The sequence below is a fragment of the Streptomyces sp. NPDC029956 genome, from assembly GCF_055574655.1.
The window spans coordinates 1-56,437 of record NZ_JBVHZJ010000051.1; the positions used below are offsets into that span (position 1 = coordinate 1).

At 73.7% G+C, this 56,437-nt stretch carries 50 protein-coding genes, 2 pseudogenes and 1 riboswitch (1 of these 53 cut by a window edge); of the genes and pseudogenes, 30 read left to right on the forward strand and 22 right to left on the reverse strand.

The features are described from left to right. The first annotated feature begins 206 nt into the window (after positions 1–206). On the forward strand, positions 207–419 hold the full coding sequence (locus ACZ4XX_RS30845; protein WP_468511207.1) for a hypothetical protein: 213 nt from the start codon (positions 207–209) through the stop codon (positions 417–419). A gap of 26 nt (positions 420–445) precedes the next feature. On the opposite strand, the gene ACZ4XX_RS30850 is transcribed toward ACZ4XX_RS30845, so the two are convergent. Next, positions 446–1,492: a DUF3048 domain-containing protein gene (locus ACZ4XX_RS30850; RefSeq protein WP_468511154.1), complete on the reverse strand. Its 1,047-nt coding sequence runs from the start codon at positions 1,490–1,492 to the stop codon at positions 446–448. Between the two features lie 79 nt (positions 1,493–1,571). Between ACZ4XX_RS30850 and ACZ4XX_RS30855 the strand changes: the two genes are divergently transcribed. After that, positions 1,572–2,261 carry a lysophospholipid acyltransferase family protein gene (locus ACZ4XX_RS30855; RefSeq protein ID WP_468511202.1) on the forward strand — a complete coding sequence of 230 codons (690 nt, stop codon included), beginning with the start codon at positions 1,572–1,574 and terminating at the stop codon, positions 2,259–2,261. Between the two features lie 99 nt (positions 2,262–2,360). Beyond that, on the forward strand, positions 2,361–3,398 hold the full coding sequence (locus ACZ4XX_RS30860; RefSeq protein WP_468511155.1) for an NAD-dependent epimerase/dehydratase family protein: 1,038 nt from the start codon (positions 2,361–2,363) through the stop codon (positions 3,396–3,398). A gap of 52 nt (positions 3,399–3,450) precedes the next feature. On the opposite strand, the gene ACZ4XX_RS30865 is transcribed toward ACZ4XX_RS30860, so the two are convergent. The 8 genes and pseudogenes from ACZ4XX_RS30865 to ACZ4XX_RS30900 form a co-directional block, all read right to left on the reverse strand. Then, positions 3,451–5,031 carry an alpha/beta hydrolase gene (locus ACZ4XX_RS30865; protein ID WP_468511156.1) on the reverse strand — a complete coding sequence of 527 codons (1,581 nt, stop codon included), beginning with the start codon at positions 5,029–5,031 and terminating at the stop codon, positions 3,451–3,453. Positions 5,032–5,222: 191 nt separating this feature from the next. After that, positions 5,223–5,966 (reverse strand): urease accessory protein UreD, encoded by a 744-nt coding sequence (locus tag ACZ4XX_RS30870; protein WP_468511203.1) that lies wholly within the window; start codon positions 5,964–5,966, stop codon positions 5,223–5,225. Then, the gene (gene ureG / locus ACZ4XX_RS30875) at positions 5,963–6,640 is read right to left on the reverse strand and encodes an urease accessory protein UreG (RefSeq protein ID WP_468511157.1); all 678 of its coding nucleotides are present in this window, start codon (positions 6,638–6,640) and stop codon (positions 5,963–5,965) included. Before ureG ends, ACZ4XX_RS30870 begins: the two co-directional genes overlap by 4 nt. A 45-nt stretch (positions 6,641–6,685) precedes the next feature. Further along, on the reverse strand, positions 6,686–7,351 hold the full coding sequence (locus tag ACZ4XX_RS30880) for an urease accessory protein UreF (protein ID WP_468511158.1): 666 nt from the start codon (positions 7,349–7,351) through the stop codon (positions 6,686–6,688). After that, positions 7,351–9,072: an urease subunit alpha gene (locus ACZ4XX_RS30885; RefSeq protein ID WP_468511159.1), complete on the reverse strand. Its 1,722-nt coding sequence runs from the start codon at positions 9,070–9,072 to the stop codon at positions 7,351–7,353. Before ACZ4XX_RS30885 ends, ACZ4XX_RS30880 begins: the two co-directional genes overlap by 1 nt. Before the next feature lie 103 nt (positions 9,073–9,175). Beyond that, a pseudogene (locus ACZ4XX_RS30890) lies at positions 9,176–9,481 on the reverse strand (urease subunit beta); the annotation flags it as partial. A 13-nt stretch (positions 9,482–9,494) separates the two neighbouring features. Then, positions 9,495–9,797 carry an urease subunit gamma gene (locus ACZ4XX_RS30895; protein WP_468511160.1) on the reverse strand — a complete coding sequence of 101 codons (303 nt, stop codon included), beginning with the start codon at positions 9,795–9,797 and terminating at the stop codon, positions 9,495–9,497. Positions 9,798–9,960: 163 nt separating this feature from the next. Continuing rightward, positions 9,961–10,578, reverse strand: a complete 618-nt coding sequence (locus tag ACZ4XX_RS30900; protein WP_468511161.1) for a TetR/AcrR family transcriptional regulator — start codon at positions 10,576–10,578, stop codon at positions 9,961–9,963. Positions 10,579–10,680: 102 nt separating this feature from the next. Here ACZ4XX_RS30900 and ACZ4XX_RS30905 point away from each other — a divergent pair, with 102 nt between their 5' ends. Next, positions 10,681–11,688, forward strand: a complete 1,008-nt coding sequence (locus ACZ4XX_RS30905) for an ABC transporter permease (protein ID WP_468511162.1) — start codon at positions 10,681–10,683, stop codon at positions 11,686–11,688. Between the two features lie 192 nt (positions 11,689–11,880). On the opposite strand, the gene ACZ4XX_RS30910 is transcribed toward ACZ4XX_RS30905, so the two are convergent. After that, the gene (locus ACZ4XX_RS30910; protein WP_468511163.1) at positions 11,881–12,159 is read right to left on the reverse strand and encodes a type II toxin-antitoxin system Phd/YefM family antitoxin; all 279 of its coding nucleotides are present in this window, start codon (positions 12,157–12,159) and stop codon (positions 11,881–11,883) included. Between the two features lie 43 nt (positions 12,160–12,202). Between ACZ4XX_RS30910 and ACZ4XX_RS30915 the strand changes: the two genes are divergently transcribed. From ACZ4XX_RS30915 to ACZ4XX_RS30925, 3 genes are all read left to right on the forward strand, one after another. Next, positions 12,203–12,841 carry a ClpP family protease gene (locus ACZ4XX_RS30915; RefSeq protein ID WP_468511164.1) on the forward strand — a complete coding sequence of 213 codons (639 nt, stop codon included), beginning with the start codon at positions 12,203–12,205 and terminating at the stop codon, positions 12,839–12,841. A 7-nt stretch (positions 12,842–12,848) separates the two neighbouring features. Next, positions 12,849–13,154, forward strand: coding sequence for a hypothetical protein (locus tag ACZ4XX_RS30920; protein WP_468511165.1), 306 nt, complete (start codon positions 12,849–12,851; stop codon positions 13,152–13,154). Between the two features lie 390 nt (positions 13,155–13,544). After that, positions 13,545–13,675: riboswitch (cyclic di-AMP (ydaO/yuaA leader) on the forward strand. Positions 13,676–13,678: 3 nt separating this feature from the next. Next, complete coding sequence (locus ACZ4XX_RS30925; RefSeq protein ID WP_468511166.1) at positions 13,679–14,155, forward strand: C40 family peptidase; 477 nt, start codon at positions 13,679–13,681, stop codon at positions 14,153–14,155. Positions 14,156–14,227: 72 nt separating this feature from the next. Here the strand turns inward: ACZ4XX_RS30925 and ACZ4XX_RS30930 are convergent, their stop codons facing one another. Together ACZ4XX_RS30930 and ACZ4XX_RS30935 are read right to left on the reverse strand one after the other, a co-directional pair. After that, positions 14,228–14,665 (reverse strand): ATP-binding protein, encoded by a 438-nt coding sequence (locus ACZ4XX_RS30930; RefSeq protein WP_468511167.1) that lies wholly within the window; start codon positions 14,663–14,665, stop codon positions 14,228–14,230. 156 nt (positions 14,666–14,821) lie between these two features. Beyond that, positions 14,822–16,003: an 8-amino-7-oxononanoate synthase gene (locus tag ACZ4XX_RS30935; RefSeq protein ID WP_468511168.1), complete on the reverse strand. Its 1,182-nt coding sequence runs from the start codon at positions 16,001–16,003 to the stop codon at positions 14,822–14,824. A 143-nt stretch (positions 16,004–16,146) separates the two neighbouring features. Between ACZ4XX_RS30935 and bioB the strand changes: the two genes are divergently transcribed. From bioB to mug, 11 genes are all read left to right on the forward strand, one after another. Then, positions 16,147–17,409, forward strand: coding sequence for a biotin synthase BioB (gene bioB / locus ACZ4XX_RS30940; protein ID WP_468511169.1), 1,263 nt, complete (start codon positions 16,147–16,149; stop codon positions 17,407–17,409). Then, a complete protein-coding gene (locus tag ACZ4XX_RS30945; RefSeq protein WP_468511170.1) occupies positions 17,402–18,682 on the forward strand; it encodes an adenosylmethionine--8-amino-7-oxononanoate transaminase in 1,281 nt (426 codons plus the stop codon). Before bioB ends, ACZ4XX_RS30945 begins: the two co-directional genes overlap by 8 nt. A 23-nt stretch (positions 18,683–18,705) precedes the next feature. Next, positions 18,706–19,440: a dethiobiotin synthase gene (gene bioD / locus ACZ4XX_RS30950; protein ID WP_468511171.1), complete on the forward strand. Its 735-nt coding sequence runs from the start codon at positions 18,706–18,708 to the stop codon at positions 19,438–19,440. Positions 19,441–19,517: 77 nt separating this feature from the next. After that, entirely contained in the window at positions 19,518–19,862 is a 345-nt protein-coding gene (locus ACZ4XX_RS30955) for a VOC family protein (RefSeq protein ID WP_468511172.1), read from the forward strand. Positions 19,863–19,872: 10 nt separating this feature from the next. Beyond that, on the forward strand, positions 19,873–20,538 hold the full coding sequence (locus tag ACZ4XX_RS30960; RefSeq protein ID WP_468511173.1) for a class I SAM-dependent methyltransferase: 666 nt from the start codon (positions 19,873–19,875) through the stop codon (positions 20,536–20,538). Positions 20,539–20,604: 66 nt separating this feature from the next. Then, positions 20,605–21,030 carry a GNAT family N-acetyltransferase gene (locus ACZ4XX_RS30965; protein WP_468511174.1) on the forward strand — a complete coding sequence of 142 codons (426 nt, stop codon included), beginning with the start codon at positions 20,605–20,607 and terminating at the stop codon, positions 21,028–21,030. Positions 21,031–21,251: 221 nt separating this feature from the next. Beyond that, positions 21,252–22,595: a hemolysin family protein gene (locus ACZ4XX_RS30970; protein ID WP_468511175.1), complete on the forward strand. Its 1,344-nt coding sequence runs from the start codon at positions 21,252–21,254 to the stop codon at positions 22,593–22,595. Further along, complete coding sequence (locus ACZ4XX_RS30975; protein WP_468511176.1) at positions 22,592–23,611, forward strand: hemolysin family protein; 1,020 nt, start codon at positions 22,592–22,594, stop codon at positions 23,609–23,611. Before ACZ4XX_RS30970 ends, ACZ4XX_RS30975 begins: the two co-directional genes overlap by 4 nt. A gap of 163 nt (positions 23,612–23,774) precedes the next feature. Continuing rightward, complete coding sequence (locus ACZ4XX_RS30980) at positions 23,775–24,557, forward strand: SGNH/GDSL hydrolase family protein (protein WP_468511177.1); 783 nt, start codon at positions 23,775–23,777, stop codon at positions 24,555–24,557. 109 nt (positions 24,558–24,666) lie between these two features. Next, positions 24,667–26,109, forward strand: coding sequence for an adenylosuccinate lyase (purB, locus tag ACZ4XX_RS30985; protein ID WP_468511178.1), 1,443 nt, complete (start codon positions 24,667–24,669; stop codon positions 26,107–26,109). 62 nt (positions 26,110–26,171) lie between these two features. Further along, the gene (gene mug, locus ACZ4XX_RS30990; protein ID WP_209493677.1) at positions 26,172–26,669 is read left to right on the forward strand and encodes a G/U mismatch-specific DNA glycosylase; all 498 of its coding nucleotides are present in this window, start codon (positions 26,172–26,174) and stop codon (positions 26,667–26,669) included. Positions 26,670–26,755: 86 nt separating this feature from the next. Here the strand turns inward: mug and ACZ4XX_RS30995 are convergent, their stop codons facing one another. Then, entirely contained in the window at positions 26,756–27,166 is a 411-nt protein-coding gene (locus ACZ4XX_RS30995; RefSeq protein WP_468511179.1) for a hypothetical protein, read from the reverse strand. A gap of 163 nt (positions 27,167–27,329) precedes the next feature. On the opposite strand from ACZ4XX_RS30995, the gene ACZ4XX_RS31000 reads away from it, so the two are divergent. Then, positions 27,330–28,487, forward strand: coding sequence for an ROK family transcriptional regulator (locus ACZ4XX_RS31000; protein ID WP_266902765.1), 1,158 nt, complete (start codon positions 27,330–27,332; stop codon positions 28,485–28,487). 130 nt (positions 28,488–28,617) lie between these two features. Here ACZ4XX_RS31000 and ACZ4XX_RS31005 read toward each other — a convergent pair whose 3' ends face one another. Further along, positions 28,618–29,358, reverse strand: a complete 741-nt coding sequence (locus ACZ4XX_RS31005; RefSeq protein WP_468511180.1) for a GntR family transcriptional regulator — start codon at positions 29,356–29,358, stop codon at positions 28,618–28,620. A 291-nt stretch (positions 29,359–29,649) separates the two neighbouring features. Continuing rightward, entirely contained in the window at positions 29,650–30,534 is an 885-nt protein-coding gene (locus ACZ4XX_RS31010; protein WP_468511204.1) for an RNA polymerase sigma-70 factor, read from the reverse strand. Positions 30,535–30,667: 133 nt separating this feature from the next. Between ACZ4XX_RS31010 and ACZ4XX_RS31015 the strand changes: the two genes are divergently transcribed. After that, positions 30,668–31,501 carry an alpha/beta fold hydrolase gene (locus ACZ4XX_RS31015; protein ID WP_468511181.1) on the forward strand — a complete coding sequence of 278 codons (834 nt, stop codon included), beginning with the start codon at positions 30,668–30,670 and terminating at the stop codon, positions 31,499–31,501. A gap of 546 nt (positions 31,502–32,047) precedes the next feature. On the opposite strand, the pseudogene ACZ4XX_RS31020 reads toward ACZ4XX_RS31015, so the two are convergent. Together ACZ4XX_RS31020 and ACZ4XX_RS31025 are read right to left on the reverse strand one after the other, a co-directional pair. Continuing rightward, positions 32,048–32,461, reverse strand: a pseudogene (locus ACZ4XX_RS31020) (EamA family transporter); the annotation flags it as partial. Positions 32,462–32,689: 228 nt separating this feature from the next. After that, positions 32,690–33,649 (reverse strand): helix-turn-helix domain-containing protein, encoded by a 960-nt coding sequence (locus ACZ4XX_RS31025; RefSeq protein ID WP_468511205.1) that lies wholly within the window; start codon positions 33,647–33,649, stop codon positions 32,690–32,692. Positions 33,650–33,820: 171 nt separating this feature from the next. Between ACZ4XX_RS31025 and ACZ4XX_RS31030 the strand changes: the two genes are divergently transcribed. From ACZ4XX_RS31030 to ACZ4XX_RS31055, 6 genes are all read left to right on the forward strand, one after another. Continuing rightward, complete coding sequence (locus ACZ4XX_RS31030) at positions 33,821–34,852, forward strand: saccharopine dehydrogenase family protein (RefSeq protein WP_468511182.1); 1,032 nt, start codon at positions 33,821–33,823, stop codon at positions 34,850–34,852. Positions 34,853–34,956: 104 nt separating this feature from the next. Further along, a complete protein-coding gene (gene pdxR / locus ACZ4XX_RS31035; RefSeq protein WP_468511183.1) occupies positions 34,957–36,528 on the forward strand; it encodes a MocR-like pyridoxine biosynthesis transcription factor PdxR in 1,572 nt (523 codons plus the stop codon). A 304-nt stretch (positions 36,529–36,832) separates the two neighbouring features. Next, complete coding sequence (locus tag ACZ4XX_RS31040) at positions 36,833–38,434, forward strand: alkaline phosphatase D family protein (RefSeq protein ID WP_468511184.1); 1,602 nt, start codon at positions 36,833–36,835, stop codon at positions 38,432–38,434. Positions 38,435–38,582: 148 nt separating this feature from the next. Continuing rightward, positions 38,583–39,992 carry an SWIM zinc finger family protein gene (locus ACZ4XX_RS31045; protein ID WP_468511185.1) on the forward strand — a complete coding sequence of 470 codons (1,410 nt, stop codon included), beginning with the start codon at positions 38,583–38,585 and terminating at the stop codon, positions 39,990–39,992. A gap of 14 nt (positions 39,993–40,006) precedes the next feature. Then, entirely contained in the window at positions 40,007–42,832 is a 2,826-nt protein-coding gene (locus ACZ4XX_RS31050) for a DUF7824 domain-containing protein (RefSeq protein WP_468511186.1), read from the forward strand. Between the two features lie 97 nt (positions 42,833–42,929). After that, entirely contained in the window at positions 42,930–44,363 is a 1,434-nt protein-coding gene (locus tag ACZ4XX_RS31055) for a GNAT family N-acetyltransferase (protein WP_468511206.1), read from the forward strand. Here ACZ4XX_RS31055 and ACZ4XX_RS31060 read toward each other — a convergent pair. Beyond that, positions 44,260–45,501 (reverse strand): trans-sulfuration enzyme family protein, encoded by a 1,242-nt coding sequence (locus ACZ4XX_RS31060; protein WP_468511187.1) that lies wholly within the window; start codon positions 45,499–45,501, stop codon positions 44,260–44,262. The two genes, ACZ4XX_RS31055 and ACZ4XX_RS31060, sit on opposite strands and share 104 nt — an antisense overlap. 59 nt (positions 45,502–45,560) lie before the next feature. On the opposite strand from ACZ4XX_RS31060, the gene ACZ4XX_RS31065 reads away from it, so the two are divergent. From ACZ4XX_RS31065 to ACZ4XX_RS31075, 3 genes are all read left to right on the forward strand, one after another. After that, on the forward strand, positions 45,561–46,058 hold the full coding sequence (locus ACZ4XX_RS31065; protein ID WP_030316610.1) for an Lrp/AsnC family transcriptional regulator: 498 nt from the start codon (positions 45,561–45,563) through the stop codon (positions 46,056–46,058). A 49-nt stretch (positions 46,059–46,107) separates the two neighbouring features. After that, complete coding sequence (locus ACZ4XX_RS31070; RefSeq protein WP_468511188.1) at positions 46,108–47,811, forward strand: DUF885 domain-containing protein; 1,704 nt, start codon at positions 46,108–46,110, stop codon at positions 47,809–47,811. 67 nt (positions 47,812–47,878) lie between these two features. Further along, positions 47,879–48,328: an Lrp/AsnC family transcriptional regulator gene (locus ACZ4XX_RS31075; RefSeq protein WP_468511189.1), complete on the forward strand. Its 450-nt coding sequence runs from the start codon at positions 47,879–47,881 to the stop codon at positions 48,326–48,328. Here the strand turns inward: ACZ4XX_RS31075 and ACZ4XX_RS31080 are convergent. From ACZ4XX_RS31080 to ACZ4XX_RS31095, 4 genes are all read right to left on the reverse strand, one after another. Continuing rightward, positions 48,318–51,356, reverse strand: coding sequence for an AAA family ATPase (locus tag ACZ4XX_RS31080; protein WP_468511190.1), 3,039 nt, complete (start codon positions 51,354–51,356; stop codon positions 48,318–48,320). The genes ACZ4XX_RS31075 and ACZ4XX_RS31080 overlap by 11 nt on opposite strands. Next, on the reverse strand, positions 51,353–52,531 hold the full coding sequence (locus ACZ4XX_RS31085; protein WP_468511191.1) for an exonuclease SbcCD subunit D: 1,179 nt from the start codon (positions 52,529–52,531) through the stop codon (positions 51,353–51,355). The genes ACZ4XX_RS31080 and ACZ4XX_RS31085 overlap by 4 nt, the downstream gene beginning before the upstream one ends. Positions 52,532–52,709: 178 nt before the next feature. Beyond that, the gene (locus ACZ4XX_RS31090) at positions 52,710–53,336 is read right to left on the reverse strand and encodes a YigZ family protein (RefSeq protein ID WP_468511192.1); all 627 of its coding nucleotides are present in this window, start codon (positions 53,334–53,336) and stop codon (positions 52,710–52,712) included. 55 nt (positions 53,337–53,391) lie between these two features. Continuing rightward, positions 53,392–54,900: a PucR family transcriptional regulator gene (locus ACZ4XX_RS31095; RefSeq protein WP_468511193.1), complete on the reverse strand. Its 1,509-nt coding sequence runs from the start codon at positions 54,898–54,900 to the stop codon at positions 53,392–53,394. A 186-nt stretch (positions 54,901–55,086) separates the two neighbouring features. Between ACZ4XX_RS31095 and ACZ4XX_RS31100 the strand changes: the two genes are divergently transcribed. After that, on the forward strand, positions 55,087–56,437 hold the 5' portion of the coding sequence (locus ACZ4XX_RS31100; RefSeq protein WP_468511194.1) for a long-chain-fatty-acid--CoA ligase. It continues 137 nt past the right edge of the window; the window shows 1,351 of its 1,488 coding nt (coding positions 1–1,351); it begins with the start codon at positions 55,087–55,089; its stop codon lies off the right edge, out of view.

Sequence of the window (56,437 nt, forward strand, 5' to 3'; positions counted from 1 at the left end):
TGCGGGGACGCCGCTCGCCACGCCCCCCCCCCCCCCCCCCCCCCCTCCCCCCCCCCCCCCCCCCCCCCCCCCCCCCCCCCCCCCCCCCCCCCCCGGTTCCCTTTCCGGCGCACGCCGGAGCGTCCGGGGAGTAGCGCGCGCCCCTCTCGGGGGGTCACGATGGGCTGGACGGCTTCCACGACCCCGGTCGGAAGGAGGGCGGACTGATGTCCGGTGGCACGAAGACGATGGCGGTGCTGACCTGCGCCGCGGTGGTGCTCACGACGGCGTACACGGTGGCGCTCGGCAGCAGCGGCTGGCTCTGGTTCGGTTCGGTGGTACTCGGCGTGGCGACGATCGGCCTGGCCGCGTCGGACAGCGCGGCGCCGGCCGGCCCGAGCCGACGGCCCCCGGCGGGTCCGGGCCAGGCGAGCCCCTGAGCCGGCCCGACCGACCCGCCGCGCACTCAGCTCCGGGGTGCGAGGACCACCCAGACCTGCCCCGGTGCGAAGGCCAGCGGCTCGCCGCCCGGAGTCGTGAACGTGGTGCCCGACGCCGCCGTGGTACGGGACCAGCGGGCCTCGTGCGCGCGCCCGTCGCGCAGGACGAGCGCGGTGCCGCTTCCGACGGTCTCGGTGTACGGGGAGACCGCGCCGGTGACGTCGTGGAAGCCGGAGGGACGGACGGTGACGCGCTGGACGACCACGGTCGACGGGGCCAGGGGTCCCGTGTCGGTGGCGCGTGCCGCGCGGCCGTCCATCGCCACCCGCCAGGTCCGGTCGGAGGCGGACCAGGTGAAGGTGTAGCGGGCCGCCGGGTAGCGGACGGTCTCGGAGTCGACGGCGGTGCCGCCCTTCGGTGCGGGGCCGAAGCGGAAGCCGATGTCCCGGGCGTTCTGGGGCTCCGTGACGGTGGCGAGGGCCCGCTCGGGGCGCAGATAGAGGTTGTGCGGGGCGGCCCGGTCCGGGGAGCGCCGGAAGGCGCGGGGGCTGGTGGTCTCGGTGACGGGGTGGAGCGACGCGGCACTCAGCAGCGGGTTCAGGGCGGACTGCGCCCCGGAGTAGGCGAGGACGGGCCGGCCGAAGGTGCCGAGCAGCTCTATGTCGGACTCACGGGCGCTGCGGACGGGTCCGACGAGCTCGGGGAGCCGGGAGGAGTACACGGCGAGGAGCCGGGTGGCACCGCCCTCGACCTGTTCGACGTAGACGAGGTCGGCGGTGCCGAGCCCGGTGTGGGGACGGGCCGCGGCCACGTTGTCGATCTTGACGCCGAGGACGGGACCGGCCCGCGCCGGGAGCCCCGTGAAGGGAGAGTGCCCGTTCGGGACGGGTGCCGTGGTGGCGGGCGCGGGTGTCGTGGTGGTGGGCGTCGGCGTGGTGGGCGCGGGCGTCGGCGTGGGGGCCGGCTCCGGCCCGCCCGAATCGGAGCAGCCGTACAGCCCGGCCGCCGTCACCGCGCACAGCAGCGCGGTGAGGACGCGGCCGGGGCGTCTTGCTGCGCGCTCGCCTGTCATGGTGACGCTCCCCCACCAGTGGACCACGGGGCCGCGCGCGGATACAACGGGCTTGACGGACGACGAACGGGGGTCGCGGGTGTTCTACCACCTGATGAAGTACGTACTGCTGGGGCCGCTCCTGAAGCTGCTCTTCCGGCCTCGCATCGAGGGGATCGAGCACATCCCGGAGGAGGGTGCGGCGATCGTCGCGGGCAATCACCTCTCCTTCTCGGACCACTTCCTGATGCCGGTGGTGCTCGACCGGCGGATCACCTTCCTGGCGAAGCAGGAGTACTTCACGGGGCCGGGGATCAAGGGCCGGCTCACGGCCGCCTTCTTCCGGGCGGCGGGGCAGATCCCGGTCGACCGCTCGGGCAAGGAGGCCGGGAAGGCGGCGATCCGGGAGGGCCTCGGGGTGCTCGGGAAGGGTGAGCTGCTCGGCATCTACCCGGAGGGCACGCGCTCGCACGACGGGCGGCTCTACAAGGGCAAGGTGGGGGTGGCGGTGATGGCGCTGACGGCCGGGGTGCCGGTGGTGCCCTGCGCGATGGTGGGGACGTTCGAGATCCAGCCCCCGGGGAAGGTCGTGCCGAGGATCCGCCGGGTCACCATCCGGTTCGGGGCGCCGCTGGACTTCTCCCGGTTCGCCGGGTCTGCGGGTGAGAAGGCCGTGGTCCGCGCGGTGACGGACGAGATCATGTACGAGATCCTCCGGCTGTCCGGGCAGGAGTACGTGGACGACTACGCGGCGGTGGTGAAGGCGGCGGAGGCGGGGACCGACGGCTGAGTTCCGGCGGAAGGTTCCCCCGTCGGGGACGCTGTGAGCGGATCCGCGCTCGGCGCAATCCCCTGGGCCGCCGCACCGGACGGTCGTAGCGTCTCGATCATGACCAAGGGAACCGCGTTCGTGCTGGGTGGATCGGGACAGGTGGGGCGGGCGGCCGTGCGGGCGCTCGTCGCGGACGGCTGGGAGGTGACGGCCGCCTCGCGGGGCGGCGGCAGGGACGAGAGGTGGCCGGCCGAGGTCCGGTCGGTGGCGCTCGACCGGACCGGGGAGGGCGCGCTGGCGGCCGGTCTGGGCGACGGGTGCGATGTGCTGGTGGACATCGTGGCGTACGACGCCGGGCACGGGCGGCAGCTGACGGGGCTCGCGGACCGGATCGGTTCGGCGGTGGTGGTGTCCAGCGGCGCCGTCTACGAGGACGCGCAGGGGCGGAGCTTCGACACCCAGGACCGGCCGGACGGCTTTCCCGCGTATCCGCTGCCGATCCCGGAGGACTGGCGGACGGTGGCGCCCGGCGAGGGCACGTACGGCACGCGGAAGGTGGCGCTGGAGCGGGAGTTGCTCGCGGCGGGCGACGCCCTGCCGACGACGGTGCTGCGGGCGGGCGCGATCCACGGGCCGTACTCTCCGGGGCCGCGTGAGCTGTGGTTCGTGAAGCGGGCGCTCGACGGGCGGCCGGTGCGTCCGCTCGCGTACGACGGTGCCTCGCGGTTCCACCCGGTGCACGTGGACAACCTCGCGGAACTGATCCGGCTGGCGGCGGCGAGGCCGGGCAGCCGGGTGCTGAACGGCGGGGACCCGGAGGCGCCGACGGTGGCGGAGATCGGGGCGGCGATCGACGCCGTCATGGGCGTCACCAGCGAGACGGTGCTGATCGAGGGCGCGCCGCCGCAGGACGTCGTGGGGTCCACCCCGTGGACGGCGCCGCGGTCCGTGGTCTACGACATGGCGGCGGCGGAGCGGGAGTTGGGGTACCGGCCGGTGGTGTCGTACGCCGACTCGCTGCCGGAGACGGTCGCGTGGCTGACCGAGCGGGTGGCGGGACGGGAGTGGCGGGAGGCGTTCCCGGGTCTCGCGAAGTACGGGGTGGACCTCTTCGACTACGCGGCGGAGGACGCCTGGCTGGCGTCGCGGGGGTGACACGGGTGAGGGGAGGGACGGCCGTCCCTCCCCTCACCGGGCCGTCAGCGTGTTACGGCTTCGGGGTGGCGTGCGGGGCGCAGGTCTGGTCCCTGGCGTCCAGCTTGCCGGTCAGCAGGTAGGCCTCGACCTTGGTGTTGAGGCACGGGTTGACCAGGCCGGTGATGCCGTGCGAGCCGGCGTCCTTCTCCGTGATCAGGCGCGAGCCCTTGAACCGCTTGTGCAGCTCGACGGCGCCGGCGTACGGGGTGGCGGCGTCGCGCTCGGACTGGGCGATGAGCACCGGCGGCAGGCCCTTGCCGGTCTTCACCTCGGTCGGGCGCTGACGCGGCGCGGACCAGGTGGCGCACGGCAGGTTCATCCATGCGTTGGCCCAGGTCATGAAGGGGTACTGCCGGTGGAGCCGGCTGTTGTCCCGGTCCCACTTCTTCCAGCTGGTCGGCCAGGGGGCGTCGGCGCACTCGACCGCGGTGTAGACGGCGTTGCCGTTCTCCGAGGCGGCGTTGCCGGCGGTGTCGGTGGGGTCCGAGGCCGCGTTGTCGATGAGCGGCTGCGGGTCACCCGCGGCGTACGCGCTCCAGGCCTCGGCCACCGGGGCCCACATGGAGTCGTAGTAGGGGGCGTTCTGGAAGAAGCCGATGAGCTCGGCCGGGCCGACCTTGCCGCCGAGGGGGGCCTTCTTGGCGGCGGCGCGCAGGGTCACCCACTGCTGCTGGACCTCGGCCAGGGTGTCGCCGAGGTGGTAGGTGGCGTCGTTCTGGGCGACCCAGGTCATCCAGTCCTTGAGCCGGCCCTCGAAGGCGATGTCCTGGTCGAGGTTGACCTCGTACCAGACCTTGCGCGTCGAGGGGTTCACGACGCTGTCGAGGACCATGCGGCGGACGTGGGTCGGGAAGAGGGTGCCGTAGACCGCGCCGAGGTAGGTGCCGTAGGAGACGCCGACGAAGTTGAGCTTCTTCTCGCCGAGGGCGGCGCGGATGACGTCGAGGTCACGCGCGGTGTTGGGCGTGTTCATGAAGGGCAGCATGTCGCCGCTCTTCTCGGCGCAGCCCGCGGCGTACTCGGCGGCGAGCTTGCGCTGCGCGCGCTTGTCGGCCTCGCTGTCGGGGACCGGGTCGAGCTTGGGGCCCTTGACGAACTCGGCCGGGTCGACGCAGGAGATGGGGGCCGACTTGCCGACGCCGCGCGGGTCGAAGCCCACGAAGTCGTAGGCCTTGGCGGCGCCCGCCCAGATCGCGTTCTTGGTGGTGACCCGGCGCGGGAAGCGCAGGCCGGAGCCGCCGGGGCCGCCCGGGTTGTAGAGGAGCGCGCCCTGGCGCTCGGCGGGGGTGCCGGTGGCGTTGATCCGGTCGACCGCGATCTTGATCTTCTTGCCGTTGGGCTTCGCGTAGTCGACGGGGACGGTGACCCAGCCGCACTGGATCGGCTTCTCGAGGCCCCAGTCGGCCGGACAGTCCTGCCAGTCGATGCCCGCCTGGGCGGCCCGCGCCGCTGCGACGGCGACGCCGATCGACTCGGCGTCGCGCAGGTGGCGGTTGCTGTCGGCGTTCGCGGCCGGGGCCGCGAGCGCGCCCGCGACGAGCGTGCCCGCTATCAGGGTGCCGGCAGAGCCGAGCATGGCCGTACGTCTCAACGTGTACTCCCCCAAGATGAGCGCCACCCCCCGTGGCGGCGCTGTGTGTTGGCTGTCCGGGGGATCCTTTCGTCCCGGAGGCACCCGACGAAAGGGCGAACACGTGTTTCTTTGCCGAACCAATAACCGGTGAACGGTGTACCGCTGAGCGGTGACCTTCCGACGGCACACGCAGATCCGGTCAGAAATCCTCAGAACGGGGCGAGTTCGGACAGAGCGATGTCGAGCAGACGCCGAACCGCGAGGGCGTCCGGGGCGACGGCGGTGGCGAGGACCGCGGGTCCGGCGAGCGGGGTGACGGCGGCGTGCTCACCGAGCAGCCGCGCCGGCAACGGCTTCTCCGCGAACGCCGGATCGACGACCAGGAGTTGCCCGGTGGCCCGATGGCCGCCGAGGACCGCGCCACCGTCCCAGCCCCCCGGGGCGCCGGGGCCGAGGGCCAGCTCCTGGTCGAGGAGAGGGCGCCCGGCGCGGCGAACGGTGAGGCGGGTGACGAGGGTGCCGGGCGATTCGCCGTGGCGGCCGAGGATCTGCTCCTCGCGGAGGACCAGCCGGGCGGTGGCGGCGAGCTCGACCACGGTCCGCATCCGCAGGTGGGAGCCGTGCACGGAGACCACCTGTTCCGGCAGCCAGCGGAGCACCCCGCCCTCCCCGACGGTGATCCGGACGTCGTACGCGGCCGGCTCGGCGCTCCGGCCCGGCAGGGCGAGCGTGGCGGCGGCCGAGTCGACCAGGAGCCTGGCCCCGTCCCGCACCTCGGCCTCGACGGCGAGCCGGTCTCCGCCCAGCGGCGCGCTCATCGCCCCGACGACGGTGACCCGGGTGTACGGACCGGAGGCCCTGGTCCGGCGCAGGGCGAGGGGCCCGTCGCTCACGAGCAGCGGCAGGCCGCCGTCGGCGGCGGCGGCGATCCGGGCGGTGGCGCGCAGGCTCACGCGGTCCATGCCCCGAGCTGGGCCCGGACCCAGTCGACGACCGGGGCGACACCGTGTTCGGCGCGCAGCGAGGTGAAGGCGACGGGCAGCTCGCCGCGCTGCTCCTTGGCGTCGCGCGCCATCCGCTCCAGGTCGGAGCCCACGTACGGGGCGAGGTCGGTCTTGTTGACGACGAGGAGGTCGGCGGTGGTGACGCCCGGGCCGCCCTTGCGCGGGATGTCGTCGCCGCCGGCCACGTCGATGACGAAGATCTGGGCGTCGACCAGTCCCTTGGAGAACGTGGCGGTGAGGTTGTCGCCGCCGGACTCCACGAGGATGAGGTCGAGCGGGCCGACGGTGTCCTCGAGCTCCTCGACGGCTTCGAGGTTGGCGGAGATGTCGTCGCGGATGGCGGTGTGCGGGCAGGCGCCGGTCTCCACGGCCTGGATCCGCTCGGGCGGCAGGACGGCGTTGCGGAGCAGGAACTCGGCGTCCTCGCGGGTGTAGATGTCGTTGGTGACGACCGCGAGGGAGAGGGTGTCGCGCAGGACCCGGCAGAGGGCGGCGACGGTGGCGGTCTTGCCCGAGCCGACCGGTCCGCCGAGCCCGATGCGCAGCGCGCGCCGGGTGCCGTCGGGGCGGCGGGCGTCGGCGGAGACGGCGCCGTGGTGGGTGTGGCCGTGGTCGAGGTGCATGGGGCGGCTCCAGGGGTTCTCAGGAGTGGTTCTCAGGAGTGGTTCTCAGGATGCGAAGAGGCGGACGGGCCAGGAGGCGTGCTGTTCGGCGGTGATGTCGAGCAGCGGCGCGGAGGCCGCGGGCAGGGCGTCGACGCCCTGCCGGGCGGCGCGAGCGGCCTCCTCGGCGACCAGGTCCACGGCGGGGGCGAGGCGGGCGAGGACGGCGGTGGCCTGGAAGGGGTCCAGGCTCAGCAGCCTGACGGTGGCGGTGGCGGGACCGCTGACGGTCTCGTACGCCACGCAGTGCGCGGCGTCCTCGGGGCCGAGGCCGGCTGCGCGGGCGGCGACCCCGAGGACGACGGGCTGGTGGGCGCCGCGCGGGAACGCGGCGGCGAGCGCGTCGAGGTCGGCGCAGGGCCAGGTGGCCCGCGCCGCCCGCATCATCTGCCGGCCGAGCCTGCGGGCGGCGGCGCGCAGGGCGGGCGAGGGGGTGCGGGCGTCGGCGGCCGCGTCGAGTTCGCCCGGGTCGAGTCCGTGCGCCGCTCCGGCGGCGAGCGCGGCGGAGGTGAGTCCGGTGGTGTGCAGCCGGCCCCGGCAGAAGGCTTCGAGGCCTGCCGCGTCCTTGATGCGGCCGGCCTTGACGGCGGCCTCGGCCCCGCCGGAGTGGGCGTGCCCGCCGGCGGGGAACCGCCCGTCGGCAAGCACCAGGAGTGCGGCGCGACTCGTCATCAGAAGAGGAAGTAGCGCTGGGCCATGGGCAGTTCGACGGCCGGGGCGGGTTCGACCGCCTCGCCGTCGATCGTGACCGTGAAGGTGTCCGCGTCGACCTCGACCCGGGGCATCGCGTCGTTCTCCCGCATGTCCGCCTTGGACACCCGGCGGGTGCTGCGGATCGCGGTGAACTCCTTGTGCACGCCGAGCCGTTGCGCGATGTCGTCCTCGATCGCCGCCTGCGCGACGAAGTTGACCGAGCCGGCCGCCACCGCCTTGCCGAGCGCGCCGAACATCGGCCGGGGCAGGACGGGTTGCGGGGTGGGGATGGAGGCGTTGGCGTCGCCCATCTGCGCGTAGGCGATCTGGCCGCCCTTGAGGACGGTGAGGGGCTTCACCCCGAAGAAGGCGGGCTCCCACAGCACCAGGTCGGCGAGCTTGCCGGCTTCGACGGAGCCGATGAGGTGGTCCATGCCCTGGGCGACGGCCGGGTTGATCGTGTACTTGGCGACGTAGCGGCGCGCGCGGTGGTTGTCGGCGCGGCCGTCGCCGGGGAGGGCGCCACGTCGCTTCTTCATGACGTGGGCGGTCTGCCAGGTGCGCATGACCACCTCGCCGATGCGGCCCATGGCCTGGGAGTCGGAGGAGATGATCGAGATGGCGCCCAGGTCGTGGAGGACGTCCTCGGCGGCGATGGTGGAGGGCCGGATCCGGGACTCGGCGAAGGCGAGGTCCTCGGGGACGGCCGGGTTGAGGTGGTGGCAGACCATCAGCATGTCGAGGTGTTCCTCGATGGTGTTGACGGTGTGCGGCCGGGTCGGGTTGGTGGAGCTGGGCAGGATGTACGGCTCCGAGACCACCGTGATGATGTCGGGCGCGTGTCCGCCTCCGGCGCCCTCCGTGTGGTACGCGTGGACGGTGCGTCCGGCGATGGCGGCGAGGGTGTCGCCGACGAATCCGGCCTCGTTCAGGGTGTCGGTGTGGATGGCGAGCTGGGCGCCCGTCTCCTCGCACACGCCCAGGCAGGCGTCGATGACGGCAGGGGTGGCACCCCAGTCCTCGTGGATCTTGAATCCGAGGGCTCCGCCGCGCAGTTGGGAGTGCATGGCCTCCCGGGACATGGTGTTGCCCTTGCCGAGGAGACCGATGTTGACGGGGAAGGTGTCGAGGGCCTCGAACATCCTGGCCGTGTGCCAGGGGCCGGGGGTGACCGTGGTCGCCTTGGTGCCCTCGGCCGGTCCCGTACCGCCCCCGACGAGGGTGGTGACGCCGGTGGCGAGGGCCTGCTCGACGACGGTCGGCGAGATGAAGTGGACATGGGCGTCGACGGCACCGGCGGTGACGATCCGGCCGTTGCCGACGATGACCTCGGTCTCGGGGCCGATCACGAGGTCGGGGTGGACCCCGTCCATGGTGTCGGGGTTGCCGGCCTTGCCGAGGGCGGTGATACGGCCGTCCCGGATGCCGATGTCGGCCTTGACGATGCCCCAGTGGTCGATGATCACGGCGCCGGTGATCACGGTGTCGGGGGCCCCCTCGGCGCGGGTGGTGCGGGCCTGTCCCATCGACTCACGGATGACTTTGCCGCCGCCGAAGACGGCCTCGTCGCCGGCGCGGCCGGGGCCGCCGCTGCGGTCCTCCTCGATCTCGACGAGGAGATCGGTGTCGGCGAGCCGGATGCGGTCGCCGGTGGTGGGGCCGAACAGGTCTGCGTAGACGGCACGGTGCAGTTCAGGCACGGTCGGCCCCCTCGGTCTCGGTGCGCACGCCGGCCGTGTCGGGCTCGTCGGTCTCGCTCGGCCCGCCGGCCGCGGTGGGCACGCCGGCCGCGTCGTCGGTCGTGTCGAGCGGGCCGGCCGTGCCGCCGCGCAGGCCGGGCACGATCCGGCGGCCGGCCAGCGGGACGAGTTCGACCTCGACGGGGATGCCCGGCTCGAAGCGGACGGCGGTACCGGCGGCGATGTGCAGCCGCTGCCCGTGCGCGGCGGCACGGTCGAAGTCCAGCCCGGGGTTGACCTCGGCGAAGTGGTAGTGGGAGCCGACCTGGACGGGCCGGTCGGCGGCGTTGAGCACGGTCAGACGCGTGACGGGGCGCCCCTCGTTGAGGGCGACGGGGCCGTCCGCGTACAGGATCTCTCCGGGGATCATCGGCGCGGCCCGTTCAGACGATGGGGTCGTGGACGGTGACGAGCTTGGTGCCGTCGGGGAAGGTGGCCTCGACCTGGACGTCGTGGATCATCTCGGGGATGCCGTCCATGACCTGGTCGCGGGTGAGCACCTTGCGTCCCGAGGCCATGAGCTCGGCGACGGTACGGCCGTCCCGGGCGCCTTCGAGGAGGTGGGAGGTGAGGAGGGCGACGGCCTCGGGGTGGTTGAGACGCACACCCCGGGCCAGGCGCTTGGCGGCCACGTCCGCCGCCACATGGACGAGCAGGCGTTCCTGTTCGTGCGGGCTCAGTTGCACTCTTCCACCTCACAGTCGTCGACCGGGACACCCGGACAGCTGCGGACCCTACCGACCGTCAACACCTTGTTGAACTGCGGAGATGCGGCTCGCGGCCAGACATTGCACGTTAGGGCGGAAGTTTTTCCGGCTCGTTAACTACGGCTTTGCTCTTTCATGATCGTCATACCGGATCGACCGACATGGACATCAGGCCGCGGAGCCCGTCCTCCAGGACGTCGACGGCGACGTCGCCGAAGAGCGCCTGCTGGGCGATGAAGCCCTGGACGACGGCGATCAGCGTGCGGGCCACATGGTCGGCGGGGACGTCGGCGGAGAGGATGCCGCTCTCCCTGTAGGCGGTGACCAGGTCCGCCCAGACGACGCGCATGCCGTCGTAGCCCTCCGCCAGGGTCCGCGCGAGCTGCTCGTTGCGGAGGGTCTCCGTCCACACCTGGATGATCAGGCGCGCGAAGGCCTGCCGGTCGGCGCCCTCGATCCGCTCCTCGAGGAAGAGCCGGAGCACCGCGCCGATCAGCACGTCGGGGGTGGGCGGCGGCGTGGTCCTGGACGCCTCCTCGAAGGCGCCCCGGATCCCGGCGAAGGCCTCGGTCGCGATGGCCGCGATGATCTCGTCCTTGCCGCGGAAGTACCGGTAGACCGCACCGGCGGACAGGCCGACCTCGCCGAGCACGTCCTGCATCGAGGTGGCGTGGAAGCCGTTGCGCGCGAAACAGCGCGCCGCGCCGTCGAGGATCTGGCGCCGCCGGGCGTCGAGGTGTTCCTGAGAGACACGAGCCATGACCCGAATCTAAAACGAATATTCATTCTTGACAACCTCCGAGGGCCGCAGGACAGTGATGCCATAAAAACGAACGATCCTTCTCTTTGAATCGAGGACACCATGTCCGCCAACGCCACCGCCGTCGACGCGGGGCGCAGGACCATCGCGGTGATGGTGCTGATCCCCGTCGTCGTCGCCCTGACCCTCTGGGCCTTCGCATGGCCCGCGGCCCGGACGGCGCCCCGCGACCTGCCGATCGGCGTCGCGGGGCCCGCCACGGTGGTCACCGCCCTGGAAAAGGATCTCGCCCGGCACGAGGGCGCCTTCGAGGTCCACCGTTACGAGGACGGGGCCGCGGCCCGAGCCGCGATAGAGAACCGCGACGTATACGGAGCGGTGGTCGTGACCCCCGGCGGCACGGAGCTCCTGACCGCCTCGGCGGCAAGCCCCGTGGTGGCCGGACTCCTCCGGGAGGCCGTCACCGCACAGGCCCCGGAGGGCACGAAGATCCCGGTCACGGACGTGGTCGCCGCTCCTGCGGGCGACCCGCGCGGGGCCGTGCTCGCCTCCAGCCTGCTGCCGCTCGCCCTGGCCGGAGCGGCGGCGGGGGCCGTGACGACCCTGCTCGGCCTGCGCGGCGGGCGCGCGATGGCCGCCCTCACCGGCGCCGCGGCGCTCGCGGGCGCCGTCGGCGCGGCCCTCGCCCACAGCTGGCTCGGCGCGCTCGGCGGGAACTGGTGGGCCGAGGCCGGGGTCCTGAGCCTCACCGTCCTGGCGATCGGCTCGACGTTCGCCGGGCTCGCGGCCCTCGTCGGAAAGCCGGGCCTCGGGCTCGGGGCACTACTGATGATCCTGCTCGGCAACCCGTTCTCCGGAGTGTCGAGCGCACCGGAGCTCCTGCCGACCGCCGTGGGCACCCTCGGCCGGTGGCTGCCGCCGGGCGCCGCGGGCTCGGCCCTCCGGTCCGTCTCCTCCTTCGACGGCGCGGCGGCGGGCGGACCGCTCCTCGTCCTCACCCTCTGGGCGGCGGCGGGTCTCACGGCGATCGCGCTCGGGTCCCGGCGCCGACGCACCGAACCCGCGGAGCCGGCGGCCGCGGCGGCCCCGATCCCGGCGCGCGCGGGCTGATCCCGAACCACCGAGACCTTGCGCGCCACCAGGACGGCCGCGTGCCCCCGCCGTAGCGGACGGGGGCACGCGGCTTTTCCACGTGCGGGGGGGGTGACGAGGAGACGGCGGGCGGGTCCGCCGGGCACGCCCAGGTCCTGCCTTCGAACTCCCGCGTCGCCGGCGGGGCAGGCGGGAGTGGGACGACAGGGCCTAGGAGATGCCGGGCTCGCGGTGGTGGGCGGCGATGCCGAAGCGGCGCTGTTCGCCGGTAGCGGAGTCCAGGGAGTGGAGGCCGGAGACCGAGCTGATCACCTGCTCGTCGGCGGGCTTCTCGGCCGCCTCGAGTTCCTCCAGGTCAGCGGCGGAGACCAGGGCGACCAGCGGCTTCCCGTGGCGGGTGACGACGACGCGCTCACCGCCGTACACGACGCGGTTGATCAGGTCGGCGAGCTCGGCTCGCGCTTGCGTCACCGGGATCTCGTAGGTCATGCTCCCCATCTTACGGGCTGTACGTCCTGTACATTTTTTACAGATGGAGGTACCCGCCATGGAGGCTCGCCACGTCCTGCCCGAGTTCACGGAGCGCACCAGCTACGGAACCCGGACCCTCGACCCCTACTCGAAGCTCCTCTCGTCCCGGATCGTCTTCCTCGGGACGCCGATCGACGAGACGTCGGCCAACGACGTCATCGCCCAGTTCCTGTACCTGGACCACGCGGGACCCGACCAGGACATCGCGCTCTACATCAACTCCCCCGGCGGCTCGATCAGCTCCATGACCGCGATCTACGACACGATGCGCTCGCTCCACTGCGACGTGGAGACCACCTGCCTGGGCCAGGCCGTCTCCACCGCCGCCGTACTGCTCGCCGCCGGCACCCCGGGCAAGCGCATGATGCTGCCGGGCGCCAGGGTCACGCTGCGGCAGCCCGCCATGGACGAGCCGCTCCAGGGCCAGCCGAGCGACCTCGACATCCACGCCCGCGAACTGCTCCGCCTCCGCGCGCTGATGGCGGGGATGCTCACCGAGCACACGGGGCAGGACGGGGAGCGCGTCGACGCCGACCTCGACCGCCTCACGGTCCTGGACGCGTCGGCGGCGGTCGCGTACGGCCTGGTGGACCACGTGATCACGAGCCGGCGCGCGGGCGTCGGCGGCACGGCGGGATGAGCCGGCCGTGGTTCCCGAGCTGCCGCCGCTGCCCGCCCTGACCCGGGCCGAGAGTGAACTCGTCGACGCCTACCTGGAGGTGGTCGACCTGCTGGGGAAGATCAATCCATCCAGGGGCACGCATACCTATGGCGCACTGCGCGCGGCACAGGCCCTGGTGGGACGGGCGGAGGCGCTGCTCCAGGCCCTGACGCTCATGCATATGCGGGGCGAGAACGAGGTGCACGCGGACACGTTGGCGCGTGCGCTCCGGGTGTTGGACGGGGAGCGCCGGGCCGACCGTGTCACCGTCCCGCGCACTCGCGCGAGTTGACATTTCCGCGTGTCGTGACGACCTCCGGACGGCCGACACCCACCGCAGAATCGCTCCCCCGTTCGGCGTAGTCGACGAGTCGACATATGTGCCGGGTGAGTTGCACAACAGGTGTACACATTTGGCGGAATAGGGCGTTCCGTCGCTGGTGCGAGGCTCGTTGGCCAAACCTCCGAAGATCACAAAGGCTGTCTGTCCACCCGTATGGATCAGTCGTGAGGAGCCTCACATATCGCCGTTTCAGCTCGGATTTCGACCTGTCTGTGGGTCAAGATCCCTGTCGACGACAAGCCCCCGCCACCGCGGCGGGGCGGTCCGGGCGGACGCCGAGTCCTGCCGCTGTCCCGGACGTCTGGTCGACAGGATTGGATCGGCAGGAGTGGAGGACCCGATTTTTACGGGGCGTACGCGCTGTTTCGGCAGCGGGGCCGCCCCTTGGGGTGAAGCCGCGTCAGCGGCCGGGCATCTTCGCCAGCCCGAACCCGACAGGTCATCCTTCGCAGGCGGCTGACGAAGGGTTGCGCATGACTGCGCAGATGCACGTCCCGTCCCTGCTGTCCCGGGCCGGAGCCGTCTCGGCTCTCACCCTCGCCGCCGTAGGCGGCACGCTGCTCGCACCCGGTGCGGCAACGGAGGCCCAGGCAGCCACCACGCACGCGAACAAGGCACTGAGCGTCGCCGAGTCCAAGAAGGGAGCTCCGTACCGGTACGGGAGCACCGGACCCTCCAGGTTCGACTGCTCCGGTCTGACGCTCTACGCGTACAAGAAGGCGGGCAAGTCGCTGCCCCGCACCGCGCAGCAGCAGTACAACAAGACCCGGCACATCGCCGCCTCCACCAGGCAGAAGGGGGACCTGGTCTTCTTCCACTCCGGCGGGAGGGTCTACCACGTGGGCATCTACGCCGGCAGCGGCAAGATCTGGCACTCGCCCAAGACGGGGTCCTGGGTGAAGCTCGACAAGATCTGGTCGTCGAAGGTCTACTACGGCCGCGTCCGCTGATCAGGCGGCGGTAGCGGTTCGTCCGTGAGGGGTGCGGTGGCGCCGCCGTACCCCTGACCGACATGACAGCGGCTAACAGGCGGCCACCGGGGCCACGGCCCACGGAAGAGTGATCCAGACCGTCTTGCCGCCGTCATCGGTCGGCGTGACCGACAGACGGCCGCCGGCCTCGGCGGCGAGGACGCGGATGATGACCATGCCGCGGCCGTTGTCCTGCTGGACCGCCGCCGGGAGGCGGCGCGGCCGGCGCGGATGGCTGTCGGTGACGCCGATGTGGAGCCGCTCCTCGCGCTCCAGGCGGACGTCCACCGTGAAGGTGGGCGACTGGCCGAGGGTGTGCAGGACGGCGTTGGTGGCCAGTTCGGAGACGATCAGCCGGATCGAGTCCGCGATCTCGGCGGCATCGTCCAGTCCCCACTCCATGAGGACGTCCGCGACGTACCGCCGGGCCGTGGGGACCGAGGCGGGCTCGCTCGGCAGAGTGACGGATGCTTCCTGGTGATCTGCCATGGCGACGCTGTCCCTTTCCCACCGGGGCCACCGCCCCGGATTGCGCTTCGCGTCAGAGTGCCACCGATCCCACCGCGCCGCGCGGCGTTCCACCAAGATATGTCCCCATCTGTCGCCCGAAGCGGTGAACTCTGCTCACCGGGAACGCTCTTGGCCCTACCCTGCGTCGGGCGCCGTCCGCAGGATCGTCCCCACCGCGCGCCCGATCTCCGCGTCGGTCAGATCGGCGCGGGCCGTGAGCCGCAGCCGCGAGATCCCGTCGGGGACCGACGGCGGCCGGAAGCAGCCGACCGCCAGGCCCTGTTCGCGGCAGTCCGCCGCCCAGCGCAGGGCGGCCTCCGGCGAGGGCGCGCGCACCGAGACGACGGCCGCGTCGGGCCGGGCCGCCGTGAGACCGGCGTCGGTGAGCTGCCGGTGCAGCGTGGTCGCGACGGTACGGGCCCGCTCCGCGAGGCCCGGTTCGGCCCTGACCAGACGCAGGCTCGCGAGGGCGCCGCCCGCGGCGGCCGGGGCGAGACCTGTGTCGAAGATGAAGGTGCGGGCCGCGTTCACCAGGTGCTCGATCACCCGGGCCGGGCCGAGGACGGCACCGCCCTGGCTGCCGAGGGACTTGGAGAGGGTCAGGGTGGCGATGACGTCCTCGTCGCCCGCGAGTCCGGCCTCGTGCAGGGCGCCCCGGCCGCCTTCGCCGAGGACGCCGAAGCCGTGGGCGTCGTCCACCACGAGTCCGGCGCCGTGTGCCCGGCAGGCTTCCGCGAGCTCCGGCAGCGGGGCCTTGTCGCCGTCGACGGAGAAGACGGAGTCGCTGACGACCAGGGCCCGCCGGCCGGGGTGCGCGCCGAGGGTCTTGCGCACGGCCTCCGGTTCGGTGTGCGGCACGACGGCCGTCTCGGCGCGGGCCAGGCGGCAGCCGTCCACGATCGAGGCGTGGTTCGAGGCGTCGGAGACGATCAGGGAGTCCCGGCCGCCGAGCGCGGTGAGCGCCGCCAGGTTGGCGGTGTAGCCGGAGGAGAAGACGAGCGCCGCCTCGAATCCGCAGAACTCGGCGAGCTCGCGCTCGAGCCGGGTGTGCAGCCGGGTGGTGCCGGTGACGAGCCGCGAGCCGGTGGAGCCGGCGCCCCACCGCCGCGCCGCGTCGGCCGCCGCCTCGGTGACCTCCGGGCGGCGGGTGAGGCCCAGGTAGTCGTTGCTCGCCAGGTCGAGCAGGTCCGACTCGGCCGCCCGTGGCCGCAGCGTACGGACGAGACCGGCGTCCGCCCGGCGGCGCGCCTCGGCGTCGGTCCAGTCGAACGCGGTACGGCGGGGGCCCGCGGCCCGTGCGTCGTCGGCCTGTGGCATTCGGCGATCCTTTTGTAGGCAGCGCACAGACCCTAACCGGATGATGCCGAGGTGGGGATGTGGTCATCCACACACCTCTATCGGGGGCGTTTGTTCAGATCCTCCTTGGCCCGGGGGTGGGCGGTAGGCGAGGATCAGCGCTTATGGACCTGCTGAACACGCTGGTGGAGAAGGGGCTGCGGCGCGAGCTGCCGACCCGTGAAGAAGCGCTCGCCGTCCTGGCGACCTCCGACGACGAACTGCTCGATGTGGTGGCGGCGGCCGGCAAGGTGCGCCGACAGTGGTTCGGGCGGCGGGTGAAGCTCAACTACCTGGTGAACCTGAAGTCGGGCCTGTGCCCCGAGGACTGCTCGTACTGCTCGCAGCGACTCGGCTCCAAGGCCGAGATCCTCAAGTACACCTGGCTGAAGCCGGACGAGGCCTCCCAGGCCGCCGCCGCGGGTGTCGCGGGCGGGGCCAAGCGGGTCTGTCTGGTCGCGAGCGGCCGCGGTCCGACGGACCGCGACGTCGAGCGGGTCGGCAGGACCATCGAGGCCATCAAGGAGCAGAACGAGGGCGTCGAGGTGTGCGCCTGTCTGGGCCTGCTCTCGGACGGCCAGGCGGAGCGGCTGAAGGACGCCGGCGCCGACGCGTACAACCACAACCTGAACACGTCCGAGGCGACGTACGCCGGAATCACCAAGACCCACACGTACGCCGACCGGGTGGACACCGTGCAGAAGGCGCACGCCGCCGGTCTGTCGGCCTGCTCGGGTCTGATCGCGGGCATGGGCGAGACCGACGAGGACCTCGTCGACGTCGTGTACGCGCTGCGCGAGCTCGACTCCGACTCGGTGCCGGTCAACTTCCTCATCCCCTTCGAGGGGACGCCGCTCGCCAAGGAGTGGAACCTCACCCCGCAGCGCTGCCTGCGGATCCTGGCGATGGTGCGGTTCGTCTGCCCCGACGTCGAGGTGCGGATCGCGGGCGGCCGTGAGGTGCACCTGCGCTCGATGCAGCCGCTGGCGCTGAACATCGCGAACTCGATCTTCCTCGGCGACTACCTGACGAGCGAGGGCCAGGCCGGCCAGGCCGACCTGGACATGATCGCGGACGCGGGCTTCGAGGTGGAGGGCGCGGGCACGACGACGCTTCCGAAGCACCGCGCGGACGCGCTCGCCGCGGCGGGCGGCGGCTGCGGTTCCCAGGCGTCGGCGGGCTGCGGCTCGCACGACGCGGCGGAGGGCGCGGGCTGCGGCTCGCACGCCGAGGCCGGTGGCGGCTGCGGTCCCTGCGGCGGTCACGCGCAGGCGGCCCCCGCGACCGAGTCGGCCTCCGAGGCCGCGAGCGAGGTGCCGGGGGCGCGTCCCGACCTCGTGGCGGTGCGCCGCCGCGGTGCCGGGACGGAGCTCGCCCCGAATGCGTAACGACGAACTGCTCGCCCTGGACCGGGCCCACGTCTGGCATCCGTACGGCCCCATGCCGGGACGAACGGAGCCGCTGGTCGTCGAGTCCGCGTCGGGTGTCCGGCTCCGGCTTGCGGAACCGGTGCACGGACAGGACGAGTTGATCGACGGCATGTCCTCCTGGTGGTCGGCGCTCCACGGCTACAACCACCCGGTGCTCAACGAGGCTGCGCACGGCCAGCTGGACCGGATGAGCCACGTCATGTTCGGCGGGCTGACCCACGAGCCGGCCGTGCGGCTCGCCACCCGTCTGGTCGAGATCACCCCGGAACCCCTCCAGCACGTCTTCCTCAGCGACTCCGGCTCGGTCTCCGTCGAGGTCGCGGCCAAGATGTGCCTGCAGTACTGGCGCTCGGTGGGCCGACCCGGCAAGCAGCTCCTGATGACCTGGCGCGGCGGCTACCACGGGGACACCTGGCAGCCGATGTCGCTGTGCGACCCCGAGGGCGGGATGCACGAGCTGTGGTCGGGCGTGCTCCAGCGCCAGGTCTTCGTCGACGCGCCGCCGGTGACGTACGAGGAGTCGTACGCCGACATGCTGCGGGAGCAGATCGCGCTCCACGCGCACGAGGTCGCCGCGGTGATCGTGGAGCCGGTGGTGCAGAACGCGGGCGGGATGCGGTTCCACCCGCCCGCGTACCTGCGCGTCCTCCGCGAGGCGTGCGACGAGCACGGGGTTCTCCTGATCTTCGACGAGATCGCGACCGGCTTCGGCCGTACGGGCACGCTGTTCGGCGCCGACCAGGCCGGCGTCTCGCCCGATGTGATGTGTGTGGGCAAGGCGCTGACGGGCGGATACCTGTCGATGGCGGCCACGCTCTGCACGACGGAGATCGCCGAGGGCATCTCGCGCGGAGAGGTTCCCGTCCTGGCGCACGGGCCGACCTTCATGGGCAATCCGCTGGCCTCTGCGGTGGCCTGCGCGTCGATCGACCTGCTGATGTCCCAGGACTGGGCACTGGAGGTCAAGCGCATCGAGACGGGACTCCGCGAGGGGCTCGCCCCCGCCGCGGACCTCCCCGGTGTGCGCGAGGTGCGGGTGCTCGGCGCCATCGGCGTCGTCCAGCTCGACCACGACGTCGACATGGCCGCGGCCACCGAGGCGGCGGTCCGGGCGGGCGTGTGGCTGCGTCCGTTCCGCGACCTGATCTACACGATGCCGCCGTACGTGACGGGTGACGAGGACCTGGCCCGCATCTGCGCCGCCGTGCGCGCGGCGGCGGCCGCGGGCTGACCGGGAGAACGGGAAGAACAACAGTGGGAATCATCGTCGTCAGCGGTACGGGCACGGAGATCGGCAAGACCGTCGTCACCGCCGCCGTCGCCGCGATCGCCACCGCCGCCGGCCGCACGGTCGCCGTCCTCAAGCCGGCGCAGACCGGCGTGGGGCCGGACGAGCGCGGTGACGCGGACGAGGTCGTCCGGCTCTCGGGCGCCGTGGGCTCCGCCGAGCTGGGCCGGTTCCCGGAGCCGCTGGCCCCGGGGACGGCGGCCCGGCGGGCCGGGCTCGCCCCGGTCGGGCCCGCGGAGGTCGCCGAGGCCGCGCGGAAGCTGGCCGCCGAGCACGACCTGGTGCTCGTGGAGGGGGCGGGCGGGCTGCTCGTCCGCTTCGACGAGGAGGGCGGCACGCTCGCGGACGCGGCGGCGCTGCTCGGCGCACCCGTTCTCGTGGTCGTCCCCGCCGGACTGGGGACGCTCAACTCCGCGGCCCTGACGGCGGAGGCGCTGCGGGCGCGCGGGATCGAGCAGCTGGGTGTGGTGATCGGCAGCTGGCCGGACGCGCCTGACCTGGCGATGCGCTGCAACCTCGCGGATCTGCCGCGAGAGGCGGGCACGCCGCTCCTCGGGGCCGTACCGGAGGGGTCGGGGTCGCTCGGCCCGGCGGAGTTCCGGGCGGCGGCGGGCGGCTGGCTGGGGCCGGCGCTCGGCGGCTCGTGGGACGCGGAGGCGTTCCACGAGCGGTTCGCGGAGCCGTACGCGGGAGCCTCGTAGCGCGGGAGCCCCGTGAAGTCAGGACGCGGCAGCTCGTTTCGAGGGACGCGCGTGCCTCCACTCCGTAGGCTGGAGGCATGCGCGCTCACGTTCAGGAGATCGTCTTCGACTGCGCCGATCCGGCCGCTCTGGTCCGGTTCTGGGCAGGGCTCCTCGGCGGTGTTCCGGTCGACCGGAGCGGCGACTGGTCGTACGTGGACCCGCCGGACTTCGTCCGGCTCGCCTTCCAGCGGGTGCCGGAGGGCAAGGCCGTGAAGAACCGCGTCCATCTCGACCTGGAGGTCGAGGACCCGGCCCTGGCCGCCGACGAGGCGGTGCCCGCGGGCGGGTCCCGGGTCGGCGGTCTCGTCTCGGACGAGCAGGGCTCCTTCCAGGTCATGCGGGACCCGGAGGGCAACGAGTTCTGCTTCGTGACGGGCTGAGGAGGCTCCGATGACACCGCCGAACGCTCCGTCCCACACCCCACCCGGCGTCCACCATCCGCTGTTCGCGCGTTTCTACGCCCGGTTCAGCGTGTCCGCCGACGCCAAGGGCGGGCTCGGCGAACTGCGGGCGGAACTCCTCGCGGGGCTGTCCGGCCGGGTGATCGAGATCGGGGCGGGCAACGGGCTGAACTTCGCGCACTACCCGGCCGGTGTCACCGAGGTGGTCGCGCTCGAACCGGAGTCCCGGCTCCGGCGCCTTGCCCAGGAGGCCGCGCTCCGGGCCCCGGTCCCGGTGACCGTGCTCCCGGACACGGCCGAGGCGCTGCCATTGGAGGACGCCTCCTTCGACGCGGGGGTGGCCTCCCTCGTGCTGTGTACGGTACGGAACCTCCCGCAGGCCCTCGCCGAACTGCACCGGGTACTGCGGCCCGGCGGCGAGCTGCGGTTCTTCGAGCACGGCATGGCCGGCACGCCCGGCCTCGCGCGCGTGCAGCGAGGTCTCGACCGGACGGTCTGGCCGCTGCTCTTCGGCGGCTGCCACACCTCCCGCGCCCCGCTCGCGGCGATCGAGGCAGCCGGCTTCACCCTGGGCCCGTACCGCTCGTTCGACGTGCCGGAGAAGGGACCGCGGCTGCCCTCCTCGCCCTGCGTCCTGGGCTCCGCCCGGCGGTAGCGGCGACGCCGTCCCGCGGCGTGGAAATCCTGGCGACGGCCCGGGTGGGCGTGATGGGATCCGGGCATGATCGATCTGAAGATACGTGCCGCCACGACCGGCGACGCCGAGGCCGTGCTGGCCTTCTGGAAGGAGTCCGCCGAGGGGACCTCCGTCTCGGACGACGTGCACGGGGTGACCCGGCTCGTCGAACGCGACCCCGAGGCGCTCCTCCTCGCGGTCGCCGACGACCTGATCGTGGGATCCGTCATCGCCGGCTGGGACGGCTGGCGCGCCTCGCTCTACCGCCTGGCGGTCCTGCCCTCGTACCGTCGCCGGGGCATCTCCACCGCCCTCCTGCGCGCCGCCGAGGAACGGTTCGTCGCACTCGGCGGACGGCGGGTGGACGCCATGGTCCTGGAGGCGAACGGGACGGGACAGCGGCTGTGGACGGCGGCCGGGTACGAGCGCCAGGAACAATGGCGCCGCTGGGTGCGGCCGCTCACCCACTGACCTGCGTCGACCGGCCCGGGGCCGACCACCCCGCCGCTTTGCCGATCCTTTACCATGGTCTCTCAGCCAGACGACCCTACGACCGAAAGGTGTGAGCGTCCGCCCATGGGCGAGCCTCCCAGTAGTACCGTTCTCCGTACTGCTCCCGAAAGCACCGGCCCCGACAGCCGACATCGAGCGTTCCTCCTCCCCCTGACTGATCATGGGACGGAGGTGAACCGATGACCGAAGTGCTTCTGCTCCTCCTGGCGCTCCTCCTCTCCGTCGCGTGCGGCGCGTTCGTCGCGGCCGAGTTCTCGCTGACGACGGTCGAGCGACGCGAGCTCGAGGACGCCGCGGAGCGCGGCGAGCGCGGTGCGTCGGGAGCGCTCAAGGCCGTCAGGTCGCTGACCTTCCAGCTCTCCGGCGCCCAGCTGGGCATCACCGTCACCAACCTGGTCGTCGGCATGCTGTCCGAGCCGTCGATCTCCAAGCTGATCCGGGGGCCCCTCGAGGACCTCGGCCTCTCCGCCTCGGTCGCCTCGTCGGTCGCGCTGGTGCTGGGCACCGCCCTGTCGACCGTCGTCCTGATGGTGGTCGGCGAGCTGGTCCCCAAGAACTGGGCGATCTCCTCGCCCCTCGCGGTCGCGAAGGTGGTCGCCACCCCGCAGCGGGTGTTCACCGCCGCGTTCAAGCCGCTGATCAGCCACCTCAACAACACCGCGAACCGGATCCTGCGCCGTCTCGGCATGGAGCCGACCGAGGAACTGGCATCGGCGCGCTCCCCGCAGGAGCTGGTGGCGCTCGCCCGCCACTCCGCGAAGGAGGGCGCCCTGGAGGCGGACACGGCCGAGCTGTTCGTCCGTACCCTCAACCTGGCGGAGCTCACCGCGGAGAACGTGATGACGCCCCGAGTGCAGGTCACCGCGCTCGACGTGCAGGCCACCGCCGAGGATGTCGCCAACGCGACCCGGGCGACCGGTCTCTCCCGCTTCCCCGTCTACCGGGGCAGCCTCGACGCGGTCGTCGGCATCGCGCACATCAAGGACGTGCTGGCCATACCGGCCGAGGAGCGGCGCCACCGCCGGATCGGCGAGTTGCTGCGCGAGCCGCTGCTCGTCCCCGAGACGCTGACCGTGGACCGGCTCCTCGACCGGCTGTCCGGGAAGCAGACGATGGCCGTCGTCATCGACGAGTACGGCGGTACCGCCGGGGTCGCCACCCTGGAGGACATCGTCGAGGAGGTCGTCGGCGAGGTGCGCGACGAGCACGACCCGCACGAGACGCCGGACCTGGCGCGGGCGGGCGAGGACGCGGACGGGCGCGAGCTCTGGTCCGCCGACGGCGCCGCCCGTACCGACCAGGTGGAGGTGATCGGCCTCCGGGTGCCGGACGGCCCGTACGAGACGCTCGCGGGCTTCGTCGCGCATGAGCTGGGCCGTATCCCGGCCGTCGGCGACAGCGCGGAGCTGGACGGCTGGCGGCTCGACGTCGTGGACGCCGCGGGCCGGCGCGCCGCGCGTGTGCTGCTGCACGCGCCGACGTCGCAGGAGCACCAGGACGAGACCGGGGAGGCCGGCCGATGATCGTGATCCAGCTGTTGGTCGGTCTGCTGACCCTGGTCGTCAACGCCTTCTTCGTCGGCGCCGAGTTCGCCCTGATCTCGGTGCGCCGCAGCCAGATCGAACCGCTGGCCGAGGACGGGAACCGGCGGGCGCGCAGCGTCATCTGGGGCCTGGAACACGTCTCCGCGCTGCTCGCCGCGGCGCAGCTCGGCATCACGCTCTGCACCCTGGTGCTCGGCATCGTCGCCGAGCCGGCCATCGCGCATCTGCTCGAACCGGTCTTCGACGCGGTGGGCGTGCCGCACGGCCTGGTCCACCCGATCTCGTTCGTGATCGCGCTGAGCGTGGCCACGTATCTGCACATGCTGCTGGGCGAGATGGTGCCGAAGAACATCGCGCTGGCGGAGCCGACGCGTACGGCGCTGCTGCTCGGCCCGCCGCTGGTGACGTTCGCGCGGGCGCTGCGACCGGTGATCTTCACGATCAACGCCTTCGCCAACACGCTGCTCAAGCTGTTGCGGGTGGAGGTCAAGGACGAGGTCGCGGCGACGTTCTCGGACGACGAGCTGGCCCGTATGGTCACCGACGCCGGTGACGCGGGACTGCTCGACGACCGGGCCGCCGAGCGGCTGCACGATGCCCTGGAGCTTGGCCGACGTCCCGTACGGGACGTCGTGATGCCGGCGGAGAAGGTCGTGTACGCGCAGGTCGGCACCACTCCCGGGGAGCTGGAGGCGCTGTCGGCACGGACGGGCTACTCGCGCTTCCCCGTGGTCGACGAGGAGCGCAGGATCCTGGGCTATCTGCACGTCAAGGACGCCCTGGACGCCTCCCCGCGCGACGAGCCGTTCCCGGTGTCCGCGCTGCGGCCGATCGCCCGGGTCCGGGCGGCCACGCCGCTGGACGACGTACTGACGGCGATGCGCCGCAGCCGGACGCATCTGGCGGCGGTGCTCGACGAGGACGACAAGCCGGCCGGCCTCGTGGCGATGGAGGACGTGCTGCGGGAGCTGGTGGGCCGCCCGGCGGCGCCGTAGCACCGGGTACGGGCAGAGAGGGGAGGGCCCCGGGAACGCGTGTTCCCGGGGCCCTCCCGCGCTCACGGCGCGGGGGCGGCGCCCCCGTGGCCGAGGGCCGCCCGGTCCCCCTCCCGGGCTCCGGCGGAGAGCCGCGCATACCGCGCGGTATGATCTCTCCGCCATGGAGATCAATGCCACGTACAACAGTTTCGTCGCCCTCGGCGACAGCTTCACCGAAGGTATGTCGGACCGGAAGCCCGACGGTTCCTACCGCGGCTGGGCCGACGTCCTCGCGGACCGGCTGGCCGCCCGCGCACCCGACTTCCGGTACGCCAACCTCGCCGTGCGCGGCAAGCTCATCGGGCAGATCGTCGAGGAGCAGGTCGAGACGGCCGCCGCGATGAAGGCGGACGTCGTGACGCTCGTCGGCGGGCTCAACGACACCCTGCGGCCCAAGGTCGACATGGGGCGGGTGCGCGGACTGCTCACCGAGGCCGTCGAGCGTCTCACCCCGTCCTGCGGGCAGCTGGTCCTCATGCGCAGCCCCGGCCGGAACGGGCCGGTCCTGGAGCGGTTCCGCCCCCGGATGGAGGAGCTGTTCGCACACGTCGACGACCTCGCCGCCCGCCACGGGGCACTGGTCGTCGACCTGTACAGCGCACCCTCGCTCGCCGACCCCCGGTTGTGGGACGTGGACCGGCTCCACCTCACCACCGACGGGCACCGGCGGGTCGCAGAGGCCGTGTGGCAGACGCTCGGGCTGGCACCCGAGGAGGACTGGCGGACGCCGCCGCCCCCGACCCCGCTGCCGGGCTGGACGAGCCGCCGGGCGGCGGACGCCCGCTTCGCCAGGGAGCACCTGGGACCGTGGATCGGGCGGCGTCTCACCGGCCGCTCGTCGGGCGACGGCCGTGCGCCCAAGCGGCCCGAGCTGCTGCCGTACGAGCCGTCGACGGAGCCGTAGCCCCGGTGGACCGCCGTCCGGAGGCGGCGGCCGTGAGCTGCGTCTCGTAGCAACCTCCAGATCGGACCGTGGCGCTGGCCTGCAGAAATCGCCAGTAAACTCTGTCCACGTGACTGCTGTGACTGCGAAGCCCCGCATCCCCAACGTTCTGGCCGGCCGCTACGCCTCCGCGGAGCTCGCCGTCCTCTGGTCCCCCGAGCAGAAGGTGAAGCTGGAGCGTCAGCTCTGGCTCGCCGTGCTGCGTGCGCAGAAGGACCTCGGGATCGAGGTTCCGGACGCCGCCCTCGCCGACTACGAGCGCGTGCTCGACCAGGTCGACCTCGGCTCCATCGCCGAGCGCGAGAAGGTCACCCGGCACGACGTGAAGGCCCGGATCGAGGAGTTCAACGCCCTCGCCGGCCACGAGCACGTCCACAAGGGCATGACCTCGCGCGACCTCACGGAGAACGTCGAGCAGCTGCAGATCCGGCTCTCCCTGGAGCTGATGCGGGACCGTACGGTCGCCGTCCTCGGCCGCCTCGGCAAGCTCTCCGGCGAGTACGCGGAGCTGGTCATGGCCGGCCGCTCGCACAACGTCGCCGCCCAGGCGACCACCCTCGGCAAGCGGTTCGCGACGGCCGCGGACGAGCTGCTCGTGGCGTACGCCCGCCTCGAGGAGCTGCTCGGCCGCTACCCGCTGCGCGGCATCAAGGGCCCGGTCGGCACCGCCCAGGACATGCTGGACCTGCTCGGCGGCGACGCCGGCAAGCTGGCCGACCTGGAGCAGCGGATCGCCGGTCACCTCGGCTTCGCCCACGCCTTCACCTCGGTCGGCCAGGTCTACCCGCGCTCGCTCGACTACGACGTGGTCACCTCGCTCGTGCAGCTGGCCGCCGCCCCGTCGTCGATCGCCAAGACGATCCGCCTGATGGCGGGCCACGAGCTGGTCACCGAAGGCTTCAAGCCGGGCCAGGTCGGCTCCTCGGCGATGCCGCACAAGATGAACACCCGCTCCTGCGAGCGCGTCAACGGCCTGATGGTCATCCTGCGCGGTTACGCCTCGATGACCGGCGAGCTGGCCGGCGACCAGTGGAACGAGGGCGACGTGTCCTGCTCCGTGGTCCGCCGGGTCGCGCTGCCCGATGCCTTCTTCGCGCTGGACGGTCTCCTGGAGACCTTCCTCACCGTGCTCGACGAGTTCGGCGCCTTCCCGGCCGTCGTCGCCCGCGAGCTCGACCGCTACCTGCCCTTCCTGGCGACCACCAAGGTCCTCATGGGCGCCGTCCGCGCCGGCGTCGGCCGCGAGGTCGCCCACGAGGCCATCAAGGAGAACGCCGTCGCCTCCGCCCTCGCCATGCGCGAGCAGGGCACCGTGCAGAACGAGCTCCTCGACAAGCTCGCCGCAGACACGCGCATCCCGCTGGACCGGGCGCAGCTCGACGAGCTGATGGCGGACAAGCTGTCCTTCACCGGCGCCGCCGCCGACCAGGTCGCGTCCGTGGTCTCCCGTATCGAGGAGATCCTCAAGCAGCACCCGGAGGCCGCCGCCTACGCCCCCGGCGCGATCCTCTGACCGGGAGCCCCCGGTTCACCAAGGAGCAGCTGGAGGCCGCCCGTGACCGCGTCGTTCCCGACGTGGTGGCGGGCGGCCTCTCGGTGTTGTTCTGCGGGATCAACCCGGGTCTCATGACGGCGGCGACGGGCCATCACTTCGCCCGCCCCGGCAACCGCTTCTGGCCGGTGCTCCACCTGTCCGGGTTCACCCCCAGGCAGCTGCGGCCGGACGAGCAGGAGGAGCTCCTGGCGTACGGCCTCGGGATCACGAACGTGGCGGCGCGGCCGACCGCCCGGGCCGACGAACTGAGCCGGGAGGAGTACGTCGAGGGCGGCCGGATCCTGGCCGCGAAGGTGGAGCTGCTCGCGCCGCGCTGGCTCGCGGTCGTCGGTGTCACCGCGTACCGCACGGCCTTCGGCGAGCCGAAGGCGGCCATCGGGCCGCAGGAGCGCGTGATCGGATCCACCCGGGTCTGGGCGCTGCCGAACCCGAGCGGGCTCAACGCGCACTGGACGGCGGCGACGATGGCCGCGGAGTACGCCCGCCTCCGGGAGGCCGCCGAGGTCGCCCGCGGGTGAGCCGGCCGCGTGCCGCGTGGGAGACCGCCGGCGCTCCGGCCGGATGCCGGGCCGGCGTGTGGGCGGTCGCGCCGGTGGGTCGGCGGTCACGCAGGTGGGTCGACCGGGGTGAGGACGGCGAGCAGCTGGGACGGCAGTTCCTTGTCCCACTGGGAGACGCCGAGTCCGATCCACAGTCCGCCGGCCCGCCACAGGAGCAGGTGCGGGGTGTGGCAGCTGAGGGTGCACCAGGGCTCGGGTATCGGCTCGCCCTCCATGCTCCGCTCCAGGACGGGCCAGAGGTCCAGCTCCCGCGGCTCGCCCCAGCGCGCGGTGAGCAGGGCGGCGAGCCCGTCCCGTTCCGCTTCGTACTGGTCCTCGACGATCGGGCGGCGCGTGCCGTCGTCCTCCCAGAAGTCCTCGCTGGTCGCGAGCTCCGCCAGGTGGTGGTCCGGGCCGCCGTCGAATCCCCGGGCCCTGAGTAAGTCGATCGCCGCCAGGTGGTCTGCCGTGGTCATGGCTCCAGTAAAGCGCCCGCCACTGACAGTTGGCGCCGTGTCAGAAACCGCGCGGGACGGTGGGCCGGCGGCGAATCCAAAGCGTCATGGGGGCGGCACTCGCCGCGACCGGGCCCATTGAGTACCATCCGCCGAAGAGGTGCACGAGCTGGGAGGACACACTGTGGGGCGGCTGACCGGCGGGGATCCGTCTCTGCTGCGGCGGATCAACTCCGCGGTGGTACTCCATGCGCTGCGCGGCGCCGACGCGCCGACGCTCACGGACCTGACCCGGATCACGGGCCTTTCGCGGCCCACGGTCGAAGGGGTCGTCGAAGGACTCATGGAGGGCGGCCTCGTCGTCGAGGCGGCGCCCGAGGAGGGCGAGGCCAGGCGGCAGGGACGTCCCGCGCGGAGGTTCCGCTTCCGCGCCGAGGCAGGTCATCTGCTCGGCATAGAGATCGGCCCGCACCGGGTGGCCGCGCTGCTCTCCGGCCTGGACGGGCGGATCATCGGCGCCGGTTCGCGCGAGGTGTCGGAGACGGCCCCCGAGGACGAGCGCCTGGACCGGGTCCGTACGGTCGTGGCCGACGTGCTGCGCAGGGCCGGGGTCGCCCGGTCCAATCTGCGGGCCGTCGGCGTCGGCACGCCGGGGATCGTGGAGGCCGACGGCACCGTCCGCCTCGGTACGGCCCTGCCGGGCTGGACGGGTCTCGCGCTCGGCGAGCGGCTGCGGCGCTCCTTCAAGTGCCCGGTCATCGTGGAGAACGACGCGAACGCGGCGGCCGTCGCCGAGCACTGGAAGGGTGCCGCGACCGACTCCGACGACATCGTCTTCGTCCTCGCCGGGCTGAGCCCGGGCGCCGGTTCGCTGATCGGCGGCCGGCTGCACCGCGGTTTCGGCGGGGCGGCCGGGGAGATCGGCGCCCTGCACCTGCTCGGCCGGGGCGTCACCCCCGAGCATCTGCTGTCGACGACGGACGAGCCGCTGCACCCGCTCGACGAGCAGGCGGTCGCCGAGGTCTTCGCGCTGGCCCGCAAGGGCGACGCGCGCGCGGAGGCCGCGGTGGAGCGGTTCATCCAGCGGCTCGTGCACGACGTGGCGGCGCTGGTCCTGGCGATCGACCCCGAGCTGGTGGTGGTCGGCGGCTGGGCGGCCGGCCTGGACGGCGTACTCCAGCCGCTCCGCGAGGAGCTGGCCCGGTTCTGTCTGCGGCCGCCGCGGGTGGTGCTGTCGCTGCTCGGCGAGGCCGCGGTGGGGACGGGTGCGCTGCGGCTCGCCCTCGACCACGTCGAGGAGCAGTTGTTCGCCGTCGACGGCACGGTGACGGCCCGCCGCTAGCACGACCCTCTGCGACGGGCACGGTGACGGCCCGCCGCCCTGCCTCTGCGACGGGCACGGTGACGGCCCGCCGCCAGGAAGATCCTCGCGACGGGCCGTCGGCCGGTGTTCGGTGTTCGTGGGAGGGGCGCTACGAGGCCATGACCAGGTCGACCGAGTCGCCGAAGGTGAGGCGGCAGGTGTCGGCACGGTAGGTGGCCACGGAGACGGCGGCGGTACGCCCTCCGGAGAGGTAGCGGGTCGTCACGACGAGCACGGGCGCGCCCGGCAGCCGGTCGAGCTCCTTGGCGTCGTCGGCGCGGGCGGAGCCGAGCTCCACGGAGCGGTCCTGGCCGTCGAGGGCGAGGTGCTGGAGTTCGCGGAGCACGGCGCGGGCACGGGCGGGTCCGGCGGGCGCGTCGATGGCGCTGAGGCCCGGGACGGAGCCGACGGGCACGTAGAGCAGCTCGGCGGCGACGGGCTGGCCCTGGCTGAGGCGGATGCGGCGGACGACGTGCACCCGCTCCTCGGCGCCGCTCTCCAGGACGCGCGCGACGGCGGCCGGGGCCACGTCGGCGGCGGAGTCGAGGGACTGCCAGGCCTCGTCACCGACGCCCGGCCAGGCGTGCTGGGTGGTGGAGACGTCGACGCCGACGCGCGGCGGGGCGACGGTGGTGCCGACGCCGCGACGGCGCTGCAGCCGGCCTTCGAGTTCCAGCTGCTCCAAGGCCTGGCGGAGCGTGGCACGGGCGACGCCGAAGCGTGCCGCGAGATCGCGCTCGTTGGGGAGGATCTCCCCGACCGCGAAGTCCGAGTCGAGTGCTTCGCCGATGACTGTCTTGAGGTGCTGGTACTTCGGCTCCGGTACCGATGCCAGCTGCGTGGTCCCCACCCTGATCCTCCGCAATTCGCCGTGTCCCGCGGCGTTTTTCCGCGCCCTTGTTTATTAAAGGTTCCTGCACTAACTCTGCGACCATAAGGCGAGCCCACCCCTTGGTCAAGACCAATCCTCCGTCGAACGCCCCCGAATGTGACCCTCTGACCTAGATCGTTCACAGGACGTTCGCGCCCGCGTGTGCCCCGCGCAGCAAAACACCCCGTCTCCCAGGTGGGAGACGGGGTGATGTTCCGGCCGATCGGCGCGATCGGGCCGTTTCGTCGCGCGGGGTGCGCCCCGGGCGCGTCAGAGGCCGGCGAGCGCCTGGAGCTTGTCGGGGTTGCGGATGATGTAGACGCACTGGACGCGCCCGTCGAACACCTCGATCTGGAAGAACGCGTCCGGCTTGCCGTCGACGAGGGCGAGCAGGGCGGGGGCGCCGTTGAGTTCGAGGAAGCGGAACTCGAAGATCTCGCCCGCGTCCCGGGCGGTGGCGTGGAGGAAGCGGCCGACCTTGTCGGCGCTCTCGATGATCCGCAGCGGGGCCTTGGACTTGCCGCCGCTGTCGCCGACGAGCCGTACGTCGGGAGCGAGCAGGGCGAGGAGCCCGCCGAGGTCGCCGCCCGCCGCGGCGGTGAGGAAGCGCTCGGTGAGTTCCCGGCGCTCGGTCGGGTCGACGTCGTAGCGGGGCCTGCCCTCGTCGACGTGCCGCCGGGCACGCCCCGCGAGCTGGCGTACGGCCGCCTCGGAGCGGTCCAGGGCGGTGGCGATCTCGCCGTACGGGAAACCGAAGGCCTCGCGCAGCACGAAGACGGCCCGTTCCAGCGGGGAGAGGGATTCGAGGACGACGAGGACGGCGAGGGAGACGGAGTCGGCGAGCAGGGCGCGCTCGGCGGTGTCGGGCGCGGTCGGTCCGAAGTCGGTGACGACGGGCTCGGGCAGCCACGGTCCGACGTAGGACTCGCGGCGCGCCTGGGCCTGCCGGAGCCGGTCGATGGCGAGCCGGGTCGTGATCCGTACGAGGAAGGCCCGGGGCTCGCGGACCTCGGCCCGGTCCTCGGCGGTCCAGCGCAGCCATGCCTCCTGGACCACGTCCTCGGCGTCGGCGGCGCGGCCGAGCATCCGGTAGGCGACGCCGAGGAGCATCGGGCGGTGCTCCTCGAAGTGCTCGGTCAGGGTGTCGGTCGGGATGTCGGTGGGCACCCGTCCATCCCAGCCCACGGCTGTCGCGCTGTCCAGTTTCGGACGGGGGCTTGAACTCCAGGCTACTGATCGGTAATTCTCACTGACGGGACGTCTGAAAGCCTCAGGACAGGGAGTCCGCATGCCCGAACGGATCGCGTTCACGATCGAGACCCCGGCGGGCCCACGCACGGCGTCCCTCACGTACGAACGCCGGGGCGCGGGCGAACCGCTGCTGCTCCTGCACGGCATCGGGCACCACTGGCAGGCCTGGGAGCCGGTGCTGGACATCCTGGCAGCGGAGCGGGACGTGATCGCCGTCGACCTGCCCGGTTTCGGCGACTCCGACCAGCTGCCCGAGGGATGCCCGTACGACCTGTCCACCGTCGGGAGCGTGCTCGGCGCCTTCTGCGAGGCCGTCGGCGTCGAGCGCCCCCACGTGGCGGGGAACTCGCTCGGCGGACTGCTCGCCCTGGAGCTGGGGCGGGAGAAGCTGGTGCGCTCGGTCACCGCCCTCTCCCCCGCCGGCTTCTGGTCGGAGGGCGAGCGGCGGTACGCCTTCGTGACGCTGCGGGCGATGCGGGGCGCGGCGAGGTCGCTGCCCGTGCCGGTGATCGACCGCCTCTCCCGGACGTCCGCCGGGCGCACCGTGCTCACCAGCACCATCTACGCGCGCCCGGGGCGCCGTTCACCCGCGGCCGCCTACGCCGAAACGCTCGCGCTGCGCGGGGCCACCGGGTTCCGCCAGACCCTGGCCGCCGGCGGGAGCGTGCGCTTCCGCGACGACGTCGCCGACGTGCCCGTCACGGTGGCCTGGGGTGCCCGCGACCGGCTGCTCCTTCCCCGGCAGGGCGTCCGCGCCAAGCACACCATCCCCGGCGCGCGGCTCGTCCGGCTGCCCGGCTGCGGTCATGTGCCCATGAACGACGACCCGGCTCTCGTCGCGCGCGTGATCCTGGACGGCAGCGGCGTCTGAGGCCGCAGGCGGGGTCGGCAGGCCGCGGGTCCTTCGCGCGAAAAGGCCGGTGCCCGCGGCGGCGCCGGCCCCCACCAGCAGGCTGCCGACCGCCTGCGGGACACCGAACACGGCGCCCGCGACCAGGGCGGCGCTCAGGGCGGCGGCGACCGGGATCGCGCCGGTGAAGAGGGTGGCCCGCTCCACTCCGATCCGCTGGACGCCCATGTAGAACAGGACGAACCCGACCACGGTGGCGAGCGCCGCCTGCCAGACCAGGGCGCCCGCCTCCACCGCCGTCGGCATCCGGACGAGACCGGCCCCGTCCACGATCAGGCCCACGAGCGCCGCCTCGGCCGCGCCGACCCCGCACACGACCGCCGTGAGGAGCTTCGGCCCGAGCAGCCGGAGGACGGGGACGGCCAGCACCGTGAAGCCGACCTCGCCCGCGAGCGCGGCCACCGACCAGCCGATTCCGGCCAGGTCCGTACGCCCCCAGCCCTGCACGGTGAAGGCTCCGGCGGCGACGAGCAGCGCCCCGTACAGCACGGCGGGGGCGGGCCTGCGGCCCTCGGCCAGCGGGACGAGGACGGCGACGACGACCGGGGCGCAGCCGACGAGGACGCCGGGCACGGCCGGCTCGGCGGTCCGCTCGGCGGCGAGGACCGCCAGGTTGAAGCCGACCATGCCGACCCCCGCGAGGGCGGCGAGCCGCAGCCAGTGACGGGCGGTCAGGATCCGCAGCGGGGCGAGCCCGCCGCGGCCGAGCAGGGGCAGCAGGAGCAGACAGGCGGCGCCGTAGCGCAGGGCCTGGCCGCCCGCGTAGGGGTAGTCGCCGAGGAGGCTGTTCGCGGTGAAGGAGGCACCGACGAGGGCGTAGGCGAGGGTCACGAGGAGGACCCCGCGGAGGGCGTTCGCGTTCATGCCTCCGACGCTAGGAAGGCGCGCGGCCCCGTTGAAGGTCCACTTCGGTCCCGCCATCGGGGACCACTTCGGTCCGGTGCCGCGCCGGTGACGGGTCGGGTCGGGCCGGGCCGGAACGGCTTCGCGTGTACGCGGCGGTCGGGGCGCCGGTGACGGCTTCGGGCGTACGGGGCGGTCGGGGCGCCGGTGACGGCTTCGGGCGTACGGGGCGGTCGGGGCGTACGGGGCGCCGGTGACCGCCACGGCGCGTACGTCTCCAGGTAGGCGGTCACCAGGCGGCGGGCCTCACAGGGGACGATCGGGGCGGGTGCGGGCGCGGAAGGTGCGGCGGTAGGTGTCCGGGGGCACGCCGACGGTGCGGTGGAAGTGCCGGCGCAGGGTCGTGGCGGTACCCATGCCGGTGGCGGCGGCGATGCCCTCGACGCTCTCGTCGGTGGACTCCAGCAGCTCCTGGGCGTGGCGGATCCGCTGGATCAGCAGCCACTGCAGCGGGGTCGTCCCGGTCACCGACCGGAAGTGGCGGCCCAGGTTGCGCGAGCTCATCCGCGCCCGGCGGGCCAGGTCGTCCACGGTCAGCGGCTGGTCGAGCCGCTCCATCGCCCAGGGGAGCAGGTCCCCGAGCGGGTGGTCGTCGCGTGCGGGCACGGGGGTGGTGACGAACTGGGCCTGGCCGCCCGCGCGGTGCGGGGGTACGACCAGGCTGCGGGCGACCGTGTTGGCGACGGCCGAGCCGTGGTCGAGGCGGACCAGGTGCAGGCAGAGGTCCATCGCGGCGGCCTTGCCCGCGGAGGTGAGGACGCGGCCGTCGTCCACGTAGAGCACGTCCGGGTCGACCTCCACCCGGGGATGGCGGGCGGCGAGTTCCTCGGTGTGCGCCCAGTGGGTGGTCGCGCGCCTGCCGTCGAGCAGGCCCGCGGCGGCCAGCACGAACGCGCCCGTACAGAGGGAGGCCACGCGCGCGCCCGCTTCGTGGGCCGCACGCACCGCGTCGACCAGTTCGGCGGGCGGGGCCTCGTCGGTCTCGGCGAGGGCGGGCACGATCACCGTGCCGGCGCGCGCCAGCCGGTCGAATCCGCCGTCGGGCTCCAGCCGGAACCTGCCGATCCGGACGGTGGCCGGTCCGCAGAGGGCGACGTCGTACCAGGGGCCGGTCACTCCGGACGGGGGCGGGCCGAAGACCTCGTACGCCACGGACAGTTCGAACTGACGCATGCCTTCGGTGACGGCCAGGGCGACAGTGCTCACGTCCAGGCCCGGGTCCTGGTCCGGCTTCGCGCTCGCGTCCGCGTTCGATTCCGTCTTCACGTCCGTAATTGTACGCACGATGTCGTTCCGGACACTCGTGTGCGACGCCCGCCGGGGCCAGGATTGGTCCCCAGGAGAACGGTTCGAGTCGTACGAGAACAGGGAGAAGTCATGGAAACGGGGCTCACGGTCGCGGTGTTCGGCGCCTACGGACACACCGGGCGGTTCGTGGTGGCGGAGCTGCTCGCCCGCGGGTTCGTCCCGGTGGCCGTCGGCCGTGACGCCGACAGGCTGCGGGCTCTCGCGGAGTCCCGCCCGGGGCTCGACGTGCGGCCCGCGTCGGTCGACGACCCGGCGTCGCTCGACCGCGCGCTGGAGGGTGCGGCGGCCGTGATCAACTGCGCCGGGCCCTTCGCCGTGACCGGCGCTCCCGTGATCGACGCAGCCCTGCGGGCCGGGATCCCGTACGTGGACGTGGCGGCCGAGATCGAGGCCAACGTCGACACGTTCGAGCGGTTCGCGGACCGGGCCCGCGCGGCGGGAACGGCGATCGTCCCCGCGATGGCCTTCTACGGCGGCCTCGGCGATCTGCTCGCCACCGCCGCCATGGGCGACTGGGCGGCGGCCGACGAGGCGCACATCGCGTACGGGCTGAGCAGCTGGCACCCCACCGCCGGCACCCTCGCCGCCGGCAAGGTCTCCCGGGAGCGCCGCAACGGCCGCCACGTCCGCTTCACCCGGGGCCGACTGGAGTACCACGACGACGAGTTCACGGTCCAGGAGTGGCCCTTCCCGGCGCCGATGGGCCCCCGACCGGTCATCGGGGAGTTCACGATGGCCGACGTCGTCACCGTCCCGAGCCATCTGAAGGTGCCCGAGGTGCGCACCTACATGGCCGTGGACGCGGCCCAGGACCTTTCGGCGCCCGACGCGTCGGCACCGGCCGCGGTCGACGAGCACGGCCGGTCCGACCAGACCTTCCTCGTGGACGTCGTCGTCCGCTCGGGCGCCGCGGAACGCCGGGCCGTGGCGGTCGGCCAGGACATCTACGCCGTCACCGCACCGCTCGCCGTGGAGGCCGTCCGGCGGATCCTCACCGGCCGGACCAGGACGACCGGTGTCGCCTCCGCCGGCGAGATGTTCGACGCTCCGGATTTCCTCCGCGCCCTCGCCCCGCACATCTCCTTCACCCTGCACCCGTGACGGGCCCGCGGCCTGATCCGCTCGCCCCGGTGCGCCCGGGGCGCGGCATCATGGGCCCCGGCCGGGACTCCGGCGCGCCGGACGGGGGGAAGGGCCACGCTGACATGAGGAGCCACGGACAGGCGGCCTGGGAACTGCTCCTGCCGGCCGTCGCCGCCCCGGCGCGGCGACGCGGTCGGGCCCTCCAGGAGGCGCTGCGCGAGGCGGTGCGCTCGGGCCGGCTGGCGGCCGGGACCCGGCTGCCGTCGACCCGCGCTCTCGCGGCCGACCTGGGCGTCTCGCGGGGACTGGTCACGGAGGCGTACGAGCAGCTCACCGCCGAGGGCTATCTGCGCAGCGGCCGGGGGGCGGGCACCTGGGTGGGCGACGCGGCGAGGAGCCGGCTCGGCGGCACGCACGCGCGAGGGGCGGCTCATGATCCGGACCCTGGTACGCACGCGCGGGGGGCCGGCCACGGTTCGGACCCGCCCGCACGCGCGCGGGGGGCGGCCCACGATCCGGATCCGAGCACGCACGCGCGGGGAACCCTCGCCGCCAGAGGTCCGGACGCGGGCACGCGCGTGCGTGGTGCGGGCGTGCCGGCCGTCCGCGTGGACTTCCGCCCCGGGACCCCCGATCTGTCGCTCTTTCCGAGAGCTGCCTGGTCGGCGGCCCAGCGGGCCGTCCTCGCGCGACTCCCCCACCCCGCCCTCGGGTATCCGGACCCGCGCGGGCTGCCCGAACTGCGGGAGGCGCTGGCCGGGATGCTGACCCGGCGCCGGGGTGTGGTGGCCGATCCGGAACGGCTCGTGGTGTGTTCGGGAGTGGCGCAGGCCTCGACCCTGCTCGGCTTCGTGCTGCGGGCGCGGGGGCTCGACGCGGTGGGCATCGAGGATCCGGGCAGCCCGGAACACGGGCGGCTCTTCGCCTCGACCGGTCTGGACACGGTGTGGCTGCCGCTCGACGAGGAGGGACTGCGGCCGGAACCGCTCACCGCCTCCGGGGTACGGGCGGTGGTGGTGACGCCCTCGCACCAGTTCCCGTCCGGGATCAGCTGGTCGGCGGAGCGCCGTGCGGCGCTGCTCGACTGGGCGCGGGCGGTGGACGGTCACGTCCTGGAGGACGACTACGACGGGGACTTCCGGTACGACCGGGCTCCGGTCGGCGCGCTCCAGGGACTCGACCCGGAGCGGGTCGTCTACGCCGGCTCGGTCAGCAAGTCGCTCGCGCCAGGCCTGCGGCTCGGCTGGATGCTGGTCCCCGAGGCGCTGCTCGCCGAGGTCGTCGAACGCAAGCGCACGATGGACCTCGGCAACCCCGTGCTCGACCAGGCGGTGCTCGCCGAGTTCGTGACGCGGGGCGCGTACGACCGTCAGCTGCGTCGCTGTCAACGCGCCTACCGGGAGCGGCGGGACGCCCTCCTGTCGGCGCTCACGGAGCACCTGCCGGGCACCGGGGTGAGCGGCATCGCCGCCGGACTGCATGTCATCGCGCGCGTACCGGGCCGTTACGGGCCGCCGGAGCGGTTCCTGGCACGGTCGGCGGAGGCGGGGGTGGCGCTGCGTCCCCTGGAGGAGTACGGCACGGCGCGCCCCGGGGACGGGGAGGTACGGCTCGTGATCGGGTACGCGCACCTGGCGCCGTCCGTCGTGAGGGACGGGATACGCAGGGTGGCGGAGGCGGTCGGCCGGGGGTGAGGTGATCCGATCGCGAGGTGGGCCCTTGGCGAGGTTGGGCTTTCGCGAGGTGGGCCCTTCGCGAGGTGACCCGTGTGCGAGGTGGGCCCTTCGCGACGTGACCCGTGTGCGGAGTGAGCCCTTCGCGACGTGACCCGTGTGCGGAGTGAGCCCTTCGCGACGTGATCCGTTCACGCGCCCGGCGCCGGAGGCCTGCGGTGGCCCTCACGCGAGTGTTCACGCGGGGTTCGTGTGGGCGCCGCTCCCGGCCGTTAGGCATGGGGCGACGCTCCGCTCCCGCCCGGACCCCCTCGGAGGCCCCTCCATGTCCCAGTCCGTACCCGGCAGTTCCCCCTCCCCCGCACCCTCCCCCGCCAGGCGCAGCGTGCTGCGCGGTTCGCTCGCCGCGTCGGCTGCGCTCACCCTCGGCGGTGCCGGTCTCGTGGCTCCGGCGTTCGCGCTGTCGGGCCGGCCCCGCGCCGAGTGGGGTGTGCAGACGGGCGACGTCACGACCTCCTCGGGGCTGGTGTGGGTGCGCTCGGACCGGCCGGCCCGCATGCTCGTGGAGACCTCGGCGAGCGAGTCGTTCCGGCGGGTACGCCGCCACCACGGGCCGCTGCTCGGCGCGGGCACGGACTTCACCGGCACGACCGCGCTGCGCGGGCTGCCCGCCGGTGAGCAGATCCACTACCGGGTGACGCTCGCCGACCCGGACGATCCGCGCCGGACGGGCGAGCGGATCGTCGGCACCTTCCGTACCGCCCCCGACCGGCGTCGGGAGGGGGTCCGCTTCCTCTGGTCGGGCGACATCGCCGGGCAGGGCTGGGGCATCAACCCGGACATCGGCGGCTTCCGCGCGTACGAGGAGATGCGCCGCCTCGACCCGGACTTCTTCCTGTGCAGCGGTGACTCGATCTACGCGGACGGGCCGCTCCGGCCGAGTGTGACGCTGCCCGACGGGCGGATCTGGCGGAACGTCACGACGCCGGAGAAGTCGAAGGTCGCGGAGACCCTCGACGAGTACCGGGGCAACTTCCGCTACACCCTGCTCGACCACAACGTCCGGGCGTTCAACGCGCAGGTGCCCACGGTGGTGCAGTGGGACGACCACGAGGTGCGCAACAACTGGTATCCGGGCCAGATCCTGGACGACGCGCGCTACACGGAGAAGGACGTGGACGTCCTCGCCTCGCGTGCCCTGCGGGCGTTCGGCGAGTACACGCCGGTGTCCACCCTCCACGCCCGCGGAGACGGTCGCGAGCGCCGGATGCACCGTGTGGTGCGGTACGGGCCGCTGCTCGACGTGTTCGTGCTCGACATGCGCTCGTTCCGGAACGCCAACTCCCCCGGGCGGCAGGCCGACGACACCACCGGCATCCTCGGCGCCGAGCAGCTCGCCTGGCTCAAGCGGGAGCTCGCCGGCTCCACCGCGGTGTGGAAGGTGCTCGCGGCGGACATGCCGCTCGGTCTGGTCGTCCCGGACGGCACGAACATCGAGGCGATCGCGCAGGGCGACCCGGGCGCGCCGCTCGGCCGCGAGCTGCAGATCGCGGAGCTGCTGCGGTTCGTCAAGCACCGGCGGATCACCGGGACGCTGTGGCTGACGGCGGACGTGCACCACACCTCGGCGCAGCACTACGCGCCGGAGCGGGCGGCCTTCCAGGACTTCGCGCCGTTCTGGGAGTTCGTGTCGGGCCCGCTGGCCGCGGGCGGCTTCCCGGCGAGCGCGCTGGACGCGACGTTCGGTCCGGAGCGGGTGTTCGTGCGGGCGCCCGAGCGGGCGAACCTGTCGCCGATGGAGAGTCCGCAGTACTTCGGGGAGGTCGACATCGACGGTCACAGCAGGGAACTGACGGTCCGTCTGCGGGCGGAGGGCGGGACGGTTCTGTTCAGCAAGGTGCTGCGGCCGGGTCGCGTCGGGCAGTGACGCCTGGTCGAAAGCGGCACGCGGCCAGGTCCGGAGGTGGCGCGGGGCCGGGTCGGGGGTGGCGCGGGGCCGGGTCCCGCCGGTCGTGACGGCCGGACGGAGCCCGGCTCTCCGGTGATTGTCAGTGCCGGGTCCTAACGTCGTTCCCATGACGCGATCCGTACAGGCACTCGCCTATGTCCGCCCTTCCGCGCTGGAGTCCACGGGCTCCGGCCGGCTGCTCGGTCTGGAGACGGCGGGGGGTCTCACACCCCGGGGGGCCGAGGCCCATCCTCGTTTCTTCGCCGGCTTCCTGGCCTCGCCGCAGGTCGCCGCACGCGGTCTGCTCGCGGTCGCCGACGTGGCCGCGGCCCGCTACCACCAGCGGATACGGCCGGGGTCGCTGGACCCGGTGGTGACGGGGAACGGGGACCGGCTGCGGTTCGAGTCCTTCTCCGGCTGCGGAGGGGTGTACGCGCGCCTGGACGTGCTCGACGAGGGGCTCGGCGGTACGGAGACGGGGCACGGAACGACCAACGTCGACGTCAACAACCCGCTGCGCGAGGCGCTGTCGCGGATGACGGGGGACGATCCGCTGCATCTCCGGGTGGGTCCGGAGGAGATGGCGGTGACCACGCTCGCCGGAGCGGTCGTGGAGAAGAAGGTCCCGCTGCCGGACCGCTGGCTGCGGGGCTTCGCCGAGGCGCAGGTGGCCTCGGCCCGGTTCGATCTGCGGGCCGAGCTGAGCGGGGCGGAGGCGGTGCGTTTCCTCCGGTCCCTGCCGCGCAACCAGGCCCGTGGCCGCGGGCCGATGTGGATCACGCAGTCCGGCCGGACCCTGCGGCCGACGACCCGGCCGGGCGCGGGCGCGGTGTGCCTGCCGGGGCCCGACCGGCTCGTCGCCCTGGAGCGGGTGCTGCGGCACGCGACGGGGCTCCGGGTGTACGGGCCGGTGCCGGACGGCACCCTGGCCACGGCGAGTGCCTGGGAGGTGATCCTGCCGGGCATGCGGCTCACGTTGACGCTGTCGCCCGACCCCGCGCGGGGATTCTCCGGTGAGGGCGGGGTCCTGGAGGCCCTCGCGACGGAGGAGGCCGCGCAGGACGCCGAGCTGATCGCGGTCCTCCTCGCCTGGGAGCCGCGGATCGACCCGGCCGATCTGGCGGCGCAGGCCGGGCTCACGAGCGACCGGGTGCGGGCGGCGCTGACCCGGCTCGGCACGGCCGGGCGGGTGGGGTACGACGTCGCGGACGCGGCGTACTTCCACCGGGAGCTGCCGTACGACGCGGACCGCGCCGAGCGGCACAACCCGCGCCTGGTGAGCGCCCGCCGGCTGGTCGCGGAGGGCGCGGTGACCGTGGAAGGAGATCTGGCGACGGTGGCCTCGGGCGAACGGCGCTACCGGGTGAGGGAGTCGGACGGGGTGCTGAGCTGCACCTGCCAGTGGTGGGCCGACTACCGGGGCCGGCGGGGCCCGTGCAAGCACGCGCTCGCGGTCCGGATGGTCCGGCGGGGCGCGACACCCGAGCGCACGGGTGCCGTGGGTGACGGCGCGACGGTCGCCGGAGCGGCGCGATGACGGGGAGCGGCGCGATGACGGAGAACGCCGGGGCGACGGCCGGCGGTGGAGGGTCCGAGGTGGGGAACAGCCTGGTGAACAGGGTGATGGACAGCATGATGACCAAGGTGAGGAGCGCCGTGGTGCGCGGGGCGGGGAACGACGCGGGAAGCGACGCCGGGAGCACGGGCGGCGACGAGGGAGGAACGGGCGGTACGGAGGGGGGTACCCCGGTCGAGCAGCTGCTGGCGGCGGTGCGCGCGGCGCGCGCCCACAAGGTGCCGGCGCTCCTGGAGCCGCTGGACGCCGCCGCCCGGAAGACGGCACTCGGACAGTTGAAGTCCCTGCGGTCCGAGGTGCGAGCCTGGGACTGGAAGCGGTGGAACGAGGCGACCGCGGTGCGGCGCGCGCTGTACGTGGCGGGCGCCGGCTGTCAGACCGGCGCGGCCGCGGCGGCGACCTGGCTCGGCGGGCGTGACCTGCTGAGCTGGCGCTCCGAGGACGGCACCCTGGTCCTCTCGGTGCTCGCCGACCGGGATCCGGAGTGGACGGCGGACGTGGCACAGCGGCTCGCGGCGCGGCCGGCCGTGGCGGAGAGCAGTTACGGCCTGATCCGGGGACTCGTGGAGCGCTCCGGGTGCGCGGTGCCGGCGACCGACGGCTACGTCCTCGCGTGGACACGGGAGATCACCGACTCGCGCCTTCTGGAGCGGCTCCGGGAGGACTCCCACACGCGGGTGCTCGTACCGCACGCGCTCGGCATGGCCGAGACGCCGGACCGGCTGACGTGGTCGGTCGGGCCCGAGGCGCCGACGCACTGGCCGACCGCGCTCGCGACGCTCGTCACGGAGGGGGTGCTCGACCGGGCCCAGGTCGTGGACCTGTGCGTCTCCCGGCTGCTGCGCGGCGGTCGGGCCCGGGACCTGCGGTTCCCGCTGGAGGTCCTGCGGCTCGTCGAGCCGAGCGCGGCCGAGCGCCGGGAGCGGGTCCCGGACTGGATCGGCATGACGGCCGACGCGCCGTCCCCGGTCGCGGGGTACGCACAGGAGGTCCTCGCGGGCCTCGCCGCCGACGGCGTGCTGTCGGCCGGGGCGCTGGCCGAGATGACGGGCGGGGTGCTGTTCCGTACCGAGAAGAAACTGGTGCGGGCCCAGTTGACGCTGGTCGGCAAGGTGCTGGCGCGGGAGCCCGGCGCGGTGGAGGAGCTGCTGCCGGCGGTGGCGGAGGCCTTCGGGCACGAGGACACCACGATCCAGGAGCGGGCCCTGAAGCTGGTGGGTCGTCATGCGGCGGCGGTGGACGCCTCCGTACGCCGGGAGCTCGCCGAGCAGGCGGCTCTGCTGAGTCCGGTGCACCGGTCGGCGGCCGTGGCGCTGTTCGGGAGCGACCTGGAGGTGGAGTACGGAGTCCCGTACGAGGAGATCCTGCCGCCCGCCCCGGAGCGGGAGCGGGTGGCTCCGCCGGCGACGACGGTCGAGGCGCTGGTGGAGGAGCTGCTGACGAGGGGGCAGTACCAGGACTCGGCGGCGTTCGAGCGGACGCTCGACGGTCTGGTGCGGCTCGCACGGCAGGACCGGGCGGCACTGGAGGCGGCGGTGCGCGAGGCGTTCCCGACGGAGCACTGGGGGCACCAGCACTACTTCAGCCACTTCAGCCACGGGGCGGAGGTGGTGCTCGCGGGGCTGCTGGGGCTGCTGCCGGGGGGGCGCGTCGACGCCGGGCGAGCCAGGGGGAACGGCCGGAAGGCCTGCCACCACGAGGCGCTGTCGGGGATCCTGGACGCGCGCCTCTGGGAGGCCGCCGGCCTGATCGGCACGGACGCGCTGCCGTTCCTGGTCGCCGTACCGACCCTGCACACCGGTGAGATCGACCCGATGGAGCTGGTGGAGCGGCTCCGTGCCTACCGGGAAGCGGACGTCGAGCCTGCCCCGGCCGACTTCGCCCAGGCGCTGCTGCGGGTCGGGCGCAGGGACCCGTCGGCCGGCCGGGCGGCCGACGAGGCCACGGCTCTCGGCACGCGGGCGGGACGACGGCTCGCCGCATGGCTGCGGGCGGGGGAACCTCTGGGGACGAGGGTGCGGTTCCTCACCAGGGGGAAGGACCGGTCCTCGCAGAAGTGGTGGCTGACGGACCGGATCGTCGTGGAGATCGACGAGCGCCCCGTGGTGCGCAAGGAGTTCCCGGCCGCCTTCCGCTGGCTGGGCGGCGAGCTGCAGGCGACTCCGCGGCGCTGCTACCACTGGCTGGACACGCGGGCGCACTGGGCCACGGCGTTGCCGGTGGACCGTGAGTTCGTGGCGGCGTGCGTCCTGTCCTCCCTCGCCTCAGGGGCCGACGCGGACCAGCGCGGCGTGACCGAACCGCTCACGGCGCTCGCCGAGGCGGGCGGCCCGGTCGGCCGGGCCGTCCATCTCGCCCTGGCGTTCGGCCTGGGCTGCCAGGACGCGGACGACCGGCTGCGCGCGGTGGACGCGCTGCTCGTGCTGGCGTCGCGGGGCGACCTGGACGCCCGGCGGCTCGGCACGGAGCTGGCGTGGCTGGTCGTGGAGGGCTCGGTGAAGCCGAACCGGCTGGCGGACGCGCTCCGGACGACGGCCGCCACGGGCGCGTACGGCACGGTCTGGGCGGTCCTGGAACCCCTGCTGCCGGAGCTGCTCGGTGCGGAGAAGCCGGTACGCGGTCTGGGCGAGGTGCTCGCGGTCGCGGCGGACTGCGTGGAGCGGTGCGGTGCACGGGGTGAGGTGGCCGGGCTCGACGCCGTGGCCTCGGCCCGGAGCGCCTCGCAGTTCGTCGTCCAGGCGAAGCGACTGTCGGGCGCACTCCGTCAGGGGGCCGATCAGGCCTTCGCAGAAACGGCCTGAATCGTTCCTTAAGCCGCCAGATGGGCGCTTAACCCGTCAGTCACAAAGCGTTCGTGATCACGCAACACCACTGGGTCACAGTGAGGTCATGACCGATGTGACGTCTTCGAAGAGCGCCCGCCGTCCGCACCACTGGCGGCACGACCTGATCGAGCTGGCCGCCCTGTTCACCGCGGTGGTGGTGGCCGACACGATCGCCAAGAGCATCGTCAAGGGGCCCGACGGCCCCTACCTCCTGGTGTTCTCGGCGATCGCGCTGGTCGCCACCGTCGGCTTCCACACCTGGTGGGCGCGGCGGCACAGTCATGCGAGCCATGCCCCGCCCCCTGCTCCCGCCGTGGCCGCCCCCGCCGGTTCCGCCGCCGTGGGACACCAGGAGACGGGGCCCGTGGTGCCCGTCGAGACCACGCTGTGGCGGATGCGGACCACCGTCGCGGACACGCCGGGCAGCCTCGCCGCCCTGTGCACGGTCCTCGCCCGCCTGGGCGTGGACATCCTCACCCTCCAGACGCATCCGCTCGCCGACGGCACGGTCGACGAGTTCCTGCTGCGGGCACCCGCCGATCTCTCCGCCCACGCCCTCGCCCGTGAGACGGCGGCGGCCGGCGGCCGCGACACCTGGACCGAGCGGGCCGACGCCCACGACCTGGTGGACACCCCCACCCGGGTCCTCGGCCTGGCCACCCGTACGGCGCTCGACGCGGCCGAGCTGCCGCTCGCGCTGCGCCGGCTCCTGGGCCGCTGCACCCTCCACTCCGTGCCCGCCGTCTCCCTCACCGGCCGTCCCACCGGCGAACACGCCCCGGTCGAGGGCGTCCTGGAGGAGACCGTGATGCGGCTGCGCGACCCCAACGGCGGCACGCTCATCGTGGAGCGGCCCTACCTCCCCTTCACCCCGACCGAGTTCGCCCGGGCCCGCGCCCTGGTGGAGCTCGACGCCCGGCTCGGGCCGCGCGTCCCGCGCAGCCAGGACGTGCTGACCCTCCCCGAGGGCAACGAGATCACCGTCCGCCGCGCCGACCAGCGCGACCTGCCCGCCGCGCGCGCCATGCACGACCGCTGCTCGGCACGCACCCTCGGCCTGCGCTACCACGGCCCCGTCGGCGATGCCGACCGCTACCTCGACCACCTGCTCAGCCCCCGCTTCGGACGCACCCTCGCCGTCCAGACGGCCTCCGGCCGGCTCGTCGCCCTCGGGCATCTGCTCTGGGACGGCGACGAGACCGAGGTGGCGCTGATGGTGGAGGACGACTGGCAGCGGCGCGGCATCGGCTCCGAGCTCCTCGGCAGGCTGGTGGCGATGGCCGAGGAGACCGGATGCGGGAGCGTGTACGCGGTGACGCAGTCGTCCAACACCGGAATGGTGGCCGCGATGCGGGCGCTCCGCCTCCCCCTCGACTACCAGATCGAGGAGGGCACCCTGGTGATCACAGCCCGGCTGGCCTCGGCACCGCGACCGGCCGTCCGACCGCAGCACCGGGAGACGGAGCAGGAGCGGCCGCACGAAGGGGTGCGGCGGGCGGAGCGCTGAGCGCCCAGGTCAGGTCCCGCCAGAGGTCCTCGACGTCCTCGAGACCGACCGACATCCGCAGCAGCCGGTCGCTGACGCCGGCCGAACGCCGGTCGCCCTCGGCCACGATGCGGTGGCTGATGGAGGCCGGGTGCTGGATGAGGGTGTCGACGCTGCCGAGGCTGACGGCGGGGGTGATGAGCCGGACGCCGGCGATGACGTCGTGCGGGTCGCCGTACACCTCGAAGGCGATCATGGCACCGCCGATCCGCGGGTAGTGGACCCGGGCGATCCGGGGGTCGGTGGCGAGGCGTCGTACGAGCTCCGCCGCCGTGCCGGACGCGGCCCGCACCCGTACCGGCAGGGTGGAGAGACCGCGCAGCAGCAGGTAGCCGGCGAGCGGGTGCAGGACTCCGCCGGTGGCGAAGCGGACCTGGCGGAGGGTACGGGCGAACTCCTCGTCGCAGGCGACGACGCCGCCCATGACATCGCCGTGGCCGCCGAGGTACTTGGTCGCGCTGTGCAGCACGATGCGGGCACCCTGTTCGACCGGGCGCTGGAGCACGGGCGTGGCGAAGGTGTTGTCGACCAGGAGCGGCACGGAGCCGCAGGAGTGGGCGAGGGCGCGGATGTCCGCCTCGGCGAGGGTCGGGTTGGCGGGCGACTCCACCATGACCAGGCCGGTGTCGGGCCGTATCGCCTCCGCCACGCCCGCCGGGTCGGTCCAGGTCACCTCGGTGCCGAGCAGACCGGCGTCGAGCAGGTGGTCGCTGCAGCCGTACAGCGGACGGACCGCGACGACGTGGCGCAGCCCCTGGCTCGCCCGGGCGAGGAGGACGGCGGTGAGGGCCGCCATGCCGCTGGCGAACGCGACGGCGGCCTCGGCGCCCTCCAGGCGGGCGAGGGCCTCCTCGAAACGGGCGACCGTGGGGTTGTCGAGCCGGGCGTAGACCGGCGGCCCGTCGAGCCGGGCTCCGGTGGTGGCGAACTCGTCGATCCGGGCGGCCTCGGCCCGGGCGTCGTGCGAGGGGTAGGTGGTGGACAGGTCGATCGGCGGGGCGTGCAGACCGAGCGAGGCGAGGTCTTCGCGGCCGGCGTGCACGGCTTCGGTGGCGAGGGCTCTCGGGGTGTCCGAGGGGCCGTAGTCCATGGCGTCCATGGCGGCACTGTGAACGGATACCGGGAAGTAGCGGGAAATCGCCGTGCTACGTTCGCCAGATGGCCGATTCTGTCGTACTGGACGCGGTCGATCTGCACATTCTTCGCCTCCTGCAGAACGACGCCCGGACCACCTACCGCGAACTCGCCGCCGAGGTCGGAGTGGCACCGTCCACCTGCCTGGACCGGGTGGCGCGACTTCGCCGCACAGGCGTGATCCTCGGACACCAGCTACGACTGGATCCGGCCAAACTCGGGCGAGGGCTTGAAGCGCTCCTTCTCGTCCAGGTCCGGCCGCACCGGCGGGAACTGATCGGTCCGTTCGTCGACCGGATCCGGGCCCTCCCCGAGTCCCGGGCGCTGTTCCATCTGACGGGACCCGACGACTACCTGGTGCACGTGGCTGTGGCGGACCCTGCCGACCTGCAACGACTCGTCCTCGACGAGTTCACGTCGCGCCGTGAGGTGGCCCGCGTCGAGACCCGGCTGATCTTCCAGGAGTGGGAGTGCGGCCCACTTCTGCCGCCCGCTTCGAGCCCCTCCTTGTCAGCCGACTGAGCCCCGACGAGGGTGACGCGGGCCCGCCGGAGGCGCCAGGATGGCCCCCATGCCAGAGACTTCCAGCAGCCCGCTGCCCCGCCAGGTCGCCGACGATCACGTCGACGCACTCATCGCCCTCGACCCGATCACCGGTACGTACCTGGGAGTCAAGGAGAGCGCCGGACTGCTGCCCGACTTCTCGCCGGCCGGCCAGCGGGCCGTGGCCGACCTCGCCCGCCGTACGCTCGCCCGGCTCGACGCGGCGGAGCGCGTCGAGGGCGCGGAGAGCGAGGCGGAGCAGCGGTGCGCCCGTCTGCTGCGGGAGCGCCTGACGGCGGAACTCGCCATGTTCGAGGCCGAGGAGGGCCTCTGCACGGTCAGCAACATGCGGTCGCCGGCGCACAGCGTCCGGATCGTCTTCACCGTGATGCCGACGGAGACCGAGGAGGACTGGGCCGCGGTCGCCGCCCGGCTGCGCGCGGTCCCGGCCGCACTCGAGGGCTACCGTTCCTCGCTCGCGCTCGGTCTCGAGCGCAAGCTCCTCGGCGGGCCGCGCCCCACCGCCACCTTCGTCGACCAGCTCACCGAGTGGGCGGGCGCGGACGGCGGAAGGCCGGGCTGGTTCGAGGAGTTCGCCGCCGCGGCCCCCGACGCCCTGCCCGAGGACCTGCGGGCCGGGCTCGCGAAGGCGGGCCGGGGCGCCACCGAGGCCGTCACGGCCCTGCGGGACTGGATGCGGGACGTGTACGCCCCGGCCGTCGCCGACGCCCCGGACACGGTGGGCCGCGAGCGCTACCAGCGCTGGACCCGCTACTTCAACGGCACCGACCTGGACCTCGACCAGGCGTACGCGTACGGCTGGACCGAGTACCACCGGCTGCTCGGCGAGATGCGGACCGAGGCCGAACGGATCCTGCCGGGCGCCGGCCCCTGGGAGGCGCTCGCCCACCTCGACGAGCACGGCACCCACGTCGAAGGGGTCGACGAGGTCCGGGTCTGGCTCCAGCAGCTGATGGACGAGGCGATCGAGGCGCTCGACGGCACCCACTTCGAACTCGCGGAGCGGGTACGGCGGGTGGAGTCCCGCATCGCCCCGGCGGGCGGTGCGGCGGCGCCGTACTACACCGGCCCGTCCGAGGACTTCTCCCGGCCCGGCCGCACCTGGCTCCCGGTGGACGGCACGACGCGCTTCCCGGTGTACGACCTGGTGTCGACCTGGTACCACGAGGGCGTGCCCGGCCATCACCTCCAGCTCGCCCAGTGGGTGCACGTCGCCGACCGGCTCTCCCGCTACCAGGCGACCATCGGGAAGGTCAGCGCCAACTGCGAGGGCTGGGCGCTCTACGCGGAGCGCCTGATGGACGAACTCGGCTTCCTGCCCGACGCGGAGCGGCGCCTCGGCTATCTCGACGGGCAGATGATGCGCGCGTGCCGGGTCATCGTGGACATCGGGATGCACCTGGGTCTGGAGATCCCGGCGGAATCGCCGTTCCACCCGGGCGAGCGGTGGACGCCCGAGCTGGCGCAGGAGTTCTTCCAGCGGCACAGCAGCCGCCCGCCGTCGTTCGTGGAGAGCGAGCTGACCCGCTATCTGTCGATGCCGGGCCAGGCCATCGGCTACAAGCTGGGCGAGCGCGCCTGGCTGCTCGGCCGCGCCAACGCGCGGGCGGCGCACGGTGACGCGTTCGACGCGAAGGCCTGGCACATGGCTGCCCTCTCGCAGGGTCCGCTGGGCCTCGACGACCTGGTCGACGAGCTGTCGCGGCTGTGACGACCGAGCACTGAGATCCCCGGTCGATCGCTTGATCGGCCGGGGAATCCCCTGCTATCTCTCGTACATGACCTCCGAGTACACCCCCGATGCCACCGACTGGCGGATCCTCGAAGCCCTCCAGGCGGAGGGCCGCGCCAGCTTCGCCGAGCTCGCCCGTACGGTGTCGATGTCGCCGTCCGCGGTGACCGAGCGGGTGCGGCGCCTGGAGGAGGCCGGGGTGATCTCCGGGTATACGGCGATCGTCGACCAGGACCGGCTCGGGCTGCCGATCCTGGCGTTCGTACGGCTCCGCTACCCGCACGGCAACTACAAGCCGTTCCACGATCTGCTCGGCACCACGCCGGAGGTCCTTGAGGCGCATCACGTCACCGGCGACGACTGCTTCGTCCTCAAGGTCGCCGCGCGGTCCATGCGGCATCTGGAGGAGATCACGGGGAAGATCTCCACGCTCGGCTCGGTGACCACCAGCGTGGTCTACTCCTCGCCGCTGCCGAGGCGTTCGCTCAGCCGCTGAGCGCGTCCCCTCCGGTGCGCAGCCGTACGGCCGAGCCGTGCCGCGCCTTGACGACCTCCAGCTGGGCCGGGATCCGGCGGCGCAGATCGCCGACGTGGCTGACGATGCCGACGCTGCGGTCGCGCTCACGCAGCGAGTCCAGGACGTCGAGGACCTCGTCGAGGGTCTGCTCGTCGAGGCTGCCGAAGCCCTCGTCGATGAAGAGGGTGTCGAGCCGTACGCCGCCCGCCTCGTCCGTGACGACATCGGCGAGGCCGAGGGCGAGCGCGAGGGAGGCGAAGAAGGTCTCGCCGCCGGAGAGCGTGGCGGTGTCGCGCTCGTTGCCGGTCCAGGCGTCGACGACGTGCAGACCGAGGCCGGCCCGCTTGCCGCCGGAGCGTGCGTCGGAGTGGACCAGCGTGTAGCGGCCGGAGGACATCCGCTGGAGCCGGGCGGTCGCGGCGGCCGCGACCTGTTCGAGGCGGGCGGCGAGGACGTACGACTCCAGGCGCATCCGGCGCTCGTTCTCGGCCGAGGTGCCGGCCGTGAGGGCGGCGAGGCGGGCCACCCGGTCGTACTCCTCGCGGAGCGGGCCGAGGCGGCGGACCTCGGTGAGGGCCTGCCGGGAGAGGCCGGCCAGGCCGGTGGCCCGTTCGCGGGCGGCGGTCAGGACCGAGTCGGCCTCGCGGAGGGCGCGTTCGGCCGCGGTGTGGGCGGCGCCCGCCGCCGCGGGGTCGGCGGGCGGCAGGGCGGCGGCGGCCGCGGTGCCGGGCTCGGCGAGCCGGTCCGCGACGGCGGCGGCCTCGGCCTGCCAGGCGTCCACGCGCTGCTGGTGGTTGCGGCGCTCGCCCTCGCGCAGGAGCGCGGCGGCGGCCTCGGCCGGGGTGGCGAAGCCCGCGCGGTAGGCCGCGTCGGCGAGGCGGTCGTCGGCCTCCTTGAGGCGCTGGGCGGCGAGTTCGGCGGCCCGTACGGTGCCGGTGGCGTCGACCAGGAGGGCGATCCGCCGCTCCAGGCGGGTGGCGTGTTCGGCCACGGTGGCGAACGCGCCGCGTCCTCTGGCGAGTTCCTCGTCGAGGGCGAGCTGTTCGCGGTCCAGTGCCTCGCGCCGCGAGGTGCGCGCCGCGACCCGCCGCTCGGCCTCCCGCTGCGCGGCGACCCGCTCCTCGTACTCGCGCTCGGCCCGCGCGAGCGTCTCCCGTGCGCTGTGGGTCTGTCCGGCGAGGGCGTGCGCTTCGGCGTGAAGTCCGGTCAACTCCTCGACTTCATGCGCGAGTTCGCGGACGGAGGGCTCGGGTGCCCCGGCCGGGGCGCCCGCCTGGACCTCCGCGCGGGCCGTGGACCAGGATTCACGGGTGACGGCGAGCGCGCGCTCGGCGGCCGTACGGGTCTCCTCTGCGCCGGTGTAGGCGGCGTAGGCGGCGTCCTCGGTGGCGCGGTCGACGTGGTCGGCGGTGGTGCGGGCGGGGGCCGGGTGGGCGGTGGAGCCGCAGACCTGGCAGGGGTCGCCCGGCCCGAGGGTGACCGCGAGCTCGGCGGCGATGCCCTCCAGGCGGCGGGACTTGACGTCGAGCCAGCTCTCGTGGGCGGTGTTCCGGCGCTCCCGGGCGTCCGCGAGGCGTGCCTCCGCCGCCCGGGTGTCCTCGGCGAGGGCGTCACGGCGGCGGCCCGCGTCGCGCCGGCGGCGGGCGGGTTCGAGGCGTCCGGCGAGGTGCTCGGCACGGGCGGCGGCGTCGCGGGCGGCCTCGACGTGCTCGCTGAGGCGGGCGCGGCGCGGTTCCCAGCCGGCCAGCCAGTCGGCGGCGTCACGGAGGACGTCGTCGTCGGCGCGTGCCTCGCGCGCGAGTGCGGCGCGTTCGTCGGCGATCGTGGTGGCGCGGCGCTCGGCACGGCGGGCGGCTTCCAGGCCGCCGAGTTCCTCGCGCAGCCGGTGTTCGAGGGCGGAGAGCTGCTCGGCCCCGGCGTCGGCGAGGGTGTCGGGCAGCTGGGCGCGGGAGCGTGCGCGGGCGGCGTGCGCGGTGGTGTGCTCGCGCTCGGCGTCCTGGCGCAGTCCGAGCGCGGGGGCCACCCGGTCGGCCTTCAGGCTGCGGTCGAGGGCGGCCTGGAGTCGGTCCCGCTCGGGGGCGTGGGCGGTGAGCCGCTCGTGGCGGAGCAGCGCGTCGGCGTGCCGGGCCTGGCGGGCGGCCAGGTCGTTCTCCGCGTCGAGCGCGGCGCGCGCCGCGCTCTGCCGGGCCTCGGCCGCGTCGAGTCGTACGCGCGCGATGTCGACTGCCTCGCGGGCCTCCGTACGGGCGACGGCGGCCCAGGTGAGGACGGCCTCGGCGACGCCGGGGTCGCCGGGCCGCCCGTCGACGGCGTTACGGGCGACGGCGAGTCCCCCGGCGGCCTGCCCCATCCGGTGGGCGAGGGCGAGGAGCCGCTCGTCGCCCTCCTCGACCTGCTGCTGTGCGACGCGCCGCAGTTCGGCGAGGCGCTCCTCGACGGCGGCGAAGCGGCGGGTGTCGAAGAGCCGGCCGAGGAGCTTGCCGCGGGCCTCGGCGTCGGCGCGCAGGAAGCGGGCGAAGTCACCCTGCGGGAGGAGCACGACCTGGCAGAACTGCTCACGGCTCATGCCGACGAGCTGGGTGATCTCCTCCCCTGTCTCCTGGTGGGAGCGGCTCAGACCGTTCCACTCGCGCGTGGCGGGGTCGTACTCGCGCAGCCAGGTCTGGGCCTTCTCGGTGGTGAAACCGCCGCCGCGCTTCTTGGGGCGCTGCTGGGCCGGGCGCCGGGTGATCTCCAGGCGCCGCTCCCCCACGGTCAGTTCGAGGACGACCTCGGTGGAGGCGCCCACGGGGGCGTGGTCGCTGCGCAGCGTCGCGCCGGGGGTCTGCCGGACGCCGGGCACGCTCCCGTAGAGGGCGAAGCAGACGGCGTCGAGGACGGAGGTCTTGCCCGCGCCGGTCGGTCCGTGGAGGAGGAAGAGCCCGGCGGCGGAGAGGGCGTCGAAGTCGACGGTCTGCGTGCCGCCGAAGGGGCCGAACGCGGTGATCTCCAGACGGTGCAGCCTCACCGGCCCACCTCGCGCTCGGCGGTGTCGACCCGTACGTCGTCGAAGGCGCCGTGGAGGACCGCCCGCTCGGCGCCGTCGAGGGCGGAGCCGCCGCGCACATGGGCCACGAAGTCCTCCGCGATCTGCTGGTCGGTGCGGTCCCTGAGCCGCCGGGCGTAGGAGGGGCCGGGGTCGTCGCCCGTCCGCTCGGGGTCGAAGACCAGGTTCAGGGTGTGCGGGAAGCGCGCGGCGAGCCGGGCCATCGGCTCGGCGGGGCGCGCGGGGTCGGTGAGCGTGGCCTCGACCCAGGACCCTTCGTGGCGGGCGTGCGCCGGGTCGGCGAGGAGGTCGTCGAGCCGTCCGCGGAGCCGCGCGAGGGGGCGCGGGACGGGGCAGTCGAGCCGCTCGGCGCCGGTGATCGCCCCGTCGGGGGTGCTCGGGCCCAGGTCGACGAGCCACATGGTCTTGCGGTGGTCGGCCTCGGAGAAGGAGTACGCGAGGGGGGAGCCGGAGTACCGGACGCGCGGGGTGACGGTCTGGCTGCCGTGGAGGTGGCCGAGGGCGACGTAGTCGACGCCGTCGAAGATCCCGGTGGGAACGGCCGCGACGCCGCCGACGGTGATGTCCCGCTCGCTGTCGCTGGGCGCGCCGCCCGCGACGAAGGCGTGGGCGAGGACGACGGAACGGGTGCCGGCGGGCCGCGCCGCGAGGTCGGCGCGGACCCGGTCCATGGCGGCGGCGAGCACGGCCTCGTGCCCTGCCTTCTCGGCGCCGAGCCGTTCCCGGACGAGGGCCGGTTCGAGGTAGGGAAGGCCGTAGAGCGCGACGTCGCCGTGGGTGTCGGTGAGGACGACGGGGGTGCCGATGCCGGCCGGGTCGGTACGGAGATGGATACCGGCGCGCTCCATGAGTCCGGCGCCGACGCCGAGGCGGCGGGCCGAGTCGTGGTTGCCGGAGATCATGACCGTGGGCACGCCGGCCTCGGCGAGACGGTGCAGCGCGGTGTCGAACAGCTCGACGGCGGGCAGCGGGGGCACCGCCCGGTCGTAGACGTCACCGGCGACGAGGACGGCGTCGACCTCGTACGTGTGGACGGTCGCCACGAGATGGTCGAGGAAGGCGGCCTGGGCGTCGAGGAGTCCGACGCGGTGGAAGGACCGGCCGAGATGCCAGTCCGAGGTGTGCAGGAGCCTCACGATGCCGTCCCACCCCGCATGTGCGCCGCTCCTCGCCGCTGGTTCCCGTACGTGTGCGCCCACCACGCTATCCCGCCGGGGGGTGTGGTCGGGGCCTTACGGCTCCACCGTCGGAGGGTGCCGGTCAGGCCCCGCCCGTACCGCTTCGAACCGCGCGGCTGCAGGCCTCCGCCACGGTTCACGCGTCCCCGTACGCCTCGCCGCCCGGTTCGAAGGAGGCCGTGCCCGCCGTGGCGTCCGCGAGCCAGGCGCGGAAGGCGGGGACGTCCGCGTCCGGGAGGCCGATCTCGATGGTGACGGTGTCGGTGTAGCGCACGTCACGGACGGCGCGCCCGGTCGCCCGCAGGTCGTTCTCCAGCTTGCCCGCGCGCTGGTGGTCGACGGTGACGGTGGCCAGCCGGAAGCGCTGCCGGGTCACCGTCCCGAGCGTGTCGAGTGCCTCGCCTACCGCCCCGCCGTAGGCGCGGATGAGGCCGCCCGCGCCGAGCTTCACGCCGCCGTAGTAGCGGGTGACGACGGCGACGACGTACCGCATCTCGCGGCGCAGGAGCATCTGCAGCATCGGGACCCCGGCCGTGCCGCCGGGCTCGCCGTCGTCGCTCGCCTTCTGGACGGAGGCGTCGGCGCCGAGGACGTACGCGAAGCAGTTGTGGCTGGCGGTCGGGTGCTCCTTGCGGATGCGCGCGACGAACTCCTGCGCCTCCCGCTCGTCGGCGACGGGTGCGAGCGCGCAGAGGAAGCGCGAGCGGTTGATCTCGGTCTCGTGGACACCCTCGCGGGCCAGGGTGACGTACTGCTCCTGCATCCGGCCAGCCTACGTTCCGTGGCCGCCGCCCCACTCCGGCGGTCGCGGCGGCCCGCTACATCGCCTCCGGCTCGCGCTCCCCCGCGGCCGGTTCGGGCGGGGTCGCGAGACCGGCGTACGGCAGGGCACGCAGGGCGAGTGCCCAGCCGAGTCGGGCCTCGCCCGACTCGCTGGAGCGGCCGGTGAGCTCGGAGATGCGGCCGATGCGGTTGAGGACGGTGTTGCGATGGCAGTAGAGCTGGTCGGCGGCCCGCGAGGCCGAGCAGCCGTGGTCGAGCCAGGCACGCAGGGTCGTGAGGAGCGCGGCCCGCTCGCCGCCGGTGGCGAGCACCGGGCCGAGGTGGACGGTGACGATCCGCTCGGCGATGTCGGTGCGTCCGCTGAGCAGCACCTGGGCGAGCCGGTCGTCGAAGACACCGACCTCACCGCTGCCGGCGGGGAGGGTACGGAGGGTCTGTTCGGCGAGCCGCAGGGCCCGGCCCGCCTGGGAGAGGCGGTCGAACTCCGGCGAGACGCCGGCGGTCGCCCCGGTCCGCTCGCGCAGGGCCGCGAGGAGCGCGCGCGTGGCCGGGTCGGTGCCGCCGAGCGGGGCGGTCGCCGCTGCCCGCCCTGCGGGCGCGTCGCGCCGGGGCAGCCGGACGATCCCGGCGTACCGGCCGGAGCGGGGCCGCCAGTACGACCACATGCCCTGGTCCTCCAGGACCGGCGAGGGGTGCGGCGGGGCGGCCGGGTCCTGGGCGGCGACCACGACGACGTACCGGTCGACCGCGGGGACGCCGAGCGCGGCCGCGGCGGCCGAGGCGACGGCCGGGTCGTCGGCCCGCCCGTCGAGCAGCGCCTCGAAGAGGGCGACGCGCCGGGTGTCCTGGCGGCTCTGGAGTTCCAGCTGGGCGATCCGGTACGCGTCGGCCATCGCGACCGAGTAGCGGTCGATGGTCTCCCAGACGCCGCTCGCCATGTCGAGCTCCACGTCCCGGCTGTCGGAATCCCGTCCGGCCCTGATGCGGAGGTACTCGGCCATGACCTGCCAGAGGACGCGGCCGCCGCGCCGGTAGGCCTGGAGCACGGTGTCGAGCGGCACCCCCTGCTCGGCGCGGCGGCGGCCGGTCTCGCGGGCCGCCCATTCGAAGTCGCCGCCGGTCGCGGCGAGCCCGCCGAAGTCCTCCAGGGCGCGCAGCAGGTTGTCGCGGCAGATCTCCCAGAGGTCCTCGCGGGTGACGGGCGCACCGGAGGCGTACGTACCGGAGTGGGCCCGGATGTCGTCGACGGCGCGGTCGGTGAGCCGGTCGAGGTCGGCGAGCATCGCCGTGGCGAGCGCACGGCGCAGCGCGCCGGAGCCACCGGAGCCGCTCAGGGGCGTGTGGGATCCACCGGGGCGAGAGCCGGACCCGGCCGGGCCGACGTGGGCACCGCCGGAACCGGAACCGGCGGGAGGAAGCGGCGGACGCGGTCCGCCGGAGCCCGTCGCGGGTGCGCCGGAGCCGCCCGCGCGCGCCGGCGTGGTGCGGCTTGTGCCGGGGCGCGACCCCGGGGGCTCTCCGGGTGCGGCGGAGCTGTGCGTCATGGCTCGCACCGTAGCGCCGGGATTTGGCGAATGCCACGGGTGAGGCCGGACGGCGGGGCCACTGCCCAGCTTCGCGGGTCACATGGTGGGCACCTGCACATGGCGTCCGGGCGGGGTCGCGGCGGATTCTGTGCCGTGTCACCGATCGTCAACAGAGCTGTTGACTCCGCGTACCTGGAGCGTGCCATGTCACTGAGCGTCGCCGGCGTCCTCGGCGAGTCCGCCCGCCACTTCCCCGACCGGATCGCGGTCGTGGAGGGCGCGACCCGGCTCACCTACGGCGAGCTGTGGACGGAGGCGCTGCGCTGCGCCGCCGGGCTCCGCGAGGCCGGAGTGAAGCCGGGCGACCGGCTGGCCGTACTGCTGCCGAACACGATCGAGTTCCTGCGGGTGTACTACGGCGCGCTCGCCGCCGGCGCGACGGTCGTCCCGGTGCACGCGCTGCTCGTCGCCGACGAGGTGCGGTACGTCCTGGAGCACAGCGGCGCGGTGGGCATCGTCAGCGGCGGGCCGCTGTGGGCGGTGGCCGACGAGGCGGCGCGCGCCGCCGGCGTACGCGCCTTCCAGGGGGCGCCCTCGACGGCGCGGCCGCTGGCCGCAGCCGAGCCGGCGGAACCCTCGGACACCGCGGTGATCCTCTACACGAGCGGTACGACGGGCCGCCCGAAGGGGGCCCTGCTCACCCATCTCAACATCGTCATGAACGCCTCGGTGACCTCGCAGGACCTGCTCGGGCTCGGCGCGGGCGACGTGGTCCTCGGCTGTCTGCCGCTCTTCCACAGCTACGGCCAGACCTGCGCGATGAACGGGACGCTCCGGCAGGGCGCGACACTGGTGCTGATGCCCCGGTTCAGCGGCCCGGCCGCCCTGCGGGTGCTGGCCGACGAGGGCGTGACGGTCTTCATGGGCGTCCCGACGATGTACCACGCCCTGGTGGAGGCGGCGGCCGGTTCCGACGTACGGCCGGAGGCCCTGCGCGCCGCCGTGTCGGGCGGCGCCGCGCTGCCGGTCGCCGTCCTGGAGCGCTTCGAGGAGACCTTCCGTACGCAGGTCCTCGAGGGGTACGGCCTGACGGAGACGTCACCGGTCGCGACCTTCAACCAGCCGCACATCGGCCGCAGGCCCGGCACGGTCGGGCACCCGGTCTGGGGTGTGGAGGTCGGCATCGCGGACGCGGCCGTGGACGGCGAGATCCTGCTCCTCGCGGACGGCGGGATCGGGGAGGTCGTGGTCCGCGGGCACAACGTCTTCGCGGGCTACCTCGACGATCCGGCGGCGACCGCGGCGGCGGTCGTGGACGGCTGGTTCCGCACGGGCGACCTGGGCGTACGGGACGAGGACGGCTTCCTGCGGATCGTGGACCGCAAGAAGGACCTGGTCATCCGCGGCGGCTTCAACATCTACCCGCGCGAGGTCGAGGAGGTGCTCGTGCGCCACCCCGGCATCTCGGAGGTCGCGGTGATCGGCGTCCCCGACGACGCGAAGGGCGAGGAGGTCTGCGCGGTGGTGGTGCGCCGGGAGGGCGCCGCCCCGCTCT

Excerpts from the sequence above, each read along its gene's own strand:
- ACZ4XX_RS31045 (WP_468511185.1), top strand. The coding sequence starts at position 38,583 with ATGACGCGATCCGTACAGGCACTCGCCTATGTCCGCCCTTCCGCGCTG.
- ACZ4XX_RS30900 (WP_468511161.1), bottom strand. The coding sequence starts at position 10,578 with ATGGCTCGTGTCTCTCAGGAACACCTCGACGCCCGGCGGCGCCAGATC.
- ACZ4XX_RS30845 (WP_468511207.1), top strand. The coding sequence starts at position 207 with ATGTCCGGTGGCACGAAGACGATGGCGGTGCTGACCTGCGCCGCGGTG.
- ACZ4XX_RS31095 (WP_468511193.1), bottom strand. The coding sequence starts at position 54,900 with ATGACGCACAGCTCCGCCGCACCCGGAGAGCCCCCGGGGTCGCGCCCC.
- ACZ4XX_RS30925 (WP_468511166.1), top strand. The coding sequence starts at position 13,679 with ATGACTGCGCAGATGCACGTCCCGTCCCTGCTGTCCCGGGCCGGAGCC.
- ACZ4XX_RS30960 (WP_468511173.1), top strand. The coding sequence starts at position 19,873 with ATGACACCGCCGAACGCTCCGTCCCACACCCCACCCGGCGTCCACCAT.
- ACZ4XX_RS30930 (WP_468511167.1), bottom strand. The coding sequence starts at position 14,665 with ATGGCAGATCACCAGGAAGCATCCGTCACTCTGCCGAGCGAGCCCGCC.
- bioB (WP_468511169.1), top strand. The coding sequence starts at position 16,147 with ATGGACCTGCTGAACACGCTGGTGGAGAAGGGGCTGCGGCGCGAGCTG.
- ACZ4XX_RS30995 (WP_468511179.1), bottom strand. The coding sequence starts at position 27,166 with ATGACCACGGCAGACCACCTGGCGGCGATCGACTTACTCAGGGCCCGG.
- ACZ4XX_RS30965 (WP_468511174.1), top strand. The coding sequence starts at position 20,605 with ATGATCGATCTGAAGATACGTGCCGCCACGACCGGCGACGCCGAGGCC.
- pdxR (WP_468511183.1), top strand. The coding sequence starts at position 34,957 with ATGAGGAGCCACGGACAGGCGGCCTGGGAACTGCTCCTGCCGGCCGTC.
- ACZ4XX_RS30980 (WP_468511177.1), top strand. The coding sequence starts at position 23,775 with ATGGAGATCAATGCCACGTACAACAGTTTCGTCGCCCTCGGCGACAGC.
- ACZ4XX_RS30945 (WP_468511170.1), top strand. The coding sequence starts at position 17,402 with ATGCGTAACGACGAACTGCTCGCCCTGGACCGGGCCCACGTCTGGCAT.
- ACZ4XX_RS30860 (WP_468511155.1), top strand. The coding sequence starts at position 2,361 with ATGACCAAGGGAACCGCGTTCGTGCTGGGTGGATCGGGACAGGTGGGG.
- ureG (WP_468511157.1), bottom strand. The coding sequence starts at position 6,640 with ATGCACCTCGACCACGGCCACACCCACCACGGCGCCGTCTCCGCCGAC.
- ACZ4XX_RS30850 (WP_468511154.1), bottom strand. The coding sequence starts at position 1,492 with ATGACAGGCGAGCGCGCAGCAAGACGCCCCGGCCGCGTCCTCACCGCG.
- ACZ4XX_RS31090 (WP_468511192.1), bottom strand. The coding sequence starts at position 53,336 with ATGCAGGAGCAGTACGTCACCCTGGCCCGCGAGGGTGTCCACGAGACC.
- ACZ4XX_RS31040 (WP_468511184.1), top strand. The coding sequence starts at position 36,833 with ATGTCCCAGTCCGTACCCGGCAGTTCCCCCTCCCCCGCACCCTCCCCC.
- ACZ4XX_RS30935 (WP_468511168.1), bottom strand. The coding sequence starts at position 16,003 with ATGCCACAGGCCGACGACGCACGGGCCGCGGGCCCCCGCCGTACCGCG.
- ACZ4XX_RS31015 (WP_468511181.1), top strand. The coding sequence starts at position 30,668 with ATGCCCGAACGGATCGCGTTCACGATCGAGACCCCGGCGGGCCCACGC.
- ACZ4XX_RS30910 (WP_468511163.1), bottom strand. The coding sequence starts at position 12,159 with ATGACCTACGAGATCCCGGTGACGCAAGCGCGAGCCGAGCTCGCCGAC.
- ACZ4XX_RS30905 (WP_468511162.1), top strand. The coding sequence starts at position 10,681 with ATGTCCGCCAACGCCACCGCCGTCGACGCGGGGCGCAGGACCATCGCG.
- ACZ4XX_RS31075 (WP_468511189.1), top strand. The coding sequence starts at position 47,879 with ATGACCTCCGAGTACACCCCCGATGCCACCGACTGGCGGATCCTCGAA.
- ACZ4XX_RS31070 (WP_468511188.1), top strand. The coding sequence starts at position 46,108 with ATGCCAGAGACTTCCAGCAGCCCGCTGCCCCGCCAGGTCGCCGACGAT.
- ACZ4XX_RS30970 (WP_468511175.1), top strand. The coding sequence starts at position 21,252 with ATGACCGAAGTGCTTCTGCTCCTCCTGGCGCTCCTCCTCTCCGTCGCG.
- ACZ4XX_RS30880 (WP_468511158.1), bottom strand. The coding sequence starts at position 7,351 with ATGACGAGTCGCGCCGCACTCCTGGTGCTTGCCGACGGGCGGTTCCCC.
- ACZ4XX_RS30915 (WP_468511164.1), top strand. The coding sequence starts at position 12,203 with ATGGAGGTACCCGCCATGGAGGCTCGCCACGTCCTGCCCGAGTTCACG.
- ACZ4XX_RS31060 (WP_468511187.1), bottom strand. The coding sequence starts at position 45,501 with ATGGACGCCATGGACTACGGCCCCTCGGACACCCCGAGAGCCCTCGCC.
- ACZ4XX_RS31030 (WP_468511182.1), top strand. The coding sequence starts at position 33,821 with ATGGAAACGGGGCTCACGGTCGCGGTGTTCGGCGCCTACGGACACACC.
- ACZ4XX_RS30955 (WP_468511172.1), top strand. The coding sequence starts at position 19,518 with ATGCGCGCTCACGTTCAGGAGATCGTCTTCGACTGCGCCGATCCGGCC.
- ACZ4XX_RS31050 (WP_468511186.1), top strand. The coding sequence starts at position 40,007 with ATGACGGAGAACGCCGGGGCGACGGCCGGCGGTGGAGGGTCCGAGGTG.
- ACZ4XX_RS30975 (WP_468511176.1), top strand. The coding sequence starts at position 22,592 with ATGATCGTGATCCAGCTGTTGGTCGGTCTGCTGACCCTGGTCGTCAAC.
- ACZ4XX_RS31065 (WP_030316610.1), top strand. The coding sequence starts at position 45,561 with ATGGCCGATTCTGTCGTACTGGACGCGGTCGATCTGCACATTCTTCGC.